Source organism: Paenibacillus phocaeensis (genome assembly GCF_900021165.1).
GTDB classification, from domain to species: Bacteria; Bacillota; Bacilli; order Paenibacillales; family Paenibacillaceae; genus Fontibacillus; species Fontibacillus phocaensis.
In genome coordinates this window covers 1-57,671 of sequence record NZ_FCOQ01000014.1, presented here as the reverse complement: position 1 = coordinate 57,671, position 57,671 = coordinate 1, and the positions used below count along the sequence as shown (strand labels likewise).

The following is a 57,671-nucleotide window of genomic DNA, read 5'->3' as shown; positions in this document are numbered from 1 at the left end:
CGTCTCCGGCGGCAGATCGCCGACCTGCTGATCGCCAAGGATTTGCCGAATCTCCTTATGAACCGCCTGCTGAATCGTCTGAACGACCGTCTTTCGCGTCAGCATCTGCATCGTTTGCGCGAGGTTCTCGGTTCCGGCGATCCGGCTCATGCCGCCGCCGGCCTTGGCGATTTCAGAGATTTCCAGGCTCCCCAGTTCTCCGATCGTCCCATAATCGACGATTCCCACTACATTCACGGTAATCCCTTCCTGTCTCGCTAACGCCGCAGCCATCACCGGGCTTTCCCCGACATTAGAACACCCGTCCGTAATCAACATAATTTGTTTCATCCTGTCTTCCCGCCCTTCAAAATAGATAGAGTTCAACATTCTCTTATCTATCATTTCCAGCGAGGTTCGAGTTCAAACCGACCCGCAATCACTTCTATAAAAAAGAAAGGAACCAAAGACGCCTACCTTCAGTTCGCTAGAATTCAGAATAAAATTTAGCCTGGCACGAATAAGTGCACAAATTTTAGGACGAAAAAAAAAGAACCTGAGGTTCTCACCTCAAGCTCTCGACTAACTCACCGTTCGCGGCCGCTCCAGCCGGCTGATGCCGGGGATGTGCAGCGTAGACCACTCAGGCCGCAGATGGTCGATGTTGGCGACGACCACCGTCATATCGTCGTGGATCACGTTCTTCTGGTACCGGATCACGGACTCCAGCAGGCAATCGGCGATCTCCTGCGGCTCCTCGGCCTGGATCTCCTGGATCAGCCGCTTGATCCACAGCTCCTTGTTGACCGCCGGCCCCGGCGCATCGTAAATGCCGTCGGTCATCATGATCAGCGTATCTCCCGGATACAGCTGAACGGACACCAGGTCGACTTCGATATCCTGGATAATGCCGATCGGCAGGTTGCTGGCCGTAACCGGAATCACCTCCTGGCCTCGCTTGATGAAGCTTGGCGACGAGCCGATCTTCATGAACGTCGTCCGGGCCGTGTACTGGTCGATCAGCGCCATGTCGACCGTCGCATACACCTCGTCCGGCGAGCGCAACATCAGAATCGAATTCACCGATTTGATCGCCAGCGTCTCCTCCATGCCGGACTGCAGCAATTGCTCGAGAATGTTCAGCGCCGTGCTGCTCTCCAGCCGCGCCCGCTCCCCGTTGCCCATGCCGTCGCTGATCGCTACCGCGAAGGTGCCGTTGCCAAGCTCCTTGGCACTGAAGCTGTCGCCCGAGAGCATATCCCCGCCTTTCGCCGTGCCGGCGACCCCCGTCGTGATCTCGAACGCCTTGGCCGAACCGAAGGTGACGGTCGACAGGCCTTCTTTGCCGCCATGCAGCGTTTCGTTCATCACGGCGATATGCTCGCCCAAGATATCCGACAGGAGCGGCGCGATAATCTTCCGGCATTCATCGAAACCGCGGGTGTAGGCATGGACAATTTCAATCTCCACGTTGCCATGGTCCAAATTCACGATATCGATGCTGTGAATGGACAGGCCCATTTTTTCCAGCGCCTCACGGATTTGCTCCTCCTGCTTATACATGGCTTGTCCTTCGCGCTGAATTTCCCGGGCCAGGTCTTCCATGACCTGCGAGACGCCCGAAAGCTGTTCGGCCACCAGTTGGCGGCTGTCGTAAATTTGCCGTTTCCAATGGAGATCATGCTGATAAAGATCGTATTCGTGTTTCATAATATCCAGCACTTGATCGGTTTTCGCACACAGCTTGCCCCATCTTGCCGGGAGTTCCGCTACGGTGACCTCCGGCTTCTCCTCAATCGCCGTCATCATCTCCGTCATCAGCTTGTACGTTTGATAGAATCGCCCGTCCCAGCATGTGTTTCTACGGAAGCATGTCGCGCAAGCACCCTCGGTCACCGCATTCATGAAATGGTCGATTTCCTCGCCGCGCTTGGCGATTTCCCCGGTACTGGACACCTGTCCGAAGCTGCGCGCCAGCTGCTTGAAGACTTGGGAGAACTGCGCCACCCGACCGGCCGTAATGTCGCGTACCCGCTTGGCGTATTCATGCTGGGTTTTAGCATGCTCCTGCGTGCCGGGCACGTATTTGGCAATGACTTGGACCGTTTTTTTGGGAGTCAACAGAAAGAGTAGAACTGCAGCGCAGCTCTCCCAAGTGGAGGACATCACGTCCGCCGGGCCGGCGATATAGATCGACAGGATCGACGAGCCGAGCAGCATGCCGAAACCAACGGCCCATTTGCGCCCTTCCCGCAGCATCCCGGCGAGCATTCCGGAGAATGCCAGCAAGCTCATCTGGTAGAGCGCCGACGTGTCCGCCAGGCTGAGGATCAGTCCGGTAATCACCCCAACCGAAGCCCCTAGAGGCGCACCGCCTGCCAAAGCGAACAGCAGAATCAGGTATCTCGACAACACGTGCTCGGCCGATAATCCTTGGATCTCCCATCCAACGGTTCCGGTCATCACGGAGGCAAGCAGAATCACGAGGCACAAAATTTCCTCGCCGCGCAGCTGGTAGTGCTTCTTCCGATACGTGAACACCGGAACCGCCTGGATGAAGACGAGCGTCAGGACAAAGCTCAGCAGCGCATCCATCACGGTCATCGCCAGCGCGTACCAGGTCAGCGAAGGGCCGATCACCGCCCCGAACATGCCGACGAAGAACGTGCTCGTAAACACCATAATCGGGGCATAGGAGAGATCCGCCCGTTCGAATGACTCCAGCCCCTTTTGCAGCAAATAGAAAATCAACAGCTCCACCGCGATTTCAATCGCATGGAGATGGGCATCCGGCGTCAGCAGCGCCCCTCCGATCATCGCTGCGCCCGCGATCCAGGCGATATCTCGCCGCATAAACAAGATGACCGCGAAGAAAGCAACGGCAAATGGAGCCAGCTCGTCCAATATCGTTGCACGGCCCAGCAGGAAACTCATCGCAAGGAGCAGGCCGTTCCACTTGTTGACCGCGAACAGCCGCCCTGCCCGCCGGATGATCGGCTGATCCAGCAGCATTTTCCCCCACGCCTCCTTGTCCCATGCCTTCGCCTTTCTCATCCCTGGAAACAGGGTGACATTCCACTTGTTCAACATCCTGGCACCGCCTTTTCCAAATTAGTAAGGTATGTCCCATTATAGGAGGCTAGAACCGGAAAGTTTGTCATATACCGGAGCAGGGGCCAAAGAAATTTCCGACAAATTGAGAGGGGGTGCCGACAAGGCGCGAATGTATGCCCCCCATAGCGATGGGGGAGGTTAGGGGTTCCTATGTTCGTATCGGAGATCACAGGCTTGGTTAGCGAAACACGGCCGTTCGGACGCGCTCCTCGTAAAAAACCGTAAGAACCTGTCGGCAAAAAGTCTGGAGGCGACAAAAGCTGCTTCCCAGGACATTCAAAGTCATCTTGTGGAGATTCCATTCCCCCTTACCGCCATAAAAACAACAAAAAACCGCAGGCGAGAAACCGTCTGCGGTGGGTTTGATCGTTTAAGTTTTCAGGGATTACATTCGTTTGGCTCCGCGTCCTCCGCGTTTGCCTTCCGTATTCTTCTTGAGCGAAGAAATGCGCTCCTCGCTGTCCTTCAGGAAACGAGATACTTTGTCTTCGAAAGATGCTTTGTTGGCTGGGGGCTTGAAAGAACGTCCTCCCCGGTCCCGGTTAAATCCTCCGCCCGGACGGTCTCCGTCTCTTCCGCTTGGCCGGTCCGGTCTCGGTGCGCGAGGCGGTCTGGCTTCGGCCGGTTTGTCAACAGCCTGCTTGATGGAAAGTCCGATCTTGCCGTCCTTATCGACATTGATCACCTTAACGGTAACCGTATCGCCGATCTTCAGATGATCGTTAACGTCTTTCACGTAATTATCGGCGATCTCCGAAATGTGAACGAGACCCGTGACACCTCCTGACAGATCCACAAATGCTCCGAAATGCGTGATGCCTGTCACTTTTCCTTCTAACTTGGTGCCCACTTCAATTGCCATAAAATAAAATGATCCTCCCTTAAAAATATACAGCCAGGCCTCGAAATCATGACTGCGGTGATTTGATTATACCGAATGACGGATACAAGGTCAACAGACGGATGTCCCGTCAACCCGCATGGGGTCAGTCATTTCCGGCTTCAGACTCGGATACCCGGACCGGGATTTCGCCCGGTTTGTATAGACCATATTTCTTCATGGCAATTTGTCCGATGTACTCGGGGTCGTTCAGTCGGTTAATTTCATATTTGAGCTGGTTCAAGCTCTGCTCGCTGGCTGCCTTTGCGGCTTGCCGCTCCGCCAGCTGCTCCGACTTGCCGCCGATGTCCCCAGCTTGGGAAATAAACGTGTACCCGGCCCAGCCCAAGAACAGGACCATGAATCCCATCCAGAGCCGCAGCCTGCGCTTCGCGAAAGCAGATCCGTTTCCGGAGGACGGATTCGGGTTTGATGTTTTCGGATTTGTTGACCCTTCGCGCATGAGGACACCTCCCAGCCTTATTCCTTGTTGAACCAGCGTAATAGACGCAAAACGCGCTCCCGCCAAATCGCTGCCCCATGCCGGATCTTGTCCCAACCCTGCGGAATGCGAAGCCTTGTCCATATAGGTCTAAGCACCCATACGAGCAGCTTCCAAATCGGCAGCAAGGTCACCCGGCCCAGGAACAGCAGCACAATCCAAACGAATCCGAGCAAGATCCGGATCATTTTGACCAGCCATAGTAACGGAGCGATGATGAGAATCTTGAGTATTCGTACGATAAAGCGATAAATTTTGTTAGTTGTCCTCATTAACATTAACACAAAACGCTCTGTGATAACACTGAGGAACAAAAAATAAATCCAAATGCCTAGAAACAGGCCCAGAAACACATAGAACCGAAGTTCCCCGTGGTTGCTGTGGTACAACGTGCGGAAGACGAATAAAGCAGCAGCCAACCAGTAGAGCAAGTCGAGGGCATGGACGCTCCAGCGGGGAAACCGCAGTTGTCCCGAGACGACGCGATAGCTGTCAAAGGCGATGCCCATAATCCCCCCGGAGGCCAGCATCCAGAGCAGGGTCGCCCATTGCGTCTCCAAATTCATCGGAACAACTTGCCGAGCAGGCCTTTACCGGACGAATTGGAACCCGGATCCAAATACGACAGCGAATTGACCGTACCTTCGATGCTGACCAGCCCCTGCTCCAGGTTCAGGTTTTTGATATGTAAATTCTGCCCTCGGATCGTCAGATGTCCAAGTTCGGTCTGAAGCAGGAATTCCTCGCTGTCGAAGCTTTCCACATTGAGGACCCCCGAAATATCCAGCAGCTTGCGATTTAGCAGATGCAGCTCCTGATGCTTAGCTTTATTGGGTTCGACCATGGCATGTACCCCTCCTTCTTATCCCTAGCTTATGGACGAAAAATCGGCTTTAGAACAAGTTCCTTCCGGCCGATAACGTGATCTTCTTTACTGTTGTTCGGAACCGCTTTCAACTACGATGAAGTGGAAGAGATTGACATTCGTTGTTGGAGGCGAATCCAGATGCGTCAACCATTCTCAAAGGGTTCCGATTTCGGTCAAAAATATCGCCGGGAGACCGATGCGCTAGGGCCGATGGCCCTCCCGGCAGAGGCCTATTACGGCATTCATACGGCGCGGGCAGCAGAGAATTTCCCGGTCAGCGGGCGTCCGGCTCATCCCCGGCTGATCGAAGCGATCGCCGTGGTCAAGAAGGCGGCGGCGCGGGTTAACGGCAAGCTGGGCTTGATCCCGGCAGAGGTGGCGGAAGCGATCGAAGCGGCGTGCGACGAGATCGCCGGCGGCGCCCTGGCGGATCAATTCGTCGTCGACGCCCTGCAGGGCGGGGCGGGGACGTCCACCCACATGAACGTGAACGAGGTGGTCGCCAATTTAGCAATCGAACGGCTGGGCGGGTCCAAAGGCGACTACAACCTCGTCCATCCGCTGGATCACGTCAATCGCTGCCAATCGACGAACGACGTGTACCCGACCGCGCTCAGGATCGCGGCGATCCGGCTGCTGCGCCCGCTCAGCGAGGCGTATGCTTCCCTGCAGGAAGCGCTGCAGGAGAAGGAGCGGGAATTCGCGGACGTGCTGAAGCTGGGGCGTACGCAGCTGATGGACGCCCTGCCGATGATGGCCGGCCAGGGATTCGGCGCTTACGCCAAGGCGGTCGCCCGCGACCGGTGGCGGCTGTATAAGGCCGAGGAGCGGCTGCGCGAGATTCATCTCGGCGGCACGGCGATCGGCACCGGAATGGACGCGCCCAAGGCCTACGTCTTCCAGGTGACCGACACGCTGCAGGAGTTGACCGGGCTGGGCCTGGCGCGCAGCGAATTTCCGATGGACGGGACGCAGAATATGGACGTCTTCGTCGAGGTGTCCGGGCTGCTGAAGGCGGCAGCCGTGACGTTGTTCAAGATCGCCGGCGATCTGCGGCTGCTGGCGTCCGGCCCCGCCGGGGGCATCGGCGAATACGCGCTGCCCGCCGTCCAGGCCGGCTCGTCGATCATGCCGGGGAAGGTGAACCCCGTCATGGCGGAGATGGCCGGCCAGACGGCCATGCGGGTGATCGCGAACGACGCCGCGATCACCTGGGCCGCCGCCGGCGGCCAGCTCGAACTGAACGCGTATGGCCCGCTGATCGCCGATTCCCTGCTGGAATCGCTGGAGATCCTGGGGCGGGCCGTCCCGCTGTTCGAGCAGCGCTGCCTTCGCGGCATTGCCGTCAACGAGGGCGTATGCCGCGAGCATCTGCGGCGCTCCACCGTGCTGGCCACCGCGCTGGTCCCGCATCTCGGCTACGAGGCGGCGGCCGAGATTGCCGGGATTGCCCGGCGCGAGGGGCTGTCGGTGGAGCACGTCGCCGTGGAAGGCGGCTGGCTGACCGCCGAACGCGCCGCCGCCATCCTGAATCCGCTGCAAGTCACGAAGCCGGGGATCCCCGGCGAATAAGAGGGGGAACGCGAGATGAGCCTGAACGCAACGCCGCGCGGAGAACGGACGCATATCGCCGTCTTCGGCCGGACGAATGTAGGGAAATCCAGCGTGGTCAACGCCTTGACCGGGCAGGAGACCGCCGTGGTCTCGCCGGTGCGGGGAACGACCACCGATCCGGTGTATAAAGCGATGGAGCTGCTGCCGCTGGGGCCGGTGGTGCTGATCGACACCGCCGGGCTGGATGACGAAGGGATGCTTGGCGAGTTGCGCAAACAAAAAACGCGGGAGTTGATCCACCGCGCCGACCTCGCCTTGCTGGTGATCGACGCCTTGGCGGGAGCCGACGACTTTTACCGGGAGCTGCTGGCCGAGTTGAGGCAGCGGAACATCCCGGTCGTGGGCGTGCTGAACAAAGTCGATACGCTACTGGATGCCGATACGGGGGTTGCGCTTGATGAGGTGAAGGCGCAGCTGGGCCTACCGGAATGTGTAGCGTTCAGCGCCCTGGACAGCCGCGGTGTCCCCGAGCTGAAGCGGGCGATCGTCGCCGCACTTCCGCACGAGGAGGAGCGCTTCCGGCTCGTCGGCGACCTCGTAGCGCCGGGCGATCTCGTCGTGCTGGTCGTGCCGATCGACAACGCCGCCCCCAAGGGCCGGCTGATCCTGCCGCAGCAGCAAACGATCCGCGACCTGCTCGAGAGCGACGCCATCGCCGTCGTGACGAAGGAGCACGAGCTGCGGGCCACGCTGGAACGGCTGGGGACGAAGCCGCGGCTCGTCATCACCGACTCGCAGGTCTTCCTCAAGGTGGCCGCTGATACGCCGCGGGATGTGCCGCTGACCTCGTTCTCCATCCTGTTCGCCCGGCATAAGGGCGATTTAGGCGAGCTGGTTCGAGGCGCGCGGGCCGTGGAAAACCTGCGGGACGGCGATCGCGTATTGATCGCCGAAGCCTGCACGCATCATCAGCAATCCGATGATATCGGCACCGTCAAAATCCCCCGCTGGTTGCGCCAGTCCACCGGCAAGCAGTTGCAGATCGAGCACGTCTCCGGTTTCAGCTACCCGCCGGACCTGTCTCGCTACGCGCTGATCGTCCATTGCGGGGCCTGTATGCTCAATCGCCGGGCCATGCTGCACCGCCTCGGCGAGGCCGAAGCCGCCGGCGTCCCGATCGTCAACTACGGCGTGTTGATCGCCTACCTTCACGGCGTGTTCCCTCGCGCCATCGAGCTCTTCCCCTCCGCCATGATGGCATGGGAGGAAGCGGCCCGGGAGCCGCAGTAAAAGAGCTCGGGAACAGGCTATCGAAGCGAACCGAAGTTAAGCCGAAGTGAGCCGAAGCTCTAACGCTTGCCAGCAACGCTATTTGGCCCAAAACGGGGGTTTTCAGAATGTAACGCTTAGGAGAAAGCTTATTTGCTGGTTTTGCCCTCGAAACGGGGCCATTTGGCACAAATAGGCTTCCTGACAAGCGTTAGAAATCAAATCCCCTTCGTTTCGCCCAAATAAGCATCCTGGCAAGCGTTAGCCGGGATACGTCCGAGCAAAGGATGCCCGCTCCATGGTAGCGTCTCAAGTTGGCCCATGTTAGGGTAACAAGAAGCTTAAGAGTCGCAAGAGTAGCGGGAAGTAATTGGAGTAATTGGAGTAATTGGTGTTACGGGTGTTACGGGCCTAGCGGGTCTACCAGGTGTATCGGGGAAGAGATGTAACTGTAACCAAGAGTAACGGGAATGGCAGGAGTGGCAGGAGGAACTGGGCTGGGCTGGGGCAGTAGAGTAACTAAGAGTAACATGTGCTGTGGCAACGAAGCTAGAACAAGGCAAGCAACGAAAGAGCTTCTGACGCTGCGGCAACAACGCTGCCACTGAAAGCTCTAACGCTTGCCAGCAACGCTATTTGGTCCAAAACGGGGGGTTTCAGAATGTAACGCTTAGGAGAAAGCTTATTTGCTGGTTTTGCCCCCGAAACGGGGCCATTTTGCGCAAATAAGCTTCCTGACAAGCGTTAGAAATCAAATCCCCTTCGTTTCGCCCAAATAAGCATCCTGGCAAGCGTTAGCCGGAGCCCGGATTCGGAATAGTTACTCCAACAGAAAAGTTAGCAGGAGCTGCAGACGCCAATGGTGTGTTAGAGGCAGTTTGGAGCAGTTAGCAGCAGTAGCCACAGTTAGCCACAGTTAGCCGCAGTTAGCCGCAGTAGCCACAGTTAGCCACAGTTAGCCACAGTTAGCCGCAGTTAGCAGCAGTTAGCCGCAGTTAGCCGCAGTTAGCAGCAGTTAGCCGCAGTTAGCCGCAGTTAGCCGCAGTTAGCCGCAGTTAGCCGCAGTTAGCCACAGTTAGCCGCAGTTAGCCGCAGTTAGCCACAGTTAGCCACAGTTAGCCACAGTTAGCCGCAGTTAGCCGCAGTTAGCCACAGTTAGCCACAGTTAGCCACAGTTAGCCGCAGTTAGCCGCAGTTAGCCGCAGTTAGCCGCAGTTAGCCGCAGTTAGCAGTCGCTTGGCTGTAGTTAGCAGTAGTTGCAGTAGTTGCAGTAGTTGCAGTAGTTAGGAGCAATTAGCGGTTAGCAGTCGTTAGCAGTTGGCATTGGTTGGCAGTGTTCGGCGGCAGTTAAAAGAGTAATTAACAGCAACAGGTGCGAAGGTTGCGAAAAGCAGCAACTGTAGTCGACAGCAAGGACTGTAGCAGGTGTAGCAGGTATAGCAGGGACAGTGGCGAAAGGAGCAACAGCATTATCGACAACAGCGACACCTGCAACTAGGGTGAGCCGAAGCTCTAACGCTTGCCAGCAACGCTATTTGGCCCAAAACGGGGGATTTCAGAATGTAACGCTTAGGAGAAAGCTTATTTGCTGGTTTTGCCCCCGAAACGGGGCCATTTGGCACAAATAAGCTTCCTGACAAGCGTTAGAAATCAAATCCCCTTCGTTTCGCCCAAATAAGCATCCTGGCAAGCGTTAGCCGGGGGTCGTGCGGTATGTGCGGTTCTTCCGGTTCGTACGCATGAATCGAGCCCTGTGCGTTGGCAAGTGGAATAGGGTGGGCCACAGGACGGGTTGTCGGTTGGTCAACCTGCCGGCGCCAGCAACCGATTCACGACCAAAAAGCCTTCAACGCCGCCATTAGGCGGGATTGAAGGCTTTTGCAGTTTGCATCCAGCGGCTCGACTTAGAACCGCAAGTCCCGCTCCCCATTCTGGATGCGCTGCAGGCGGTTGATCGTCGCATCGCGGGCGGACGCTTTGGGGATGCGGCGAAGATTGTTTTTGATCAGCGTGGCTCCCATCTCCCGGGCTTCGTCATCCCCGTAGTCAAGCAGATACTCCTGCAGGGTTAGCAGCGCGTTCGGGTGGCAGACGTTGTGGATCTGGCCCGATTTGGCCAAGCGCATAAAACGGTCGCCCGTTCGACCCTCCCGATAACAAGCCGTGCAGTAGCTCGGGATATAGCCGTCCCGGCACAGCGACTTGATCATCTCCAGCGGTGAGCGGTGATCGCCGACTTCGAACTGCGCGGTATCCCCGCCGCCGGGGCACACCATACCCTCGCTTCCATACGTGTCCGTATACCCGCCGACACCGGTGCAAGAGCCTGCGCTGATCTGGGAAATCCCCAACTTGATCACCTCGTCGCGGAACTCCGCATCTTCCCGTGTGGACAGGATCATGCCGGCATAAGGCACCGCGAGCCGTAACACAGCCACGATCTTCTTGAACTCATGATCGTTCACGAGATACGGAAAGCTGTTCAGATCAACGCCGTCCGCCGCCCGAAGGCGCGGGACCGAAACCGTGTGCGGCCCGCACCCGAACGTTGCTTCCAGATGCTCGGCATGCATCAGCATAGCGATCGTCTCGTATTTGTGATCATACAATCCGTACAATACCCCAACCCCAACGTCGTCGATGCCGGCCCGCATCGCCCGGTCCATCGCCGTCGTATGCCAGTCGTAATCGCGTTTGGGACCTTGCTGGTGCATCCGGCTGTACGTCGGACGGTGGTACGTCTCCTGGAACAGGATGTAGGTTCCAATCCCGACGTTCGCCAGTTTGCGGTAATCCTCCACCGTCGTCGCGGCGATATTGACGTTAATCCGGCGGATGCTACCGTTATCGACCTTCACCGAGTAGATCGTCTCGATGCATTCAAGAATGTAATCGATCGGGCAATGCTCCGGATCCTCCCCAGCCTCCAGCGCCAGCCGCTTGTGCCCCATTTGCTGCAGCACCTCGACCTCCTGGATCAACTCCTCCCGGTTCAAACGCCGGCGAACCATCCCCTCATTAGACTGCTTATATCCGCAGTATTCGCAGTTATTAACGCAGAAGTTGCTAACGTATAACGGAGCAAACAGAACGATCCGATTCCCATAAATCCGTTCCTTCACCTCGCGGGCCGCATGGTAAATCTCCTCCAGCAGCACATCGTCCTCCACATTTAACAGGACGGCGGCTTCCGCCGCAGTGATGCCTTTGGCGGCCCGGGCACGCTCCAGAATCGCCAGCACCTTCTTGCGGTCGCGGGCTAGCTGCGACCCGTAGGCAAGCGCCGATACGATCGTTTCATCCCGAATGAATTCCGCCGCCTCCCATTGATTTGATCTACTCATCCCCATCCCTCCCTGTTAGATACCAAAAGTCTGCATCGTTGCGAAGCGCGCGGCATCGGTTGTAAACACATATCGCGCACCTCGCAACGGTTATCCCCTAATAGCGGGAGCGCACCAAATAGTGCGTGTGCAAGTGCATATGGCTCTTATGGCTATTCGGCTTCTCCAAAAACTCGCGGTAAATCTGCTGGATATACGGGTTCTTATGCGATTTGCGAACCGTAGACGCTTCGTCCTCGTCGTAAATGGCCTTGGCCCGGGCTGCCTTCACGTCGAGCGTATCCCGCAGGCGGGCATCCACAAACGGCTGCCCGCCGCCGCAAATACACCCGCCCGAGCAGGCCATCACCTCGATGAATTCATACCGGCGCTGACCGGACTGAATCATCGACATCAGCTTCCGGGCGTTGCCGAGCCCGTGAACGACGGCGGTGTGAATCTTTCGGCCGTCCGGCAGCTCCACCGTCGTCTCCTTGATTCCGTCCATCCCTCGCACGGCGGTGTATTCCACCGTCTCAAGCTCTTCGCCGGCCACCAGCTCGAACACCGTCCGCAGCGCCGCCTCGGCTACCCCGCCGGTTGCGCCGAAGATTACGCCGGCCCCCGAAGCCTCGCCAAACGGATTGTCGAACGCTTCGCCGCGCAAGTTCACAAAATCAATCCCCGCCTCTTTGATCATCTGCGCGAGCTCCCTTGTCGTCAGCACGTAATCGATGTCCTGCCGCGATTCGCTGGCCAGCTCTTCTCGCTGCCCTTCGAACTTCTTCGCCGTACACGGCATGATGGACACAACAACGATATTCCCCGGGTTGATCCCCATCGTCTGGGCAAAGTAACTCTTGATCATCGCCCCTTCCATCTCATGCGGCGATTTGCAGCTCGACAAATTCTCCAGCAGATCCGGGAAGTTATGCTCGACAAACTTCACCCAGCCGGGGCAACAAGACGTCATCAACGGCAGGTTCTCCCCGGTCGCCAACCGATGCATCAGCTCGGTGCCCTCCTCCATAATCGTCAAATCGGCGCCAAAATCGGTGTCGAACACCTTGTTGAAGCCAAGCCGCCGGAGCGCCGCAACCATCTTGCCCGTCACTCGCGTGCCGATCGGCATCCCGAATTCCTCGCCTAAAGCGACGCGCACCGCCGGTGCCGTTTGCACCACGACGAATTGATGCGGGTCGGCAATCGCCTGCCACACGTCGGCCACATTCTCCCGCTCTTGCAGCGCGCCGACCGGACAAGCCATGATGCATTGCCCGCAGTTGACGCAGACCGACTCGCCAATCGGCCGACCCAAGGCCGGTCCAATCACTGTGTCGAACCCGCGGTTCATGAATCCGATAGCCCCGACGGTCTGCACCTCGCTGCAGACCGCGACGCACCGGCCGCACAGCAGACATTTGGACGTGTCGCGCACGATCGACGGCGACGAGATATCGACCGTCGACCGCGCCTTGCCTCCCGCATATCGCACGTCGCGCACCCCAATCTGATTCGCCACCTCCTGCAGCTCGCACGTTCCGCTGCGCAGGCAGGTGAGGCATTCCCGATTATGATCCGACAGGATCAGCTCGACCGTCGTCTTGCGGGCTTTGCGCACCCGCGGCGTATTCGTCCGAATCTGCATGCCGTCCTCGGCGACCAACGTGCACGAAGCGATCAGGCGAGGACCCGACTCCACCAAGCAAACGCGGCAGCTAGACGGGTGGTTCATGCCCTGCAGATGGCAAAGGGTCGGAATGTGAATGCCTAGTCCGCGGGCTGCCTGGAGCACCGTCGTTCCCTTCGGTACTTCTGTTTCCATTTCATCAATCCATAGTTTCACCGTATCCATCCTCGAACGCTCCCCCCTTTAGCTCTTGTAAATTGCAGCAAATTTGCAGCTGTCGAAGCAGATTCCGCATTTGATGCATAGCTGCGGATCAATCACATGCGCCTCTTTCATCTCGCCCGTGATCGCTTCCGCCGGACATTTCCGGGCGCACAGGGTACAGCCGCGGCATTTCTCCGCATCGATCGTATACGTAAGCAACGAGCGGCATACGCCGGACGGACATTTCTTGTCGACCACATGGGCGATATATTCCTCGCGAAAATAGTTCAGCGTCGACAGCACCGGATTCGGCGCTGTTTGGCCGAGCCCGCAAAGCGAAGCCGCCTTGATCTGCTCGGACAACTCCTCCAGCGCATCCAGATCCTCCATCGTTCCTTTGCCTTCCGTGATTTTCTCCAAAATCTCCAGCAGGCGTTTGGTGCCGATCCGGCACGGGGCGCACTTCCCGCACGATTCATCGCGCGTAAAGTCAAGGTAATACCGGGCCACGTCGACCATACAGGTCTCTTCATCCATCACCAGCATACCGCCGGAGCCCATCATGGAACCCAGGCTGAGCAGTGTATCGTAATCGATGGGACGATCGAGATGCTCGCTCGTTAAGCAGCCGCCGGATGGCCCCCCGGTCTGCACCGCCTTAAACGCCTTGCCGCCGGGAATCCCGCCACCGATTTCGTAAATGACCTCGCGCAGCGTAATCCCCATCGGCACCTCCACCAGCCCGGTGTTGACGACTTTGCCGCCTAAGGCGAAGACCTTGGTGCCTTTGCTTTTTTCCGTCCCGATCCCCGCATACCACGAAGCGCCCTTCAGCAAAATGATCGGCACGTTGGCCAGCGTCTCCACATTGTTGATAATCGTCGGCTGCCCCCACAACCCGCTGACGGCCGGGAACGGCGGCTTCGGGTTCGGCATGCCGCGCTTGCCTTCGACAGAATTCATCAGCGCCGTCTCTTCCCCGCAGACGAACGCCCCCGCTCCCAGACGGACGCTGATGTCGAAGGAAAAGCCGCTGCCGAACAAGTCTTCACCCAGCAGCCCATAGTCCCGGGCCTGCTTAATCGCCGCCTGCACCCGCCGCACGGCGATTGGATACTCCGCCCGGACGTAAATGAAGCCGTGGTTCGCTCCAATGGCATAACCGGCAATCGCCATGCCTTCCAGCACGGAGTGCGGGTCGCCTTCGAGGATCGAGCGGTCCATAAATGCGCCAGGGTCGCCTTCATCGGCGTTGCATATGATGTATTTTTGCCCCGTCCGCTGCCTTGCCGCCGTCTCCCACTTGATCCCGGTCGGGAACCCGCCGCCCCCGCGTCCGCGGAGGCCCGCTTCCTTCACCTGGTTCACGACCTCCGCCGGCTCCAAGGTCGTCAAGACATTATGCAGCGCTTTGTACCCGTTCATTGCGATATATTCGTCGATGTCCTCCGGATCGATCGTGCCGCAATTCCTCAAGGCGATCCGCTGCTGTTTGCGGAAGAACTCAACCTCATGCAGCGGCTTGATCTGCCCGTCCTCGCTCAGCGACTGTTGATAGACGAGGCGAGTAACGATTTTGCCTTGGAGCAGATGCTTGTCGACGATCTCCGCCACATCCTTCACCTGCACCCGGTTGTAGAACACCTCTTCCGGATAAACGATCACGACCGGCCCGAGCTCGCAGAGCCCAAAACAACCCGTCCGGACAACCTCGATTTTGTCCTGAATCCCTTGGCTGGCCACCGCCTGCTCGAACGCTTCCGCGATGAGCATGGAATCCGAGGAAGCGCAGCCTGTGCCGCCGCAGATCATGACGGAACGCTCAGCGACGCCCCCTTCGTCAGCCCCGGCCTTGCCCAGCTTGCGGCGGACCAGCCGGTTCAACTGCGCCGTTCGGATGCTTTCAAGATCCAACAACGTTTTCATCGTTCCAACCTCCCCCCTAATGCGTCTCTACAGGCGTGCGCATTTGCTTCAGAATTTTCGGTATTTCGCCCGGCGTCAGCCGGCCATGCACTTTCTCCCCGATCGTCATAACCGGCGCCAAACCGCAAGCCCCCAGACAGCGGGTGGCTTCCAGCGTAAATTTCCCGTCGGCCGTCGTCCCTTGCACCGGAACGTCCAACTCCTGGCTCAGGCGGTCCAGCACCCCTTGGGCTCCCTTAATGTAGCAGGCCGTGCCCATGCAGACGTGAATCACGTGCTCTCCCTTCGGCTCGAGCGAGAAAAACGAATAAAACGTCGCTACCCCGTAGATTTCGGCCATCGGCATTTCCAGTTCCCGAGAAACGACCTGCAGCGCCTCTTCCGGCAGGTAGCCGTATAAATCCTGAATTTCGTGGAGAACCGGGATCAACGCGCCCGGCAGCGTACGGAACTGATCGATTATTTCCCCAACCCGGGCCAACCGCTCCTGATCCTCCGCACAACGGCAAGTCTCTTCCATCTTCGAATCCTCTCCCTTCATCGTCCGGCCGCCAGCCTTAGAGCAGCGGGCTTTCGTGCTTCACCTTCAGCCGCTCCCAGCGCCGGTTGACTTCTTCCTCGAACGCGTCCAGCAGCTCCTGATCCTGCAGCATGTGCTTCGTCTTGCCCATCATCTTCAGCCATTCCTGCGGCGAGATCCGCTTGTTTTTCGCCTCGGGATTGTAGGTGATATTCGTCACGCCATGCTCGATTTCGTACAACGGGAAGAAGCAGGAGTCTACCGCCGTCTGCAAGACGGTTGTACCGAGTTGGTCCTCGGACCGCCAGTTCAGCGGACAGGTGCTGAGCAGCTTCCCGTACACCAGGCCTTCATGCTGTGCGTACCAATGCGCTTTGGCTGCCTTCGCGATCAGGTCCTGCGGAAATGCCTCCGCCCCGGTGAACACATACGGGATGTTCGTCGCCGCCATGATCTGCGGGGTATCCTTGTGGTGGAACGCCTTCCCTTTCTGCGCCTTGCCTACACCGGACGTGCTGGTCTGATGACCCAGCGGCGTGGAGTAGGAGAGCTGGGAGCCGGTGTTCATATACCCTTCATTGTCGTATTCCAAAATAATCATCTTATGGTTCCTGAGCGCCGAGCCGATCGCCGGCCCCATCCCGATGTCCATCCCGCCGTCACCGGTCACCATGATGAAAGTCACGTTGTCCGAGACATCGATCTCGCCGCGGCGCTTCCGTTCCCAGAAAGCCTCGACGACGCCGGCAACCGTCGCCGCCCCGTTCTGGAACAGGTTGTGCACGAACGTTTGCTTGTGCGAGGTGTAAGGGTACCCGGCCGTCACGACGTACGTGCAGCCGGTTTGAACCAACGTCACAACGTCGCCTTCAATGCCTTTGTAAAATAGCTCCAGCGAAGAAATCGCGCTGCAGCCCGGACAAGCGCCATGGCCCGGCGCCAGCCGCTTCGGCTTCGCCGTCAGGCTGCGCAGCGGCGGCAGCTTCACCTTCAGCTTGCCGGTCGCTTCGTCCGGCGCCACCTGGATCAGCCCGCTGTTAAAGGCATCGCCGTGCTGCGGCGTCAACAGCGGTCTGAGCTCGTGAACCGGATCGCCGGGTACCTGCCCGAAATAATCGAAGGGCACCGCGGCCTTGCCCTGATTCATCGCGTCGATGGCCAGCTCAAAGAACGCTTCCGCTTCATCCGGATAGAAGTCTTTGCCGCCCAGGCCAAACACGCGCGATAAAACGATCGTTTGGTTGGCCGGATCCAACTTTAACGCGGAGCGGATTTCATGTGTCATATTGGCGCCCTTGCCGCCGTAGGAATCCGCGCGTTCCCCTACCAGCAGCGCCTTGACGCCCCGCAACGCAGTGCGGATCTCCTCCGCCGGGAAAGGCCGGATGACGTTCGGTCGTATAAGCCCCGCCTTGACCCCCTGCGCCCGCAGCTTGTCAACGATCATCTTGGCCGTTTCCGCCGCGGAATTCAGCAGGAATAAAGCGACCTCCGCATCCTCCATTTGATACTGTTCAAGCACCGGGTAATCGCGTCCCGATATCGCCTTGTATTCGGCGGCGATGTGTTGATACACTTCGGCTGCCCGCTCCTGAGCCAGGTGCAGCTGGTAGTGGTTGTTCAACAGGTCATCGCCGTTCATATGCGCGCCAACCGAAATCGGCCGCGACGGGTCGGCAACGTTATCGAATCCGGCAGGCGGCGTCTCGCCCACGAACGCCCGGACCGTCTTGGCGTCTTTGAAATAACTTAACTTCCGTTTCTGGTGGGACGTGAAGAATCCGTCATAGGCAACGATCACAGGCAGCCGCACCTCCGGATCCTCCGACCACTTCAGCGCCAAGATGTTCATGTCGTAGGCGGCTTGCGGTGTGCTCGCCGTCAGGATTAACCAGCCGGTATTCAGGGCGTAATACAAATCGGAGTGATCTCCGCGAATATCCAGAGGACCGCTGATCGCGCGCGTGACCAGGTTCAGCACCATCGGGAACCGCGTCCCGGACTGCACCGGCAGCTGTTCGATCATATACATAAATCCGTTGGCGCTGGTGGCATTGACTACCCGGGCTCCAGCGAGCGCCGCCCCGTAGCAGATTCCCGCCGAGCCATGCTCCCCGTCCGCCGCAATCAACTGGATCTGATGCAATCCTTGCGCTTTCTTCTGATCCAGAATCTGCGCGATCTCCGTGGACGGCGTGATCGGAAAATACCCCATCACATGGTAATTGATCTGAGCCGCCGCCATCGCCGCCGCTTCATTGCCGGATTCAAAGGCCGCCGTTTGCTCGGCCAGCTTCATTTGTGTGATTTTCTCTTCGGTTATAGACATCGATAAAGTCCTCCTTTAGGCTCTTCTGCGTGTTCAAACACCTTGGAATGACACCTCTATTGAAAGACGTGCGCCACGCGGTGGCTGTCGGCATACCCGGGTTCCTCCCGGCGCACGCTAAGCGCACCTGTAGGACAGATTTCCACGCATTTCAGACAACCTTTGCAATATTGATAGTCGATGCCGCTCAAGAACATTTGAGAGCGCCCCTTCTTGTCCTCCCCGGATTCCCACACAAAGCACAGATCGGGGCAAACCGAGTCACAGCTGGCACAGTGGATGCAGCTATCCATCTCCAGCTCCGGTACAAAACCCTGCCGGGAGCCGCTCAAATCCTTCAGCAGACTGTTGCCTTGCGCGCGGATGACGCCGCCCGGCGCCTGTGTCTGATAGCCAAGCAGCGGCTGCGGCCGCTCGAAGCGCATCCCTTGGGCTCCTTCAGGATACGGGATCGTCTGGAAACGCACTTCATGATAACCCCGGTCGAACGTACGCAGATTGGGCTCCACCAAATGCGGGTATTTTTTCTGGAACGTATGCTGAATTACTTTGCGCATCGAATCGGGATCGAGAAAATCGCAAATCCGGAACAACGCCCCCAGCATCGAGGTGTTGACCTTCGTATGCTCGTCGATGGCGATGCCCATCGCGTCAACAACGGCGAGGGTCCCGTAAGGGTACTTCAAATCGCGCCGGATCTCCTCGAAATCGCGGGTGGAGTTCACCAGTACGGTTCCGCCTTGCTTCAAGCCGCTGAGGACATTTACCGTCTTGTGCAGCGCTTCATGGAAGACGCCGATTACGTCGGGTTCCTCGATCGGGCTGTGATCATGAATCTCCACGTTCGGCTCGCAGAAGCGGACGAAGCTCTTTACCGGCGAGCCCTTCTTCTCCGATCCANCTCGCAGAAGCGGACGAAGCTCTTTACCGGCGAGCCCTTCTTCTCCGATCCATAGGACGAGAAGTTGGCTCCATTCAGGCCGAGTCCAAGCACCCCGGATTCCGCTAGCATCTTCCCGGCCAGATTGGCACCGAGCCCGCCGATGGATTCCAGCCGAATTTCAAAAAAGCCAAGTTCGTTCGTTTGAGTCAATATGCTCATTCGCCATGTCTCCTCTACATTTTGTTGTGAATTATTTCACTTATCATTTCATTGCGAAAAATTCCTCTGCTTTGTTAGTCATGGAACGGATTTTTCCTATTGCGCATGGTGGCGTTTCGCCGTCGCTTTCAGGCTGTCCCCCCTTCCCATATCTACGGAGAATCCCGCAGCTCTAATCCGGAGCTCAAGACAATGTCTGCATTGCGCAGATTCATCCCCCGTACAGATCTTGTTGTTGTACAGGGCATATTTCTTGCGGACGGCAACGGGTGACAGATTGGGCATGACCACATTGGCTCCGACCTTCAGCGCCATTTCCCGGCCTTCGGGGTTTAACGTGCCGAGCGCGGTTGTTGCGGGAATTAACGCTTCCGGCAGGAACAGGCGAGCCAGCGCCACCATAACCAGCGTATCCTCCAGCGATCCGGCCTTCGCCTCGTTCAGCGGAGTCCGATCATGGGGAATAAACGGGCCGATGCCGATCATGTCCGGATTTAGCGTTTTGAGATAAATGAAGTCCTCCGCCAGATCCTCCCGTGTTTGGCCGGGCAATCCAACTATGAATCCTGCGCCCACCTGATATCCGATCGATTGCAGCGTCTCCAAACATCGACGTCGGTGATCGAAGGACATCGAAGGATGCAGAGTCTGATACAACCCTCGTGAAGCGGTTTCATGACGCATCAAAAAGCGATCCGCCCCCGCATCATACAGCAATCGGTAGGTTTCCGCCTCCCGTTCGCCGATGGATAAGGTGATGGCCGCATCCGGGAACTCCGCTTTGATATCCCCAATCAAGGCTGCCAGCAGATCGGCCGTATACCAGGGATCCTCCCCGCTCTGGAGCACAAACGTACGGAACCCCAGCCCGTACCCTTCCCGGCAGCATTCGAGAATTTCCTCGGGGCTGAGCCGATAACGCTCGGCATGGCGATTGCCGGCCCGCAGTCCGCAATACAAGCAGTTCTGGCGGCAGTAGCTCGAGAATTCAATCAAGCCGCGCATGTATACCTTGTCTCCGTATGCTTGTTCTCTTCTCAGGCGGGCTAATCGGTAAAGCTCCCTGCGCGTTTCGGCATCCATATGCTCCAGCAAATAGACGAGCTCCTCCTTGGCGAGCTCTTCTCGCACATAGAGCTTGTGCACGAGCTGTTTCATCCGTCAATCATCCCTTTGGATAAACTGGAATATGGACCTTGGTATACCCTATGGCGGTCGTGGAAAATGATGAATGAAGTAATTGTGAATATTTTCACTTTGTAAGCGTTTTAATTAAAGATCGTTCATAAAATCACCCCGGTTTCTGAATAGAGCTGCGGCTTGAGCGACGAATGGGTATCTTGCCTAAGTTTGTCCATTGCTTTGTTCGGGTTCGTACGTTGAATCGCGGGTTGGATTAATTGTCGAAAGTGGGTAGATCGATGGGCATGACTTCGTATCGTAGATGTGTGCCGCGTGCGCAGCGTTAAATATTGGGCATGAGGTTGAATCAGAGGTGTTTTCTAGGAAGCGGATGCGCTTAGGTCGAAAACGTTAGTCCATGTGTATTTACTATATTACCACGATTTCACAGTTTGGCTAGGGGATTTTTTACTCGATCCTTTTTATCGGGTGAAAAAAAGAGCATGTCCCGAGTTGACGGAACATGCTCTGAGCTCCTCTCCTTCAGGACCAGTCCAAACCGGATTCCTTCGCGATCGGCTCTTCCTTGATTAAGGTATACAGGGTCGCAGCTTCGTCCTTGCGAGTCGTTTCGACCAGGCGTTCGACACGCACGGTCACCAGCTTCTGGCCGAATTGAACCGTGATTTCGTCGCCGACCTTGACGGTACTGCTCGGTTTGGACTCGCGCCCGTTGATCAGAACTCTGCCTTGTTCGGAGACGTCCTTGGCCACCGTGCGCCGCTTGATCAACCGCGATACCTTCAGGAATTTATCAAGACGCATTATTTTACAGCTTCTTTAAGTTTGTTACCCGCTTTGAATGCCGGAACATTGGAAGCCGGGATTTCGATGGTTTTACCGGTTTGCGGGTTGCGGCCCGTACGACCGGAGCGTTTACGAGTTTCGAACGTACCGAAGCCGATCAATTGGACTTTGTCGCCGCCAGCAAGCGCATCGGTAATTTCACCGAGAAAACCGTTCAATACGGATTCAACGTCTTTTTTCGTCAAACCGCTTTTGCTGGAAATGTTGTTGATCAGATCTGTTTTGTTCATTAATAATGCCTCCCAATAATAAAAGAAATAGGTGATACCTTGGCACTACAGGCTCTAGACCTGATTTGTGCAAGATGGTTATCTTTGTATGAGTATTCTTGCTTGAATTGAAAAATCCTGCACTGTTAGGAACTTTTTTTTGTTTTTTTCGCAAAAAAACCGAAATTTAGGCCTTTTCTACCATCATTCCCGTTCTTTCGACTTAGCTTCCTCCCATAAAACGTCCATTTCCGCGAGTGTGCTGTCGCCCGGGGTTTTCCCCTGCTCGCGAAGCCGTTCCTCGACGTAATGGAATCGCTGCGTAAACTTGCGGATCGTCCGCGATAAGGCCTGCTCCGGATCGGCCCCGATGTACCGGGCGGCATTCACGACGGAAAACAACACATCGCCCAGCTCCAGCTCCTGCTTCTCGGGATCGTGCTTCTGCTCCACGGCTTCCTTCAGCTCGCGAATCTCCTCTTCCAGCTTGGACCAGACCCCGCCGATGTCCTCCCAGTCGAAACCGGCTTTGGCCGCCTTCTTCTGGAGCTTGTACGCCTTCATCAGGGCCGGCAAATCGCGCGGCACCCCGCTGATCGCCGATGGACGCTCGGGTTCGGTGCCTTTGCGCTTCTTCTCTTCGGCTTTCATCGCCTCCCAGTTGTTCAGGGCGGCTTCCGCGTCCTCCGCGCTCAAATCGCCGAAAACGTGCGGGTGGCGATAAATCAGCTTCTCATTCAGCTCCTGGATAACGTCATATACGTTGAAGGTGCCGGTCTCCTCCTCCATCTGGGAGTGGAGCATAATCTGCAGCAGCAGATCGCCCAGTTCCTCGCGCATGTGGTCGGGATCATCATCGTCAATCGTCTCGAGGACCTCGTAGGTTTCTTCGATCAGATTTTTGCGAAGCGATTCATGCGTCTGCTCTCGATCCCACGGACATCCGCCCGGGCTGCGCAGAATCGACACGATCTCATGAAGGCGCTGGAAGCTGCGGATTCGCAAGGACTCGTCCTCACTAGCCGGCACGTAGACGAGGGACAGATTGCCGTAGCCGTCGATTCGGTCCAGCTCAAACAGCTCCACCCGCTCGATCCGCTCCTGACCTTCGACGCCAAGGGCATGTCCTACAACAACCGGATAATCGTCGGGCAGCAGTTCCATCAGCCCTAGCTTCACTTCCGACGCGGTCAGTTGGTCATACACTTGCCCGATCAACGTATGCCGCCTTGGATCGATCGCCGCTCCATTGACCTCCGATGCGTCCAGCAGCAGAAAACCTTCGATCGGATCAAAGCCAAGGCGAACAAACGCTTCGTCCAGGAAGCTCTCCCCGCCGATAATGTCGAGCGGAATGCCCCTCTCCGGGCACCGCCCCCGCAGCAGCTTCACCGTCGCTTCAGCGACCAGCGGATGCCCGGGAACCGCGTAGACGATATTCACTCCCGTGTCGCCTGCTTCGGCCCGTGCCAACAGCCTGGCGACAATCTCCTCGTATACGGAGGGGAAATCGTCCTTCGCTTCATACACCTCGTCGAACGAAGTAAAGCGGACGCCCGTTTGCTCCAGCCAATCCACGACCGGATGGTCCTTCGTCCGGACGTAACGTTCGCCCGCTTCCTGCAGCCGTTTCAAGCTGCCTAAGGTCAGCCGGTCCGGATCCCCCGAGCCAAGGCCGACTACCGTAATGGTTGCGCTCATGGTCATTGCTCACTCCCTGTCCGTTCTGCTTGTCGATCGATCCGGTCGCATGTAAACTAGCGGACCTGAAAGACCTTATTTGTCTGAGAAACCGCCGATATCGCTTATAACGGACAGGAGAGCCGCTATTTGCCCCATTATGGCTAAATACGAGCACATCCGTGCCAAATAAGGTCTCTGTGGTCCGTTACAAATGGAAAACGGTGGATTTCACCGAAATAACGGCGCTGAGGTCCGTTTGTCAATCGGCTTTCAGCACCGCAGCTTGTGCCACCTCTTACTATATCACTGCCGGGATCGAAATAGAAATTGGCAAGGCAATGGGCGGTCCGCGCCAAGCGCGGCGGGCTGCCGAGCCAAGCTACGGCAGCAGCCGCAGCTTCCGAAGCAGCGCCAGCAGCTTCGGGCCCACCCGCGGCAGGGCGCGAAGCTCTGCCGCACTGAGCAGCCGCAGGCGCAGCGNCGCTCGTGACCGCGACCAGCGCGCCGGGCGCGGCCGTCCAGGCCACCCAGGCCAAGGTGGCCGACCCCGCCGCATCCTCGTACAGCATCACGTTGATGGGCGCAGCCAGCAGGGCCAGGCCCAGCGAAGCGGCCAGGCCGATGAGCCAGAACCAGCGCAAGGCCACCTGCACTTGCCGCCGGATCGCCCCGGCGTCCCCCTTCATCTGCAGCTCGGCCATCGCCGGGATGAACAACACCGACAGCGACGTTGCCAGCATCGTGACCAGTTGAACGAGCGGGATGCCCCGGTTGTAGATGCCCACCTGGGCCATGATTCGCAGCTCCTCCCCGTGAGCGGAGAGCAGCCGCGGCAGCGTAAACGTATCCACCAGGCTGATCAGGGGAACGGCAAGCGCGGCGAGGCTGATCGGGAGCGCATCCTTGAGCAGGGCGGACCGCAGCCGCTTTCGGCGTTCCCGCCGCAACGCCCGATCCTCATCAGCCGGCAGCATCTGGCTTCCATTTCCCGACAGGGTGTGTCTTCGCGAAACCCGCCGCCAATACAGCAGCATCACCCCGAGGCCCGCCGCCGCTCCCGCCGAGGAGCCAACCAGCGCCCCGCCGGCCAGATCCTGCTCTCCCGCCCCCAGCCGGCTGAGCATGAGAAGCAGAACGATCATCACGGTTACCCGGACGGCCTGCTCCATCACCTGGGAGACCGCCGTCGGCGTCATATTCTGATGCCCTTGGAAATACCCCCTCAACGCAGCGGCGACAGGAACAAGCACCAGCGCCGGTGCCGCCCCGCGAAAGGCCGGAATCAGCAAACGGCTGCCGATCAGCTGCGACAGCATCGGCGCCCCGAAATAGAGCAGCAGCGCAAACGCAATCCCCAATCCCGTCATCATTACCGCCGCCAGCTGCAGCACTTCGCGCTGTTCCCGCTCCAGCCCGGAGGTCTGGCGTTCGGCGACGAATTTGGCTACGGCCGCCTGAAACCCGGATGTCGTGAGCGTGATCAACAGCGTATAGAAAGGGTATACCGTATTATAAATGCCGAATACGCCGTCTCCCCCGATATTTTGCAGCGGGATCTTCTGCAGCATCCCGAGCAGCTTGGTCATCAGAGCTGCCGCGCTCAGAATAGCTGCTCCCTTCAGCAGTTTCGAGGACAGGCTTTCCTTTGTTTCCATCGTGACAACCTACTTTGCTTCATCAAATAATGAACCTGCTTGTTCTGCTAACAGGTTCCATTATATGACGAAACGGGGGCTTGCCGCCATTTCTCGCTTCGCCCCCGGCCAAACGCAAAAAACTTACACATCCCTCGTAAGCTTCAGACGGACCTGCGTCCGCCCCAAACTGCAGGTGTGTGTAAGTTCCTCCATGCGTTATCCCTGATACCTAAGGTCGTTCTACTGCTCCATTTGCTTCGCCAGAAAACCGGCTGCCGTCTCGACCATTTTGGATTCCAAATCCGACATTTTCACCGCATCGTCCTTGTTGACGAGTACCACCGTTCCGATTGGGTCCCCGCCCGCAATAATCGGTGCAATGACGAACGAGGAGATATCCTCGGGGTGATCCTTCGTAATTTCATAAGATCCCGATTCGGTTTCCATGATGATTTTACGCCCGTCCATACTGCTCTCCAGCAGCGAGCTGATTTGTTTCTCCAAGTACTCCTTTTTGGAAGCCCCGGCAACGGCAATGATCGTGTCCCGATCGGATATTAAGGTAATATGACTGGTGCTCTCATACAGCGACTCCGCATACTCCTTGGCGAAATCGCCCAACTCGCCGATCGGCGAATATTTCTTCAGAATCACTTCTCCATCCCGGTCCACAAAAATTTCGAGCGGATCTCCTTCCCGAATCCGCAAGGTGCGGCGAATTTCCTTAGGAATTACAACACGGCCCAGATCATCAATACGGCGTACAATACCAGTAGCTTTCATTTCACTTGATGCCCCGCTTTCTTAGAAGTTTTGAACTACAGCTGAATTTTCTTAAGCTTCACCTAATCGGACTTTATACGTAATCTGCGGCTTACACAGATGTATGCGCCATAAGCTTCGCCAAAACGAGCGGCCGAAGGTGGGGACAGGGATGGCTTGTTCTGTGATTATGACCATAGTATTCATCCCGCGCGAACACCTTATTCATCATAATGAACCATGATTTTTAACGGATGGGGGCGTATAGGCAAAAATGTCCGTAAAAAAGCAGCGCGAACTTCTCCGCGCTGCGTGTGTATCCTGCTTATTTGCTCGTATTTGCGCCATTCGTGCCGGCGTCGTTGGCCGCTCCATCGCCGCCCGTTCCGGCGTTGCCAGCGTTTCCGGACCCTTCTTTATCGGTATTCGTCCCGGCATCCGTGCCCGCATTGGTGCCCGTGCCGTTTTCGCCCGTGCTGGTTTCCACTTTAGGCAGCTCGATTTTCTTGATGATTTTCTTCTCCAGATCCCCCGACATGAACTCGTCCAATTTGTTCGAGGCCAGCGTCGTTTGGATCATGTCTTTCTGTTCCTGGGTTAAATCCTCATATTTCTTCTCAGTCCGAGCTTCCACGCGAATAATATGGTAACCGTATTCGGTTTCCACCGGTTCCCCGATCTGGTTCAGCGGTTGGGTTAATGCCGCTTGCTTAAAGGCTTCTACCCAATTGCTAACCTCCACGTTCTCGTACAACCCGCCGTTATCCTTGGAGCCCGGGTCTTCGGAGTACTGTTTAGCCAAAGCAGCGAAATCCTCACCCTTGTCCAATTTGGCTTTGACTTCCTTCGCCAGCTTGAGTGCGGCTTCCGAAGTCCGTTCCTTGCCTTCCGGATCGGTGAAGTTAATCAGGATGTGACGCACCGAAGCCGTCGTATAATCCTGTTTCGTTGCTTCGAATTCCTTCTTCACATCATCTTCGGAGATCTTCTGCCGTTCGCTTTCCATCACGGTATAGATCCGGACCATGTAGTTCTTGAAATCCGCTTCGGTGATTTTCTGCGCATCAAGCATTTTCTTGAAGTTCTCTTCACCGGACGACGATTTCATCAGATCAAACTGCTCTTCGGCTTTCTTCTTGCCGGCTTCCTTGGTTTTATCATCGGCTTTGGATTCCAGATATTCATAGGCGATTTCCTGCTTGATCAAATACTGGCGGAAATCCTCCATCTGCATGAATTGTTCCATTTGGGGTTGGAGCGCCAGCACGATCCGCTGCTCGCGGTCGAATTCGTTCTCCGTAATTTCGCCGCCTTCGTACGTTGCAATGACCTTACTCGTATCTTTCCCTCCCGAGCTAGCTTCCTTCTTGCCGCATCCTGCCATGACGGAGAAAGCCAATACCGCGACGAGCGCAATCAGCATCATTCTCCATGAGCGCCTTTTACTTTGAAACATCCTGTAGTTCCCCTTTCGCTTTGAACGCATCCTTCAGGGCTCCGAGAAACTGCTCCAACAAGCCCATCAATTCTTTGTCGTCCATTCCCTTGGTTTTAATCCGGATGAGCATCACGGATCCTTGACTAAATTGTACACGTCTTCCGAACAGATTGCCAACTTCCGCAAGCTTGCTTGGAACGACAACCTTCTCCCGGCCTTCGTAGAATTTGATCGTCACTTCCTCGCCCCGCAGCGTCATGGACTCGATCCCGTATTGCTTGCCGTACAGTTTCACGCGGGCCACGGAGAGCAGATTTTGCACCGCCTCCGGCAGTTCGCCGAACCGGTCCAGCAGCTCGTCCTCCAGCTCGGCCACGTCCTCAAATGAGGCAGCGGAGGCGGTTTTCTTGTAAATTTCGATCTTCTGAATGCTGTCGTAGATGTAGTCCGACGGCAAATAGGCGTCGATGCCCAGATCGATCGTCGTATTCCAGGTTGTCTCGGCTGAGACGGTCTCGCCCAGCATCGATATTTTGCGCTTCTGGATCTCTTCGGCCAGCATCTGCGAATACAGATCAAAGCCGACGGAAGCGATAAAGCCGTGCTGCTCCGCGCCAAGCAAATTGCCCGCGCCGCGGATCGCCAGGTCGCGCATGGCGATCTTGAAGCCTGAACCGAGCTCGGTGAACTCTTTGATCGATTGCAGCCGCTTCTCGGCAACCTCGGTCAACGACTTGTCGCGTTGATACGTGAAATAGGCATAGGCGATTCGGTTCGACCGTCCAACGCGGCCGCGAAGCTGGTACAGCTGGGACAACCCCATCTTGTCGGCATCGTGTACGATCAAGGTATTGACGTTCGGGATGTCCACCCCGGTCTCGATGATGCTCGTGCTGACCAGAACGTCGTACTCCCCGTCGAGGAAGTCCAGGATGGTTTTCTCCAGCTCCTGCTCCGACATTTGACCATGGCCGATCCCCACCCTTGCATCGGGCACGAGCATGGAAATTTGCGCGGCCATTTCCTGAATGCCCTGCACCCGGTTATACAGGTAATAAATCTGACCTCCGCGCGCCATCTCCCGCTCAATTGCTTCGCGGACGAGCGATTGGCTGTGCTCGACGACATACGTCTGCACCGGGAAGCGGTTTTCCGGCGGCGTTTCAATAACCGACAGATCCCGTACGCCCAGCATCGACATATGCAAGGTCCGTGGAATCGGTGTTGCCGTCAGGGTCAGCACGTCCACATTCGTTTTCAGCTTCTTCAGCTTCTCTTTATGCGTCACGCCAAACCGCTGCTCTTCGTCGACGATCAGCAGGCCCAGATCTTTAAAGACCAAATCCTGCGACAGAATCCGGTGAGTCCCGATGACCACGTCTACCGTTCCTTGGCGGACGCCCTTGATTGTTTCGTTCTGCTCTTTGCGGCTCCGGAACCGGCTTAAGGTTTGAATGTTAATCGGGTATCCGGCAAAGCGCTCGCGGAACGTCTCATAATGCTGCTGCGCCAAAATCGTCGTCGGCACCAGCACCGCCACTTGCTTGCCTTCAATCGCCGCCTTGAAAGCGGCGCGAATGGCAACTTCCGTCTTGCCGTAACCTACGTCGCCGCAGAGCAGTCTGTCCATCGGACGGCTTTGCTCCATATCCTTCTTGATTTCCTCAATCGCCCGCAGTTGATCCGGCGTCTCCTCATACGGGAACATCGCTTCGAATTCCTGCTGCTCGGGGGTGTCCTTCTCAAAGGCATACCCCGGCGCGGCTTGCCGCTCGGCATACAGCTTGATCAAATCATCGGCGATGTCCTGGACGGAGGAACGGACCTTGTTCTTCACGCGAGTCCATTCGTTGCCGCCCAGCTTGTAGATCTTCGGCTCCTTATCCTCGGAACCGACGTATTTCTGGATCATGTCGATCTGTTCGATCGGTACCGACAGCTTGTCGCCGCCGGCATAGAGGATATGCATGTAATCCTTATGAATCCCGCCGACCTCCAGCGTGCCGATCCCCATGTATTTGCCGATCCCGTGATTCTGGTGAACGACGTAATCGCCGACCTTCAGCTCGGTATAGCTCTTGATCCGTTCGGCATTGTCCATGCTCTTGCCGACGCGGCGCGCTTTGCGCTGTTTCTGGGAGAACATCTCGCCTTCGGTGATGACGACAAGATGGACGGACGGCAACTCGAACCCGGACTGCAGATTGCCCTGCAGCAGCGACGGCTCCTCAATCCCGTAATCCTGCAGCACCCGCCGCATCCGATCCATGCGCTCTTCGGTGCTGGCCAGCATCACGACGTGGGCGCCGCTTTTTTTCCAACGCTCCATCTCTGCCTTCAACACATTCATCTGCCCATGAAAATCCTGCATCGCCCGCGTCACGAAGTTGACGATATTCTGAGGCTGGGAATGCGGTACTTGACGGAGGAATAACGACATAAACAGCGTTTGGAATGGCCGGTGGTAGATCAGATGATCCGCGTCCACCGCCAGCGGCAGGTCAGGCAGACTCTTGCCGTTCTGGAACAGGTGCAGATTCCATTCCGCTTCATCGCGTTCCAGCTGTTTGGCCGTCTCGAGCAGACGCGCCGGTTCGTCGAGCAGAAGCAGTGTATCCTTCGGCATGTAATCGTATAGCGTTTTTCGCTCCGGGTAAATCAAAGAGATATATTTATAGATTTCCGAGAAATAAACGTGCTCGCGCAGCATCTCCATTTCCTTGAACAACTCTTCGCGGAGCCGATTCTTGGCCTGGCGATCGGTCATCTTGTCGAGCTGAATCTCCAGCTTCTCGGACACGGCCTGCGCCGCCTGCTCAAGCCGATCCTTCGAGGCGATCAGCTCCTTGCAAGGCGGGATGAACACTTCCTTGATCTGGTCCACCGAACGCTGATCGGCCGGATCGAAGGTTCGGATCGAGTCGACCTCATCGTCAAATAGCTCTACGCGGTAAGCCGTGGACGCGGTAAGCGGATAGAAGTCGATGATTCCGCCGCGCAAGCTCATTTCGCCGCGGGATTCCACTCGCTCGACCCGTTCGTAGCCTAACTCGACCATTTGGGTCAGGAAGTGATCCAGTTCCAACGTGCCCCCGAGCTTAATCGTAAGTCCGGCCTCGGCCATAGCCTCCGGCGTTGGGATAAAGCGGCGTATGCCGGAATAAGGCACCACCACGACCCCCCGGAACCCCCGAGAGCATTGCAGCAGCACCTCGATCCGCTGCGCCAGTGTTTCCGGACTGGATACGGCCGATTCGGCGGCAACCAGCTCATTCGCCGGATACAACAGCACCTGATCCGTTGATAGCGCTTCCTGTAAATCTTCATATATTTTCTGTGCGGCAAACATATTGTGGGTCACGACGAGCAGCGGCCGGTTCGTTTCTTGATGCAGCGCAGCCAGCATGACCTGCCTGGATGAACCGGACAATCCGGAGATTAACTGTTCCTTCATGCCCGCGTTCACGCCCGCTACCGTCGAAGCAAAATCGGTATCGCGTGAAAAAGCTTGAATAAGTGCTTGTAGCAAATGAGGCACCTCTCTTACTGCTGATGGATAGGGACTAAATCTAGACGAACAAGGGTAAGTCCCCCTTACCCGAACCAAAAAGGAGCCTCAGCAAACGTGCCAAGGCTCTATAACCGTACATTCCGGTGAATTTGTCCATTGCTTCTGATGAGTGGCAAACTATTGCAGAGGGTTCGCGAGCAACATCAGCTCCGGGTTATGGTCCAGTGCTTCCCTGCAATAATCGCAGGTCACTCGAACCGTCATTTCGCCGTTTGAATCATACGCTATTATATCTCTCCGCTCATCGGGGGTCAAGGAATGGAAGCCCAGTTGGGCTTCAGTCACCTGAGGCGATTCAATTCTACCAATCACCGTCCGGCAGTGCCGGCAAACGTAATTTACAGCCATCTATATGCCTCCTGAAGATTCTTTATGTCTCCAGTATGCCCCGGGCGTTCGGCTTTTAGCCTATCGGTCTTGCGATATACCTCAGCCGTTAAACTTGGCCATCGTTTGTTCGAACGTATGATCCAGGCTGTATTCCAACGCATCGCATGCCGCTTGAATGGACTGATCAAGCAGCGGCTTATCCTTCTTCGCAAAACCCGACAACACGTAATCGACCACCGCAAATCCCGGTTCCGGCCGGGATATGCCCATTCGAATTCGATTGAACGTTTGAGTGCCGGTATGTTGGATGATCGACTTTATGCCGTTATGCCCGCCGGCGCTGCCTTGATATCTCAGGCGGTTGCGCCCCAGTTCGGTATCCAGGTCATCGTAGACCACGATCAGATCTTCGATCGACGCTTTATAGTAGTCCATATAAGCGCGCACGGCTTCCCCGGACAGATTCATGTAAGTCATCGGCTTGATCAGCACGACTTTGCCGCCCGGCAGCATCCCTTCCCCAATCAGCGCCTTGCATTTGCTCTGCTTGATCTCAATGCCGTGCCGGCGCGCCAGCTCATCCACGGCCATAAAGCCGATATTATGCCGGGTTTTCTCATATTGGGCTCCCGGATTGCCGAGCCCTACGATCCACTTCATGGGTCATGTACCTCAAAATCAGGTTACTATGGCGTTCCTCACACTCTATAGTAGCTTAAAACCGCCACTGGTGCGTGGTTCTTCGTTAAACCAACTAACTTCTCACACGAATTAACTGGATAATGTACCGTTAATTTTGAAGGAATCCGGCTGTATGCGAAAAATCGCCCAAATTCCAGTTAAACTTTTAACCGACGGGGGAGTGCCAACGATCCCGTCGTCCCCTATTACTCCTCACCCCACTGCCACGGCAGGGCTTTGCTGTTGGAAATCCTCCGTTGGGCGGATTAAGGCAAGAGGGTGAAATGATTCTGAAGAAGCGGAGCGTTCGCCTTTGTGAGCGGATTTCTACAACTTCTAAATGCAGTCCAATCCAAGAAATCCGCGAGCAACAGCGATCGTAAGAACATTTCACACGGCTGCCTGCTTCCGCCCAACGCGCCACGGCAACGGAACCTGCGCAGCACCCATTTCACCAATAAACACTGTCAATACACCGATAGGGGTTACGTCCCCGTTCGGGAGGACGCAACCCCTGGTGTGGCAGTGACCATTTTATTCGATCTCGAACAGCTTGCTGATCGACAGCTCCTCGTGCACACGAATGATCGCTTCACCCATCAGTGGAGCGACGGACAGTACCTTGAGCTTGCTTGTCGGATTCGGATGCGTGATCGGAATCGTATCGGTCACGATCACTTCCTTCAGCGGAGAGTTCTCCAAACGTTCCATTGCCGGCCCGGACAACACCGGGTGCGTACAACAGGCGTACACCTCTTCAACCCCGCCTTCCTTCAGCGCATTGGCGCCAAGGACGATCGTACCGGCGGTATCGATGATGTCATCCACGAGGATCGCGGTTTTCCCTTCGATGTTCCCGATGATGTTCATCACTTCGCTGACGTTGGGCTCCGGACGGCGCTTGTCGATAATCGCCAGCGGCGCGTTCAGGAAATCGGCCAGCTTGCGGGCACGAACCACCCCGCCATGGTCCGGCGAAACTACGACCGGATTCGGGATATGTTTCGAGCGGAAGTACTGCGCCAGAATGGGCACACCCAGCATATGATCGACCGGGATATCGAAGAAGCCCTGAATCTGCATGGCATGTAAGTCCATCGTAATGACGCGGTGCGCGCCGGCTTTCTCGATCAGATTGGCCACCAGCTTGGCCGTGATCGGGTCGCGCGAACGAGCCTTCCGGTCCTGGCGGGCATAACCGTAATACGGGATAACCACATTGATGCTCTTGGCCGAAGCTCTTTTCAAAGCATCCACCATGACGAGAAGCTCCATCAAGTTATCGTTGACGGGCGCGCAGGTTGATTGCACCACATAGACGTGGCAGCCCCGGACGCTTTCGGACAGCTTAACTTGAATCTCGCCGTCGCTAAAGCTTGTCGTCTCCGAATCCCCCATCGGAATACCGATATAATCCGCAATTTGATGGGCCAACTTCGGGTTGGAGTTACAGGTGAATATCTTTAATTTAGAATCGCAATAAGTCATAAAATTAAAACCCTCCGTGCTGTGTAGATAGCGATAGGGCGTTTCTTGAATAACCCGCTTCCCAGCTACCCCGTCTATTCAAATGGTCACTGCATCCTTGGTTAAGATTCCTGCTGTCTTTGCTTCTTGGCTTTGGCCCGGGCCCGAATCTTCTCGGCATAACCGGGTTTATTCTCCTGCCGGGTTCTGGCGATCGCCAGGTCGTTCTCCGGAACCGATTGCGTAATCGTTGAGCCGGCAACCACGTAAGCCCCTTTGCCCACCTTGACCGGGGCAATCAGGTTCACGTTGCTGCCGACGAAGGCCTCGTCTTCGATCTCCGTAATGGACTTATTATAACCATCATAATTCACCGTAATCGCGCCGCAGCCGATATTGACGTTCTTGCCGACTTTGGCGTCGCCGATGTAGCTGAGGTGCGACACTTTGGAGCCATCGTCCAGCGTCGCATTTTTGATTTCCACGAAATCGCCGACTTTGACGTGCGCTCCGAGCTTCGTCCCCGGACGCAAATAAGCGAAAGGCCCTACGGTCGTTTCCCGGCCGACCTCCGCCTGGCTGAGCACCGACTGTTTCACCTTCGCGCCGTCCTGAATCTCGCTATCTTCAATTTCCGCCGCCGGACCAATCACGCAATCCTCGCCAATCGTCGTCTTCCCCGACAGGACGGTACCCGGATAGATCACGGTATCCGCACCGATCGTCACCTCTGCGCCGATATAGGTAGAGGCCGGATCAATCACCGTTACGCCGTTCAGCATATGATTCCGCACGATACGTTCGCGCATCACCGCTTCCGCCTCGGCTAAAGCCACCCGATCATTGACGCCAATCGATTCCCGAACATCCGCGACCACATATCCCTCTACGATTTCATTCGCCTGCACCAAAATGCCGATCACATCGGTGAGATAATACTCCTGTTGAGCATTATGGTTGGTGACTTTCTCCAACGCGGCAAATAATTTAGCATTATCAAAACAATAAGTGCCCGTATTAATTTCCTGCACGGCTGCTTCTTCCGGCGAACAATCCTTCTGTTCGACAATCCGTTCCACCGTTCCGTTTGCGCCGCGAATCACCCGTCCGTAACCGTACGGCTGCTCCATCTTTGCCGTAAGGACGGTCGCCGCCGCTCCCTTGCGATGATGCAGATCGAATAGCGCTTCCAGCGTCTCTGCCGTAACCAAAGGGGTATCGCCACAGATCACCAGTGTGACTCCTTCTTCTCCCGCCAATAATGGCCCGGCTTGCTTGACGGCATGTCCGGTTCCCAGCTGCTGCTCCTGCAACACATATTCCGCCGATGCGCCCAAATAGGACTTCACGGCGTCGGCTCCATGGCCGACAACCACGATGCTGCGTTCGCAACCCGCTTCTTGAACCACGTTCAGCACATGCCCAACCATCGGTTTGCCGCAAACGGGGTGAAGCACTTTGTAAAGCTTGGACTTCATCCGTTTCCCTTGACCTGCGGCAAGTACGATCGCTAATCTTTTCAAGTCCCCGGCCTCCTTCTCTTTTTTAAAAAGGTAGCTCACTCTCATTAAAACTCATTACTGAATATATCTCATTTAGGGCAAAAAGAAAAGGGAGCCATGTACGCATGGCTCCCTTTTCCTCGAACCCCAATTGGTCAAGAAATTAAATAAATGCGACTTACGCCCCTTCTTCAATCGCTTCCTCTTGGTCGGCGGCACGCTCATATTCAGCCAGGACTGCAGCTTGAATCTTCTCGCGGGTGCCAGAGGAAATCGGATGCGCGATGTCCCGGAACTCCCCGTCCGGCGTGCGCTTGCTAGGCATAGCTACGAACATCCCATTATTTCCGTCGATGACGCGAATGTCATGAACAACAAATTCGTTATCGATGGTAATGGATGCGATTGCCTTCATTCTGCCCTCAGAGCTGACTCGGCGGAGTCTTACATCCGTAATTTGCATATGTGTTCACCACCTTTTTCCATCAGAGACTTGGTGTAATATTCCACATAGCAAACGGAAATCCTTTTTTTTTCATCAACAAAATGGGCTAAAATCACGATTTTTTTTGATAAAACGGGCTTTTCGACACGTTTCGTCGATAATTCTTACAATTTGATGAGATCTCGACAAGGTTCTTATTGTCCAAATTTCGAAAAATAATTCCCAGGTTCTACTGCGATCTCCTTCTCCTTCGCATCAACCGCACGAAGGGTGGCCAATGAGATGTAATCATGCAGGAGCCGCTGTTCGCTGGCAACCTCCCCCGATTCCACCAGGACCCCGACACCGGCAACCTCCGCATTGAACTCGCCGAGCAGATCCACCATGCCTTGGATCGTCCCCCCTGCCTTCATGAAGTCGTCGACGATGAGTACACGGGAGCGCTCCTTAAGTGCTCTGCGGGACAAGGTCATGGTGTGCAGGCTCTTGTGGGAGCCCGATACATAATTGATGCTTACCGCCGATCCTTCCGTCACCTGATGATCGCGGCGAACCAGGACAACCGGCAGGTTCAACTCCGCCCCGGTTGCATAAGCGAGGGGGATCCCCTTCGTTTCCACGGTCATGATACAGTCGATCTCCAGATCGCCGAAAGCCGTAGCAAACAGCTTCCCCGCCTCATTCATCAGCGCCGGCTGTCCTAGGAGGTCCGACATATACAAGTAACCGCCGGGCAAAATCCGGTCCGGCTGCGCCAGCTTCTCGCACAGCTGCCGGATAAAAGCGTTCGCTTGCTCCAAGCCGACCCGGGGGATATACTTCACGCCGCCGGCCGCCCCTGCGAGAGTCAGCAATTCCCCCATCCCTTCGCCTTCAAACACTTCTTTAATGATGCCCAGATCCTCACTGATCGACGACTTGGCCGCCCCATACCGCTGCGCAAAAGTAGTCAATGGGATCAAATGATGCGGTCTAGACAACAAGTAATGGGTCATCTCGACCAAACGAGCGCTTCTCTTTAATTTCTTCACGAAGTACCCCTCGCTAAATCCGAATATTTTAATGAAACTATAACATTTTTGTACGGATTTGTCCAAGCCTTGGAAATAAGCGAAGGCGTACGGCCGTTCCAAGCCCCTATGCCGGCATTACGTCAGCAGTCGAACGGCGTAAACTTCTTTGCAAAACCCGCGCAACCCGTTGTAAATGCGGGAGACCTTCGATTCCTTCGACACGAGCCCAAACACCGTAGGTCCGCTCCCGGACATCAGCACGCCATCCGCGCCGAGACGCAGCATCGCTTCCTTCAAGTGCGCCACTTCCGGATGAAGCTGCAGCGTGACTTGCTCCAGCACGTTGCCGAGCTCCTGGCATACGTCCGTGAACGAACGCTTCTCCAGGGCTTCCTGCATCCGGGACGCCGATGGATGATGCGTGATCTGTTCAGCTTGCAGGCGGCTGTAGACCTCTGCGGTTGATACGTTGATCGGGGGCTTCGCCAAGACCACCCAGCACTGCGGAGGACTCGGCAGCGGCGTCAACACTTCTCCCCGACCCGTGGCCAGCGCCGTTCCTCCCGTCACGCAGAAAGGCACATCGGAACCGAGTTCCGATCCAAGCGCCTTCAGCTCTTCGTCGGGGATGTCCAGTTCCCACAGCCGGTTTAACCCCCGCAGCGTGGCCGCTGCGTCACTGCTGCCTCCGGCCAGGCCCGCGGCAACCGGAATTTTCTTGTCGAGGTGAATATAAACCCCGCTTTGCACATTATATCGTTCCTTGATCAGCTTCGCCGCCTGAAACGCCAGATTCTTCTCGTCCAGCGGAATATATCCGGCCTGGCTCGAAATTATAATCGTATCCCGCGGGAGGGCGCTCATTTCCAGACGATCGGCAAGATCGACCATGGTCATGATCATCTCAACCTCATGGTAACCGTCCGGACGTTTATGCAACACATCAAGCATTAAGTTGATTTTGGCCGGTGCTTTTTCGTAAATTTTCATGGCGCTCCCCCACCCTCAGCAATTCCGTCGAATTCCTCATCCATCCGGTTTCTGTACACATTCCTTTATTTTAAAAAATCGTGGCCTTCTCGTCTATGTATGAAAGACAAATGATTCTCCCTCTATCTTACTGCATCCAGTGAAAAAAACGAAGCTCCCCGAATAGGAAGCTTCGCTGCGACAGAGATTATTGCTGTTTCGCTGCGGCCTTCTCAGCGAGCTCGATCGCCCGCTTCACCATGTTGCCCGCATCTTTGGCTTTGATGCCCCCCCAGCCTTCCTGCTGGACGGTATCATAAAATCCCAGATCCTTCGCAAGCTCGACCTTCAAGTTCTCCGACATCACGCTGCGTCTTCTTCGCGACATGGTCAGTGCCCTCCTTTGGGTCATGGATATAGGAACGATGATTAGTATGCGCCGGCCTCGTTCTACGCATACCGTGGGAACCTTGTCCACCTTAGACGAACATTGGGCAGCACAACAAGCCGGCTATCCAGCACACAACTGTCGCAGAAAAAGAAAAAACGGCCTCACCCACCGGGCGATAACCGTTTGCTGTTTGGTTCATGATGTTCACGGTTTAATATACGAAATCCGCATTCCGTCGTTGTCGTCGCAAATCATCACTTCGACGGATTCGGTCAGTATATCGGCATAACTGTAAGACACACGCTTAAAGGTTTGCTGTTCTTGATCCAGCTTCACAATGAAGACCGAAGGGTAAGTCTCCTCCAATACTCCAGTGCGTTCGACGGTCTTCCGGCGACCTCCGTTTGCCCGGAGCATAATTTTCTGTCCTACGTGGGCGTCGAGACTATGCTTAATTTCCGACAGCGCATTTTTAGCCATTGCCTGTGACCACCTTCTTTCTTTGTCCATTATACAGGAAAGCCACAACCTTGTCAAATCAAAACAAATAATTATATCAGCAGTAAAAAAGGCGTGTCAATGATTATTTTTCGACATTATGGTTTGTAACCCGATGGGAGTTCAAATAAAAATAACCGGAAGGTCCTGGGGCGTTCGCCTCAGCTCCTTCCGGCATGGATCAAACGGAATGACGGATTTTACATTTTATTAGGCATTTCACATGGACGGCACCACTTTCAGCGTCGTTAAATCCTTGAGTTTGGGCAGTCCAATCCGATAGCTCCCGCGTGTCTCAATTCCGCCGACGCCTTGCGTGCCGCTGATCGTGTGGTTCAGCACGTCGGTGATTTGAATGGTCTCGCGAATGGAGGTGAGCGACGCCTTGGCAGCGATATATACCGGATCCAGCGCATGAATCAGCACCCGGCCGGGCGAGCTGGCAAAATTGGCTCCCGCCTGCAGCAACGCCTCAAAATGCGACTGGCAGGCACCGGCCACGATCGTAAGCGTGTCGAAATTCCGCTCGTATTGCCGAGCCGTTTGGATGGCTTCCACAAAATGCTTGGAATTCTTATAGCTGGTTAAATTATAAAGGTCGCCGTTGGGGCGCGATTTCAACACACCATCATGACCGGTCAGCACAACGATATCCGGCTTGACTGTAGGCAACAGGCGGTACAGCGCATGGGCCATTTGCGATTCTGTAACGTAATATCCTTGCGCCGGGACGCGCAGCTTCTCATAGAGGCTTAAGCTCTTCTGCAAATATCGTTCGTCGCCGTCCAGATGCAGCACCTTGCCCGGGACCTCGAAATAAGCGGGTTCCCCTTGCATATAAAGGTCACGGCCAACCGCCATCCGGTTGCGTTCCGCCAATTCCTTGCGGTCCTGGGTTAATCGCTTCAACGACTCGTTCACTTTGATGCGGGCCCGCTGCGTCGTTTCTCCTGGGGAAGCCGGGTCTACCTTAACCAGATCGGTCAAGGGCGCATCCGCCAGCAGCCGAAATTCCGTTCCTTTAATGATCGCTTCGCTCCGCACAATCCGTTCGATCCGGAACGTGACGTCTCCACCGTATGATTTGCGGACGACCAAGTCTCCCAAATTCGTCAAGTCAATCACCTCTATCCCCATCGTATGGGCGACAAGAGGGAATGGTTACTCGCGGAGGTCCTTCACACCGGCGTTAAGCAGCGTATCGCTCAGCTTCGCGAATTCCTCCAGACTTAGCGTTTCGGCTCGCCGGGAAGGCTGGATTCCGGCTTCCTCCAGCAGCATCTCCAGCCGTTCCCGCCCCTCTTTCGGGAAGAAGCGGCTTTTCAAATTGTTTGAAATCGTCTTGCGTCTCTGGGCAAAAGAAGCCTGTACCACCTCGAAGAAAAAAACCTCGTCCTTCACGGCCACCGCCGGCGTCTTCCGTACCGTCAAGCGGATCACCGCAGACTCCACATTCGGCTGCGGAATGAACACGCTGTGCGGTACCGTGCAGATCAGCTCCGGTACGCTGTAATATTGCACGGCAATGCTGAGGCTGCCGTAATCCTTGCCGCCCGGTGCAGCCGCCATGCGCTCGGCCACTTCCTTCTGGATCATGACGACAATATGCTCCAGGGGCAGCTTCTCCTCCAGGAGCTTCATCAGAATCGGCGTCGTCACGTAATAGGGCAGATTCGCCACCACGCTGACACCGCTCACTCCGCCGAATTCAGCGGCAAATAAGGCCGGCAGGTCCAGCTTCAGCACGTCCCCGTGGATCACCCGTACGTGCGGATACGGCTCCAGCACCTCCTCCAGGATCGGGAGCAGCCGCTGATCGATCTCCACCGCCGCCACCTTGCCGGCCTCCTGAGCCAACTTCTCTGTCAATGCGCCGATCCCCGGTCCGATTTCCAGCGCACCCTTGGTGTTGTCCAGTCCCGCCGCCGCGACGATTTTGCCGAGGATGTTCTGATCGATCAGAAAATTTTGTCCCAGGCTTTTCTTGAACGAAAAACCGTGCCGTTGAATGATCTCTTTCGTTCGGCGCGGCGTTGATACGTCTTCCCTCATCATACTCTAAACCCCTTTACTCTCTAACTCAGCTAAAGCCGCCGCAAACTCCTCACGGCTGATGCGAAATACGGATAACCGCTTGTATAATTGCTTCCCGTTGCAATACCCGATACCCAGCAGCTCGCCTAAGGCCTTCCTCCGTGCTGCCGCTTGCGGATGCACAATCAGCCCCGCATGCATCAAGTCATCCCAATCGATGCCCGCCTCGACTCCCGGCGCTTCGCTGCGCACCCGGGACAACGCCGTACGGATCGCCTCCGGCGAAGCGTTCTCCACCCCGATATCCCCGCGTTTCGTCGCCTCGGCTTCGGGCAGGAACGCATGCTTACAGCCCGGCACCCGCGCCGCTACAATTTTGCGGATTCGTTCCCCGGCATGATCCGGATCGGTGAAAATGATAACGCCTCGGCGCTCCTGGGCCAAAGCGATCTTCTTCAGCGTGTGCTCGCCGATGGCCGAACCGCCGGTCTCAATCGTATCCGCCTCCACGGCGCGCTTGATGGCCACGGTATCATCCCGGCCTTCCACCACGATAACTTCTTTGATCATGGTATCTATTCTTCCCTTCGTGCTCTAACTTCTCTTTTGGTAATTTATATCGATGCCCAACTACCTCTCAAGAATAACAAAAAGAAGAGGATGGTATCCTCTTCTAATCCACTGTCTTATTCATCATCCTAATACTATCCCATTCCCTCCGCATTGTAAAACGGAGATAAGCAGGGTTAGTTCAACTCCGGCTTCGTCGGACCGATCACGTATACCGTGCGGCCCTTCTTCCGGCCGAAGTTCTTCGCATCCTTCAGCGAATCGAAATACACGTCCATCTTATGCCCGTTGATGGCCCCACCGGTATCCTCCGCTTTACGGAAGCCGATCCCCTCGATGTATACCCACCAGCCGAGTGGAACGACGTCTTTGTCAACGGCAATCGTCCTGCCTTCCGTCACACGGGTGCCGGAGGCCGTGCGAGTGCCAATCCCGTCTTCTTCCGCGGAATAAGCGGTCAACGTGACGCTTTTGAGTATCTTTTTATATTTGAATGAGACGCCGCCTTTGGTCGTCAACCCGCTAATATTCACCGCGTTATTGGTACGGTTGATGCTGGCCGACAGAACGGCGGTTGGCTTCTTCGTGCCAACGGCGACAACCTTCGGTTGAGGTTTCTTGGAGACCTCTTTACCCAGCCATCGTTTCGTCACGAACTTTCCGTCCTCGTAGGTTTTCTCAATGTTGTGAATGACCAGACCGGCGCTGCCTGGCTGAACGACCTTCGTCGTGCCCTTCAGCAGATTGGCGTCCGACGTTTTGACCACGCTGAATGGCACGGTCTCTTTCGTCTGCACCGTTTGCTTGCTCACCCGAACCACCTTCACGTTCAGGTTTGCACTAACTTTACTGTCCAATGTCGGAATAACCTTGTCATGTGGATCCAAGGTAACGCCAAGCTCGGACAACACGCCTTCAACTTTGCTTTGCGTCGTGAAGTGGACCTTCTTCGTTCCGTCTACGGTCACGTTTACTGGGACCGCGCGTACAATGACAATGCGGTCGCCGTTCTTCAGTGCGCTGTCCAGCGGAAGGGATACCGAATCCTTCGCGCTAAGCTGAATCGATTGCTCCTCCAGCAAATGGGCTACGCTGGATTTGCTCGTCTCCACCGATTGGACGCTGCCGTCCACGATCAGGGACACTTCTTTATGTTCCTGGCCAAACAGCCAGATTAGGATGATGATGATTACCGCGATGGTCAGAACGCCGACGAGCGCAATCTGACGTAAATTCTCATGCTTCCATCGCATTGCGTAAGACATGCTGGATGAGCGTGATTCATGGGTCTCCCCTTTGCGGAAAATGCCCATTTCTTCCGTCCTCCTTCATAGTCCCGCCGTCTAGGTCGATGCATGATAACGATTGACGCGACTACAGTTACTTTTTACAAAACGCCTATGGTTGCCAAAAAAGTCATCTTTTGATCACGAAGCAAATCAAGAAGCTGATTCGACATCGAATCTTGAATTCACCCGGGCCTTCCGTTGCTCACGTACCCCTATGTACGCTCCGCTACTCAGTCCCTAGCTTCATCCAACCTTCTCGGTGCTGAAAACCTGACTTTTTGACTCTTATTTTAAAAAATTAAGCCCAAGCCGTTTTGCATCCTGATCCAGTCTCTCTTGCGATCGTCACCTCCTGTTTACCAACAGTATGATGACCCTATTACTTTTATTCAAAACAAAAGAAGCCTAAAGAAAGAGTTAGAGGAACTCCTTCGTGGCTTCTTGTTTGTCTGGGTGTAATAGCTGCACGAGTGACCTCTCTTATACGCTTACGAGGTTAGCTGTCGGGTTCGGGCGAAAGAGAGCCGCCCTTTCTCAGTTCATTCGCTCATGGCGCAATGACCTCGAATTCACCCCATAGACCCTGGTAAAGAAATCAAATGCCGGCGCAACTGGCTTCTGCCAACCGCTGCCCGCATTGGTTCCCCCGTTCTCCGGCGAAGGAGATTCAGCGAGACTGGTTCATGGAACCAAGCATCGAGTGGTTCAATTTGTCCATCCGGAACGAACCAAATCGATACTGAAAAGATTCTATCCTGTTTCGATGCAGGTTGTAAAGCACGAATCAACCACGTTTTTTTTAATAAATGGTTAAAAAAATGTAATGATCTCGTTTTTAAGGGTTAAAAAGCATTAATCTTTCCGAAATCCTCTTTTTTTCGTCCCATTTGCTCTCAAATTCTCGAGATTCCAAATCGTTCCATTGCATTCCGGGTCGTAATTTCCGCGATTTCCTCAAAAGTCACCCCTTTAAGCTCGGCTGCCATTTCCGCTACCAATCGAACGTGCGCAGACTCGTTTCGCTTCCCACGATATGGATGCGGTGTTAAATAAGGGGAATCCGTTTCAATCAGCAATCGGTCCATCGGCGTCTTGGCCAACACTTCCTTCGGCTGCTTTGCATTTTTAAACGTAATGGGTCCACCAAACGACAAATGAAATCCCAAATCCAGACACATTTTGGCAATTTCCCAACTGCCGGAGAAGGAGTGCATTACGCCGCCAACTTCGTTGGCCTTCTCCTCGCGGAGGATGCGCACCACGTCCTCATGGGCGTCGCGATTATGGATCGAAATCGGCATTCCCAAGCTGCGGGCCAGTCCAATTTGTTTGCGGAAAACTTCATGCTGAACGTCCTTTGGAGAGGTGTCCCAATAATAGTCCAGCCCAATTTCCCCGATCGCTACCACCTTCTCATGCTTGCACAATTCAGCGATCCAGTCCAAATCGCCTTCCTGCATCGTAATCGCATCCTGCGGATGCCAGCCAACGGCGGCGTAGATGAAGTCATACGTCTCCGCCAGCTTCATCGTGGAAGGGATCGTCTCCCGGTTAAATCCGATATTAATCATTCGCGTAACCCCTTGCTCCACGGCGCGCGCAATCACTTCCTCGCGGTCCGCGTCAAATTGGGGAGCGTCCAAATGCGTATGCGTATCAAATAACATAACGAATCGTCATCCTCCTAATTCCGTTGTTCGAAAATACGGGCTACCGCCGCAGGCAGACGGTCCATAACGGCAACCAGTTTATTATCCGGATAGTACAAATGCGTTTTGCCCCGGTGCAAACCGCTGATGGATCGCACGATATCCGAGACTTCGGAAATTTCCCGCACTCGCTCCTGGCGGTCCAACAGCAAGATTTGCTTCTGGCGGACCCCTTCGTCCGGACGGAACACATCATACGGCAGATCGGTCGGAAAATCAATTTCCATGTCATATTCCGGGTGCAGCCCAACTTGCGTAAAGGCTCCTCGAATCTCCTCCAGCATTTCCAGCTCCGGTGTATCCAATTCTACATATTTATACAATTTGCGATTCAAAAATCGGGAGCACAAATCGCTTAACAGCCCATCCTGCTCCCTCGTCCATTGCATGAACGCCGTCTGCATCAGCGCCTCGTCAAGCTGCAAGTAATCGGCGACGCCGATGTTGCCCCGGAATAAATCCGGCAGCGGATGCGGAAGGAAACCAAAGGAATGTCCGCTCCGATACAATTCCTTGGCGCGGCGCAGGATCTGCCGAAGAATGATCTCCGAGCTCCGCGTCACCGGGTGGAAATACACTTGCCAATACATCTGGTAACGCGACATCAGATAATCCTCCACCGCGTGCATCCCCGATTCCTTCACAACCACCCGCCCCTGGTAGGGCCGGAGCATCCGGAGAATCCGGTCCATATCAATCGTGCCGTAATTCACACCGGTAAAATAAGCATCCCGGAGTAAATAATCCATACGATCCGCATCCAACGGGCTTGAAACCAGGTTGACCACAATCGGATTCTCGTAATCCTTGCGAATCACTGCAGCCACCTTGTCCGGAAAATCCGGAGACACCTCGCGCATGACGGCGCCTACCTCGGTGTCGCCCAATATAATTTTGCAGGTCCAATCCTCGTGGTGCATCTGAAACGCTTCTTCTATAGAATGGGAAAACGGACCGTGCCCCAAATCGTGCAGCAACGCCGCGCACAACGCCACTAATTTATCCCCGCGGGGCCAATCCGCGTACCCGCTTCGTTCAAACTGCGAAATAATTCGGCGCGTAATCTCATAAACGCCAAGCGAATGCGAGAAGCGGCTGTGTTCGGCACCATGGAAGGTCAAATAAGACGTCCCGAGCTGACGAATGCGGCGCAGACGCTGGAACTCCGGCGTATTAATGAGCGACCAGATCAATTCGTCCTGTACATGAATATAATTATGTACGGGATCCTTGAACACTTTCTCTTCCCGAAGCTGTCGATGCATAAATCAACACTCCTTTATCCGTAATTTAGGTGATAAAAGCTGAATCCTGACTGAACAAGGCAGGTTATGTCGAATAATGTCGTAATGTGTCAAATTTTAGATTTCCAAAATGTCGAATTATAGAATATTGTTAACTTGCTAGGTTTAGTAACGTTTTCGGGTGTTATGTATCGCAATAATTTAGAAATAATATTGAACTATACCATAAATAGGTTGACTAATCTGGCAATGGTTGGTATTATAAAAATCATAAAAGATAGAATCATGTCGAATAATGACAATTCCAATTTATAGCGAGAGGGGCAATCATCAATATGATGAAATCCACAGGTATCGTAAGAAAAGTAGACGAATTGGGCCGTGTCGTAATTCCGATCGAATTGCGCCGCACACTGGGGATCGGAGAGAAAGACGCGCTCGAAATTTATGTAGACGGTGAACGGATCATGCTGAAGAAATATGAGCCGGCTTGCATCTTCTGCGGCAATGCCGAGAACGTAACTTACTTCAAAGGCAAAATTGTTTGCCACGAATGCATTACTGAGCTTCCTACCCCTGTGACAAATTAAGAATTATAGTATATAATAGATTTACTGAAACTGTTAATTCTAACCTTTTTCATATCTCCTTGGCGCCTTCCTAGGCTAGAACCCGGCCTAGTGAAGGCCCCTTTTTTTCGTCTATTTGGTTAATTCTGTCTAATCTCGGAGAGAGATGGAGACCTATAGCAGCTGGTTATAGATATCCCGTTTGGCTACGCCCCGATCGGCCGCTGTTTTTTTCATCGCCTCCTTCCGAGACACCCCTTCTTCGGCTTCATAATGCCGGACATGCTCCTCCACCGTAAGCGCCTGCCACCAGGCATCCCGCTTTTCTTTCACCACATCCGGATGCGCTCCTTCTACGACCAGGCAATATTCACCTAACGGCGGGTGCTCCTGCAGCCAGGCAAGGCAATCCTGAATCGTCCCGCGCGCCATTTCCTCATACCGCTTCGTCAATTCTCTTGCCAGCACGATCCGCCGATCTCCCCACACCTCGAGCAGAGCCTCCAGCGTTCGAATAAGCCGATGCGGCGATTCGTACATCAGCATCGTGCCTTCCTGATCCTCCAAGGACTTCAGTAACCTTTCCCGCTCTTTGGAATCCCTTGGCAAAAAGCCAAGAAACGTAAAGCGTTCCGTCGGAAGTCCGGAAACGATAAGGGCCGATAATGCCGCATTGGCTCCCGGTACCGGTATCACCGAAATCCCCGCCTCAAGCGCCAGCTTCACAAGGTCGCTCCCGGGATCCGAAATCGCCGGCAGACCGGCGTCGCTGACGAGGGCTAAATTTTTTCCTTCTATTATAAAGCGAATCAGTTCCGGACCGCTGGCGGTCTTATTATGCTCATGATAACTGAGCAATTTACCCGGAGAGATGTCGAAATGGGTTAACAGCTTTCGCGTCTGCCGCGTATCCTCCGCCGCGATGATGTCCGCCTCCTGCAGCGTACGGACAGCCCGGTAGGTCATGTCCTCCAGGTTCCCGATCGGCGTACCTACCAGAAACAATTTGCCGCTGCTCGCTTGGGTTGCTGCACCCGAAGACGAATCAAAACTCTTCTGTACTTGTACGTTCATGCTCTACCCTCTTTTGGCCCGTAATAAATATTCATGATTTCTTCGCAGTATTCCCCGTTCTCATTATATACGATCAACGGCGGCAGTACCCGCACGTCCGGCTTGCCGTCCCGCAGCGCCTCAACCAGCACCATATTCGCTTCCGCTCCAGCCCTGGGATGCACGAAACGGATCACCTTCGGCTCCAATCGATATTGACGCAGCAGCGTCATAATTTCGCCCAGTCGCTGCGGCTTATGGACCATCGACACCTTGCCCCCTGGCCGAACCAGCCGCATTGCGGCCGACGCCACATCCTCCAGGCTGCAGTGAATTTCATGCCTCGCGATCGCCTGATGTGTATTCAGCTTCGTCTCCCCCGCCGTCATCGGCATATAGGGCGGATTGACCGTGATGGCATCATATGCGCCGTGACCCGTCACCTTCACCAGGTCGCGCAGGTCCCCCTCGTGGATCCGGATCCGGTCCGTCAGCCCGTTCATTTCCACACTGCGTCTTGCCATGTCCGCCAGCCTCGGCTGAATCTCGATCCCTTCGATCTCCGCTTTCGTCCGAGTGGAGAGGAGCAGCGGAATCACCCCGTTGCCCGTACATAAATCAAGGACTCTGCCGTACTTCGGCACCGGGGCAAACCGGGCCAACAATACGGCATCCATCGAGAAGCTGAACACTTCATCGCTCTGAATGATATGCAAATCATGCGTCAGCAAGTCGTCTATGCGTTCCTGCTCATAAATCGGTATCGGGTTCATGAATCCTAACTCCATCCTTTTTTCAGCCTAAATTTAAAAAAAACCGCAGGGACGCCCCCCACGGTTCCTTATTTATTCAAAAACGACAAGCAGAACAGGCAGTCGCCTTCGGTGCGCAGATGCCCGTAATAAACGTTGCAAATATGAAAGCCTTCATGGTAAAGACGCGCCAGATTATCGTAGCCTTCGCCGACGACATCGATCGCTTCTTTGCCGGCCAGAACCGGACTGTCGGTTCTCTCCGTTACCGGTAAGGGCAATGGCCCCTCCGCGCTTTCTCGCTTTAATATTTTGCGCAGCTGTTCATTTTCGAGGCGAAGCCGCTGGTTCTCTTCGACCAGCTTCTTGACCTCCAGCTTGAGGCTGCCCAAATCGCCGTGTACTTTGCCCATTTGCGTTTCCAGCGCCTGCATACTTGTGAAAATGTCCTTGTTCTCCAAGTTCCCACCCCAGAGTCATCTCTAAAATCTATCTTGAAAAGATCTTCTTATTTCAGGACGACATCGTCCAGCGGAAGCTCCTTCACTTTCCCGATTTCAAACAGCTGTACATGCACGGTGCGGCTGCCGGCGTTAAGGCCGACGACCTTGCCGTCTCCCAGCGAAGTGACGACGATTTTGCCTACGGATGGAAGCTCTTCTTTGGTGCTTTCGTAGTTATCATGCTCAAACTTCAGGCAGCACATCAAACGACCGCATAATCCGGAAATTTTCGTAGGGTTCAGCGACAAGCTCTGATCCTTGGCCATCTTGATCGATACCGGCTCAAAATCACCCAGCCAGGAGGAACAGCAGAGCACGCGGCCGCAAGGGCCAATGCCGCCAAGCATCTTGGCTTCGTCCCGCACGCCGATCTGTCTCAGCTCGATCCGGGTCCGGAAGATGCTGGCCAAATCCTTCACCAACTCGCGAAAATCCACGCGGCCTTCCGCCGTGAAGTAGAAAATGATCTTATTGCGGTCAAAGGTAAACTCGACGTCAACCAGCTTCATTTTCAAATCATGATCTTTGATTTTATTTAAACATGTGGCAAACGCATTCTTTGCCGCAAACTTGTTCTCTTCGACTACACGGGCGTCGGCTTCGTCAGCGATCCGAATGACCTTCTTCAGCGGAAGGACGACATCGGATTCTCCAACGTTCTTCTTGCCGACCACCACTTTCCCATATTCGATCCCCCGCGCGGTTTCCACAATCACGCTTTGATCCTTCTCCACGGGGAGTTCCAGCGGATCGAAATAATAGATTTTGCCCGCTTTCTTAAAGCGAACGCCCACTACAGTATACAAAAACTAACCCCCTCGTATAGCTCTAAAAAACTGATGAACCGCTTACCCTCGAAGCGCGCGTTCTATAAGACGCTACTGTAAATCCCTGCTCTTTCAGGGGAGAAAGTTTCATGCGAAAGTAGAACGGATCTGTCATATCCTGTTGCAGGTCTTATCGCTGTCCATCCACGGCGATCAAAAACTGCTCTACACAGAGGCTGGCATTCATATGCTGCCGCAGTTTCTTCTTGCTCTCTGCAGCCAGGGCCATCGCGTCAATCCACTGTTCGGCGGTGCGGCTGGCGGCATGCTGATTGATAAACGAAAGCTCATCTATGAAAACGATCTGATCATGTTTATGATAGAGCGCATGGATCATATCTTTGAACCACAAATGGAAAAGGCTGAACAACATGTCCAAATGATCGGTCAAGCCGGATTTGAACAACGTTTGCTGCGCCGTAATTAAAGGAGAACCGCCACGGCCTGCGATTTCCTTCCCTAATTGTAACACTACGTTTCTAATTTCTGCAAACCAATTCTGCTGGATTAAATCCCGGCACGGCCCCAGTCCCGCCGCGAGATGAACGGCACTTCGGGCCAAGATTGACGAAAATCCCTCATTCGCCAATATTTGGAGCATCGTCTCCGGATTCACCGGCGAGAAAGGAACCCACTGTGCCCGCGACTGAATCGTCGGAAGCAAGGCTCGTCCATTGTCCGACAGCAGAATCGCTACAGCCGGGGAGGGCGGCTCTTCCAGAAACTTCAGCAGGCTGTTGGCTGCTTGCACCGTCATTTTTTCAGATTCGTCAATGATATAAGCCTTAGGATTTCCGCTCTCCGAACGATAGGAGAAGATCCGTTGAAGGTCGCGGATTTGTTCAATTTTGATCGTTGCCCCGTCGGGCTTGATCGTGATTAAATCGGGATGATTGCCGTGCAGCACCTTGCGGCACTCTAGACATTCCCCGCAAGCGTCGTCTCCGCCTTGAGTGCAGAACAACGCCTGGACGAAGGCCATGGCCATTTCCATCTGCCCGCTTCCAGGCGGTCCGCTAAATAGATAGGCATGGGAGATTTCTCGGCGTCTCAGACTGCTCTGCAGCAGCTGTTTGGCCGTATCCTGCCCGATGATCTCTTGAAATGACATTGCGTTTGACCTCGTCCTTTCAATGCTAGAAACACAAATTGATCAACATGCCGCGGATTTCGCCGATTTTTTGCAGCAGTTCGATCTTGCCTTGCTCGGTCTCCAGCAGTTCGTCCGCCATCGCCAGAAGCGCAGCATCGACTTCATCCAGCAGCTTGTAGCGCTTCCCGCGGCCGCGGCGGTCCCATCCTTTGGATTCCTTAATGGTTACCCCCCGCCGAACCGTATCCTCCAGAAAACGCTTGACCATCATCCGGTACGCCTTCAGCTCCCGAACGGTCATGGACCGGGCAAGCCGGTCCCCTTGCATTTGAATTTCCTTAAATCTCCGGTTCAGCTCTTCTTGGGTTGCCTGCTGGCCATGCTGCTGCATCACATCGGAGAAGCTCTTGGATTGCACCGGCTTGGCTGGGCTGTCAGTCACCCCCAAGCCGCTTTTGAGCGGCCGGTATCCCGGATCAATTTTCAAAGCGTTCACCGCCTATGGTTGATATAGAAAAAGAGGTTCAAGATTCGATGTCGATTTCCCTTCCTTGATACGCTTCGTGGTGGGAAGATGACTTTTTTGATTTCCTCTCATGCTGAAGATTAAAAAGTCGGCTTTTCAGCACCGAGAAGGTTGGACGAAACTAGGGACTGAGTAGCACAGCGTAGATAGATCTACGTGAGCAACGGAAGGCCCGGTTGAGTTCAAGATTCGATGTCGCATCCGCTTCCCGAATAACTTCGTGATCAAAAGTTGACTTTTTAATAACCGCTATATTTAGAAGTGTTCGAAACGGTCTACTGGGAGTACAAACACCGTCGCCCCACCCACCTGCACCTCAACGGGCAACGGCAAATACGAATCGGTAGTACCGCTCATCGGCGTCACCGGGGTAACCAACTGCTCCCGCACTTTACAACTGTTACGGATCACGTTCAATACGGCATCCACTTGATGGTCGTCTACACCGATCATAAATGTCGTGTTCCCCGCCCGAAGAAACCCTCCGGTACTCGCCAGCTTGGTTGCCCGATAGTTTTCCTTCACGAGCGCGCTGGATAGCCGGTTGCTGTCTTTATCCTGGATAATCGCAACAATCAGTTTCATATGCAGTACCTCCTTGTTTTATAAAAAAATGTACCCTACTAACCTATTTGACGGCTAGGCCATGAAATCCTTTATTGTCGCGGAAAGATGCCCGCGAATCTCCGCAGCAACCTCTTCCTTGCTGCGCGAAGCATCGATCGTTTTGATGCGTTCCGGATACTTCGCTGCGAGAATCCGATACCCTTCCCGAACCTTTTGATGAAATTGCAGGCTTTCCATGTCCAAACGGTTCACCTCGCGTCCGGCTCCGGCGGCAATCCGGGCCAATCCGGCTTCCGGTTCGATATCGAGATAGAAGGTAAGGTCCGGATACCGCCCCTTGGTGGCGAAAAGGTTGATCTCCAGCACTTCATCGATCCCCAGCCCGCGAGCATATCCCTGATAAGCCAGACTGCTGTCCAGGAATCGATCGCAGAGAACCGTTATCCCTCGCTCCAGGGAGGGCTCCACCTTCTCCGCCAAATGCTGCCGCCGGGATGCCGCGTACAACAGCGCCTCCGTCCGCGCATCCATCGTCGTATGCTGCGGATTCAGGATCACTTCGCGGATCTTCTCGGCAATTTCAATACCTCCGGGTTCCCGCGTAGATATAAACGACACGCCATGTTCTTCTAACGCCTGTTCCAATTCCCGCATAACCGTGGTTTTGCCGGAGCCATCCCCCCCTTCGAGCGTAATGAATAATCCTTCGGCTTGATGGTTCATCTAGTTCGTTCCCTGCTTTCTTATCGAAAAATCATGTACAAGTATATGCTTGGCTTTATCTCTTCTTGACTCGAATCGTTTGCAGCCGCGGATCTGCCGCCCCCTGGCACTTGGCTCCGGAATCCCGAAGCTGCAGCAGTCGCTGCCGAATTCCCTCGGTGATCCATTCCCCGGGGTAAAGCAGTGGAATGCCGGGGGGATACGGAACGATCATCTCGGCTGCTTGCCGGCCCAGGCAGTCCCGGGTAGATACGACCTCGATCTCTGCCGGGAGCAGCGGCGTAAGGCCAAAGGGGACAGGCTCGGACACCTCGGACAAAACGACCTCATCTGTCGTAATGTTCCACGTGGAAAGTTGATTGTCCCTTCCCGTAGAGGTGCTGGAGCTCGCCGCAACCCCAGCTCTACCAGTCTCAGCGATCTGCTCCAACGCCTGCAGCAGCCGCTCGGCATCCTCCATCGTTGTCCCGGGGCCAAGCGCCAGAACGACGTAGCGGTCATCGCTCATTTCCGGCACGCATCCCTGAGCCTCGAGCCGCTCCTGCAGTTCATACCCGGTGAGGGCTGCGGATACATCATAAATCACAAGTTTCAAAGGATCTTGGATAGTATATGCAGCAGCCCCTCCGCTGGCGCCCGGCGGTGCAACGACGCCGAAGCGCGGCAGCTTGGCCAGGCTGCGCCGCAGATGCGCGGCCGCGGCCAGCCCGCCCTCGAAGAAGGCGGGGCCGTGCGTCCCCAGCAGGCTTCGGCTCAGATCGAGCGAAGCCATGATGGGGTAGGACGGGCTGGAGCTCTGCAGCATCGCCAGCCGCTGGCGCAGCAGCGCGCGGTCGAGCAGCCCGCCCTGCACGTGCAGCATCGCGCCCATCGTGAGCGCGGTCAGCATCTTGTGCGTCGACTGCACGACGCCATCGGCTCCCGCGGCCAGCGCGCTCTCCGGCAGCGCCGGGTGCTGGCCGAAGTGGGCGCCATGCGCCTCGTCGACGAGCAGCGGCACGCCGTACGCGTGGCACAGCTCGGCCAGCGGCTGCAACGGCGCGCCCATCCCGTAATAGCTCGGGTGCGTGAGCAGCAATCCCTTCGCGCCGGGATATCGGCGCAAGGCTTCCCGCACCGCGGCTTCGCTTGGGATGGTGGCCAGCCCGCTGCCGGTATCCTGCCGCGGCGCCAAAAACACCGCGTGCGCACCCGCCAACATCAATCCGTGAATGACGGATTTATGCACGTTCCGCTGCACGAGCAGCACATCTCCTGGCGCGGTACACACGCTCAGGATCAAGGCCAGGTTGCCAGCCGTGCTGCCGCCAACCAGAAAAAATGTCTCCTCCGCCCCAAACTGGGCGGCCGCCAATTCCTGCGCCTCGCGGATGACGCCCTCCGGATGATGGAGATCATCCGTCCCGGTGATTTCCGTGACGTCGATTTCCATCACGCTCAACAGTCCATCTTCCGCACGGATATCGCCACGCAAGGCTTGTCCGTTTTTATGCCCCGGCACATGAAAAGTAGCATCTTTTTTCTCACGATATCGCCTTAGGGCCTCGTACAATGGGGCAGCTTGATTTCGTTCCTCTTCCATTCCTATGCTTAATCCTTCCGAGTCAAGGTCTTCCTATCTTTGTGCAATTGTATCCTTTGCTTCATTTTACCGCTAGTTCGCCCGGTAGGGCAACATAAAAGGACCTGCTCCCAAAATGAACAGGTCCTTTTAACCGGCAGTGTTATGCATTTTTTTGCACCCAGATCTGCTTCATTTGATGAATGAAGAAATGGTATTTCTCCTCCTGCACATCAGTGTGCACCATCTCTGCCTCGCAAGCGTCGCAGATAAATTCCGATACGATATGAATTCCCTCGTTTTTTGGTTCTCCACAAATAATGCAAGTTCTGACGCCCAGCTCATCCATGCCCGATCCCACCTTGTCTTTTTTACTATCAGTATGACACAGATTCTACTATTTTAAACCTTTTCATAGTCCGCTTTCTACTTTATCTTATGCCGCTGATCCGTATGCGGTGTTTGTACGCGGCGTCTTAATTATTCTTGGTTTCATCCGATATATTAAGAAGAGCTAGTCCGCCTTTGCGGAAGCTCATGTCAATTTGAAGGAGGATCGAACGCTTGATGTCCGCCGAAACCGAAACTCATGCAACGTTTTATCATTATACGCTGCTCAAAAAGAAGGTTTTGCCGAAGTCGCTCATCCACAGCTTAGGAATACTCCCCGTCATCTGGCTGGCTGCTGAGACGGTTTTTATATCCTGGACCAGCGTCTTTTTTTTCCTGCTGGCCATCCCGGTCCTATTGTGGATCCAATATGTCATCTCCCGCTCCGTGTTGATGATCGTCAGCCATTCCTATCGAAAGCGTTGGCGATTCTCCCGTCAGATGCCGTGGATCGGTTACATGCCTGATCAATATATCGCCTACCCTGTGTATCGTCGGGTCCACCTTCATACCGCCTGGATTGGATGCTGTATTATCGGTATTCTGATCCCTTGGTCACCGATCTCCTTTGTGCTTTCTTTATTTTTCTGGCATCTTTGGCTGATGATCCCCCGATTGATCGTACTTGCGATCCTGCGGGGACAACGGAAAGACGGAATGATCAAAATCACCGGTCTCGAAATTGCCTATTACATGCAATGAACGGTTAACAAAGAAAGAAGCCTGTACCCTGCGCCGCTGCAGAGTTCAGGCTTCTTGTGTGTGCTGTTACGCAATTGTTTGTACCGACTTGTCCGGTAACGGGCGCCGCCATCATATCCGAAGTCCCTAAGGTCAAGGACTACTGCTCTCCAAACCTTGAATGACTGTTTTCTCTTCTCTTTTCGGGACCAGAACGGTAATAGAGTTATCGTGAAGCGTCAGCTGCACAATTTGCTTCCCTTTCTCGTACACTCGGGTTGATCCCGTGCTTTCTTCCTTTTTCTCCTTCCATCCCCATTCCGCAATCACCTTCTCATAGGCCTCGGGGATTTCGCTGCTCTCCTTGAGTCCGGTAAGCTTATAATGCACGTAGTCCATCTTGGAGTTATTAAGAGCCGTTTCCGTTTGATTCGCCTCTTTAGGGACGGGAAAATTCTTCTCGACCGTTGCTCCCACAAAATCCGTCCACGAAGGCTCGGAAGATGCACAGCCTGCGATGACAATCATCATCAAGACTCCCCACATGAAGCATAAGGATATTCGTATCCCTCTTCGCCGCATGATCCATTCCTCCTTACCCCTGCCTATATACTGAAAAAAACTTCCTGCTGTCACTCTGATATAGATTCCGGATAGGCTAAATGCCCTAGATGCTAACATACCATTCTAATTATAACGGCAGACGTATCCATGTCGGTAACAAAATGGTTACATTCCATTTGGTAGAAACTGAAAATATCTCAGTGGTTTTTCAGAAAATCGTAAATTTGCGTTAGATTCGAGTCACTTTATATAACATCTTGCAAGTACATTATTAAAATTCGTTAATAAAAGGAACTCGAAGTAAAATCGCGCTTTAAGGTAATATTCCATCATGTATGCGTTTTATTGAAGTACCATCCTCTTTGTCATCATATCTAACATCAAATTATGATAATTCACATAACTTTAATCATTTGTAGGGGAGAGGAATGGCTTATGAACCGATATCGACCGCGCTGGAAAAGAAGAAGTATATTGCTGCTAGCTTCTGTGCTCATCGCCGGTTTAGGAGCGGGGCCGACCCCGCAAGCTCAAGCGGCTTCATCGGTTACAGCCTCATCGCTGGTTACCGGCGAGCATTTCCGTCAGACGATGAAACAAGCTGCGGTTGAGGCGGGGGGCTCGTTTACCATGCCGGAGCTCTCAGGGAATCAAGTGCTCCGCAGCCAGGTCGCTGTCTTGCTTCAACAATGGTTGGGGCTGGAGAGTACGGCTGAAGCCTTCCGCGACGTTCCCGACCAGTCGAATTACGCGGGGGCGGTCGGAGCGGTCGTTCAAGCCGGTCTGATGAAAGGTTACTCCGATACCTTGTTTCAACCTGATGAACCTCTGTCGACAAACGATCTCGAACGGCTTCGTGAACGTGTTCTAGGCTATTTAAAGCCCTTTGTGCTCCCTGAGGCCTCGATCTCCGAAATTCAGCTGGCGATGGAGCTAAGCAAGATAACTTCGAAACAACTGGTTCAGATGTATCTGGATCGCATCGCCAAATATGACGACCAGGGGATCTCTCTTCAGGCAGTCTTAACCCTTAACCCTGAGGCTTTAGAGTTAGCTGAAGCGTTGGATCAGGAGCGAGCTGTAAAAGGTCCGCGCGGGCCTTTGCACGGAATTCCACTCTTAGTAAAAGATAATTTCGATACCTCCGACATGCCTACCACGGCGGGTTGCCTGTGTTTGCGAGATTCCGTGCCTGATCAGGATGCCGATCAGATTGCCAAGCTCAAAGAAGCCGGGGCGATTATATTAGGCAAAACCAATCTGCACGAGTTTGCCTTTGGCATTACAACCTCCAGTTCCTTAGGCGGTCAGACGAAAAATCCTTATGCTCCGGATCATTATCCTGGCGGATCCAGCGGCGGTACCGGGGCAGCCATTGCCGCTAACTTTGCCGTTGCCGGACTGGGCACGGACACCGGCGGTTCGATTCGTATCCCTTCCAGCTTTAACAGTCTGGTCGGCATCCGCCCAACAATCGGCTTATCCAGCCGGGATGGTATTATCCCGCTAGCCCTGACTCAGGACGTCGGCGGTCCGATGGCCCGTACGGTCGAAGATGCGGCAATCCTTCTCGACGTTACAGCCGGCTATGATCCGGACGATGTCGCTACCGCCTATAGCGTTGGCCGTATCCCGGAGAGCTACACCGACTATCTTAACGCTGATGGTTTGCAAGGCGCACGCATCGGCGTAGCAACTGAACTCTTCCCGGAAGGCAACGATCAGGAGAGATCGGTGTCCGATGTGGTCTCTAACGCCGTCCGTGAGCTGGAAAGCCTCGGCGCAACGGTCGTAAACATCAAGATTCCTCATTTAGCGGAGATCAATAAGTACCCCAGTTTAAGCGGTTATGAGTTCAAATTTCAGTTGAACGAATACCTGAAGGATTTGGGCGAAGATGCCCCTTATCACAGTCTGGCTGAAATTATTGCCTCTGGTGAGTACGACAAAACCCAAGAGCAATCGATGAAAGCCCGCGATTCCCGGGAATCGCTGGATACCCAGGAGTATAAGGATATCGTGCTGAAGCGCACCAGCTTGACCCGTGAATCTCTCCTGAAGGTGATGGCGGACAACAACCTCGATGCGATCGTGTACCCGACAAGCACCCAACCGCCGGCGTTAATCGGCGACAGTCAGTCGTCCGGGAACAACAATCGTCTGAGTCCGTTCTCAGGATTTCCAGCTATTACGGTACCGGCTGGTTTTACGGCAAACGGCCTGCCGGTTGGCATCGAATTCTTGGGTCGTGCATTTGACGAAGGCACACTGATTAAATTGGCTTACAGCTACGAACAAGGCACCCATCACCGGCACGCTCCCAGATTAACGCCATAATTTCCTCTATTGAGCACTACCAAAACCACGGTAGTGCTCTTTGATTATCCGTTGACGAAGTAGAAGTTACTTGTAATAGTTGTGCCTGTGCAGTTAATTCTCACCTTTTCGGCAAATCAGGCCCTATAGTTGCCCACATGCAGTTAAATTTGTTCAAACAACCCCATTCCCCGAATATCGCCGAAAATAACTGCATACAGACAATTAATTGCCCAAAAACGGCGGTTTCTCCGAAATTAACTGCAGCTCCGCACTTAATTCTCAAGTTTGCGCCGGACACCTGTGTAACGCCTCGCCTCGCCGCCGGTGGCCATCAAATGTTCAATCGGTGCTCTCGGTGCTCTTTGGTCATCCCTTGACGAAGTAGAAGTTACTGAATAGTTGTGCTTGTGCAGTTAATTCTCACCTTTTCGGCAAATCAGGCCCAATAGTTGCCCACATGCAGTTAAATTTGCTCAAACAGCCCCATTCCCCGATTATCGCCGAAAATAACTGCATACAGGCAACTAATTACCCCAAAACGGCGGTTTCTCCGAAATTAACTGCAGCTCCGCACTTATGGATAAAACTAAAAGAGCACTGCCGGATTAACGGCAGTGCTCTTTGTCTTTGCTTGGCGGCGTCCTACTCTCCCAGGACCCTTCGGTCCAAGTACCATCGGCGCTGGAGGGCTTAACGGTCGTGTTCGGGATGGGTACGCGTGGAACCCCTCCGCCATCGCCACCAAACAGTTCAAGGTTTAATCCTTGAAAACTGGATACGAAACGAAAGTTTGCGTGTTAGTCTCCTCAAGTGCTCGGATCGGCTTGTTCAGCCTGACGCCACTTTTTGGAGTTTTTTGGATAAGCCCTCGACCGATTAGTACCTGTCAGCTCCATACATTGCTGCACTTCC

The 57,671-nt window shown here is 54.8% G+C and carries 50 protein-coding genes, 1 rRNA gene, 1 pseudogene and 1 riboswitch (1 of these 53 running past the window's edge); of the genes and pseudogenes, 5 read left to right on the top strand and 47 right to left on the bottom strand.

Features of this window, described 5'->3' with window-relative positions:
* The 6 genes from BN3795_RS08975 to yabP form a co-directional block, all read right to left on the bottom strand.
* Positions 1–330 carry the 5' end (the start) of a VWA domain-containing protein gene (locus BN3795_RS08975; RefSeq protein ID WP_068784432.1) on the bottom strand. It extends 414 nt beyond the left edge of the window, so 330 of the gene's 744 nt are visible here — the first part of the coding sequence; it begins with the start codon at positions 328–330; the stop codon falls past the left edge of the window.
* Between the two features lie 231 nt (positions 331–561).
* Positions 562–2,991 carry a stage II sporulation protein E gene (gene spoIIE / locus BN3795_RS08970; RefSeq protein ID WP_408635019.1) on the bottom strand — a complete coding sequence of 810 codons (2,430 nt, stop codon included), beginning with the start codon at positions 2,989–2,991 and terminating at the stop codon, positions 562–564.
* Between the two features lie 487 nt (positions 2,992–3,478).
* Positions 3,479–3,955, bottom strand: coding sequence for a S1 domain-containing RNA-binding protein (locus BN3795_RS08965; RefSeq protein WP_059040379.1), 477 nt, complete (start codon positions 3,953–3,955; stop codon positions 3,479–3,481).
* Between the two features lie 124 nt (positions 3,956–4,079).
* Positions 4,080–4,436 (bottom strand): FtsB family cell division protein, encoded by a 357-nt coding sequence (locus BN3795_RS08960; RefSeq protein ID WP_068784364.1) that lies wholly within the window; start codon positions 4,434–4,436, stop codon positions 4,080–4,082.
* 17 nt (positions 4,437–4,453) lie between these two features.
* Positions 4,454–5,041, bottom strand: coding sequence for a spore cortex biosynthesis protein YabQ (gene yabQ, locus BN3795_RS08955; RefSeq protein WP_068784363.1), 588 nt, complete (start codon positions 5,039–5,041; stop codon positions 4,454–4,456).
* Positions 5,038–5,319, bottom strand: coding sequence for a sporulation protein YabP (gene yabP / locus BN3795_RS08950; protein ID WP_059040382.1), 282 nt, complete (start codon positions 5,317–5,319; stop codon positions 5,038–5,040). The genes yabQ and yabP overlap by 4 nt, the downstream gene beginning before the upstream one ends.
* Positions 5,320–5,481: 162 nt before the next feature.
* Here yabP and BN3795_RS08945 point away from each other — a divergent pair, with 162 nt between their 5' ends.
* The gene (locus BN3795_RS08945) at positions 5,482–6,915 is read left to right on the top strand and encodes an aspartate ammonia-lyase (protein WP_110945095.1); all 1,434 of its coding nucleotides are present in this window, start codon (positions 5,482–5,484) and stop codon (positions 6,913–6,915) included.
* 15 nt (positions 6,916–6,930) lie between these two features.
* Positions 6,931–8,187 (top strand): [FeFe] hydrogenase H-cluster maturation GTPase HydF, encoded by a 1,257-nt coding sequence (hydF, locus tag BN3795_RS08940; RefSeq protein ID WP_068784362.1) that lies wholly within the window; start codon positions 6,931–6,933, stop codon positions 8,185–8,187.
* A gap of 1,883 nt (positions 8,188–10,070) precedes the next feature.
* Here the strand turns inward: hydF and hydG are convergent.
* From hydG to BN3795_RS08795, 29 genes and pseudogenes are all read right to left on the bottom strand, one after another.
* Positions 10,071–11,510 carry a [FeFe] hydrogenase H-cluster radical SAM maturase HydG gene (gene hydG, locus BN3795_RS08935; RefSeq protein WP_068784361.1) on the bottom strand — a complete coding sequence of 480 codons (1,440 nt, stop codon included), beginning with the start codon at positions 11,508–11,510 and terminating at the stop codon, positions 10,071–10,073.
* Positions 11,511–11,607: 97 nt separating this feature from the next.
* Positions 11,608–13,344 (bottom strand): NADH-dependent [FeFe] hydrogenase, group A6, encoded by a 1,737-nt coding sequence (locus BN3795_RS08930; protein ID WP_068784360.1) that lies wholly within the window; start codon positions 13,342–13,344, stop codon positions 11,608–11,610.
* Positions 13,345–13,362: 18 nt separating this feature from the next.
* Positions 13,363–15,249, bottom strand: a complete 1,887-nt coding sequence (gene nuoF / locus BN3795_RS08925; protein ID WP_198524685.1) for an NADH-quinone oxidoreductase subunit NuoF — start codon at positions 15,247–15,249, stop codon at positions 13,363–13,365.
* A 16-nt stretch (positions 15,250–15,265) separates the two neighbouring features.
* Positions 15,266–15,769, bottom strand: coding sequence for an NADH-quinone oxidoreductase subunit NuoE (gene nuoE, locus BN3795_RS08920; RefSeq protein ID WP_068784429.1), 504 nt, complete (start codon positions 15,767–15,769; stop codon positions 15,266–15,268).
* Positions 15,770–15,806: 37 nt separating this feature from the next.
* The gene (locus BN3795_RS08915; protein WP_068784359.1) at positions 15,807–18,098 is read right to left on the bottom strand and encodes a thiamine pyrophosphate-dependent enzyme; all 2,292 of its coding nucleotides are present in this window, start codon (positions 18,096–18,098) and stop codon (positions 15,807–15,809) included.
* Between the two features lie 56 nt (positions 18,099–18,154).
* Positions 18,155–19,200, bottom strand: a pseudogene (locus BN3795_RS08910) (2-oxoacid:acceptor oxidoreductase family protein).
* Positions 19,201–19,296: 96 nt separating this feature from the next.
* On the bottom strand, positions 19,297–20,358 hold the full coding sequence (hydE, locus tag BN3795_RS08905; protein WP_110945094.1) for a [FeFe] hydrogenase H-cluster radical SAM maturase HydE: 1,062 nt from the start codon (positions 20,356–20,358) through the stop codon (positions 19,297–19,299).
* A gap of 507 nt (positions 20,359–20,865) precedes the next feature.
* Complete coding sequence (locus BN3795_RS08900; protein ID WP_068784358.1) at positions 20,866–21,147, bottom strand: RNA-binding S4 domain-containing protein; 282 nt, start codon at positions 21,145–21,147, stop codon at positions 20,866–20,868.
* On the bottom strand, positions 21,147–21,419 hold the full coding sequence (locus tag BN3795_RS08895; RefSeq protein WP_068784357.1) for an HU family DNA-binding protein: 273 nt from the start codon (positions 21,417–21,419) through the stop codon (positions 21,147–21,149). Before BN3795_RS08895 ends, BN3795_RS08900 begins: the two co-directional genes overlap by 1 nt.
* 183 nt (positions 21,420–21,602) lie before the next feature.
* Entirely contained in the window at positions 21,603–23,099 is a 1,497-nt protein-coding gene (yabN, locus tag BN3795_RS08890; RefSeq protein ID WP_068784427.1) for a bifunctional methyltransferase/pyrophosphohydrolase YabN, read from the bottom strand.
* A gap of 143 nt (positions 23,100–23,242) precedes the next feature.
* A complete protein-coding gene (locus BN3795_RS08885) occupies positions 23,243–24,736 on the bottom strand; it encodes a putative polysaccharide biosynthesis protein (protein WP_068784356.1) in 1,494 nt (497 codons plus the stop codon).
* Between the two features lie 222 nt (positions 24,737–24,958).
* Positions 24,959–25,501 (bottom strand): stage V sporulation protein T, encoded by a 543-nt coding sequence (gene spoVT / locus BN3795_RS08880; RefSeq protein WP_068784355.1) that lies wholly within the window; start codon positions 25,499–25,501, stop codon positions 24,959–24,961.
* 304 nt (positions 25,502–25,805) lie between these two features.
* Complete coding sequence (locus tag BN3795_RS08875; RefSeq protein ID WP_068784354.1) at positions 25,806–26,936, bottom strand: peptidylprolyl isomerase; 1,131 nt, start codon at positions 26,934–26,936, stop codon at positions 25,806–25,808.
* The gene (gene mfd, locus BN3795_RS08870) at positions 26,923–30,447 is read right to left on the bottom strand and encodes a transcription-repair coupling factor (RefSeq protein ID WP_068784353.1); all 3,525 of its coding nucleotides are present in this window, start codon (positions 30,445–30,447) and stop codon (positions 26,923–26,925) included. Before mfd ends, BN3795_RS08875 begins: the two co-directional genes overlap by 14 nt.
* 159 nt (positions 30,448–30,606) lie before the next feature.
* Positions 30,607–30,837 (bottom strand): anti-sigma-F factor Fin family protein, encoded by a 231-nt coding sequence (locus BN3795_RS08865; RefSeq protein ID WP_068784352.1) that lies wholly within the window; start codon positions 30,835–30,837, stop codon positions 30,607–30,609.
* A gap of 81 nt (positions 30,838–30,918) precedes the next feature.
* Positions 30,919–31,479 carry an aminoacyl-tRNA hydrolase gene (pth, locus tag BN3795_RS08860; protein WP_068784351.1) on the bottom strand — a complete coding sequence of 187 codons (561 nt, stop codon included), beginning with the start codon at positions 31,477–31,479 and terminating at the stop codon, positions 30,919–30,921.
* A 555-nt stretch (positions 31,480–32,034) separates the two neighbouring features.
* Positions 32,035–32,988, bottom strand: coding sequence for a ribose-phosphate diphosphokinase (locus BN3795_RS08855; protein WP_036618130.1), 954 nt, complete (start codon positions 32,986–32,988; stop codon positions 32,035–32,037).
* A 101-nt stretch (positions 32,989–33,089) separates the two neighbouring features.
* Positions 33,090–34,490 (bottom strand): bifunctional UDP-N-acetylglucosamine diphosphorylase/glucosamine-1-phosphate N-acetyltransferase GlmU, encoded by a 1,401-nt coding sequence (glmU, locus tag BN3795_RS08850; protein WP_068784350.1) that lies wholly within the window; start codon positions 34,488–34,490, stop codon positions 33,090–33,092.
* Between the two features lie 157 nt (positions 34,491–34,647).
* On the bottom strand, positions 34,648–34,932 hold the full coding sequence (spoVG, locus tag BN3795_RS08845) for a septation regulator SpoVG (protein WP_036618134.1): 285 nt from the start codon (positions 34,930–34,932) through the stop codon (positions 34,648–34,650).
* 176 nt (positions 34,933–35,108) lie between these two features.
* Entirely contained in the window at positions 35,109–35,945 is an 837-nt protein-coding gene (gene purR / locus BN3795_RS08840; protein WP_068784426.1) for a pur operon repressor, read from the bottom strand.
* Positions 35,946–36,062: 117 nt separating this feature from the next.
* Positions 36,063–36,917 carry a 4-(cytidine 5'-diphospho)-2-C-methyl-D-erythritol kinase gene (ispE, locus tag BN3795_RS08835; protein WP_068784349.1) on the bottom strand — a complete coding sequence of 285 codons (855 nt, stop codon included), beginning with the start codon at positions 36,915–36,917 and terminating at the stop codon, positions 36,063–36,065.
* Between the two features lie 187 nt (positions 36,918–37,104).
* Positions 37,105–37,284, bottom strand: coding sequence for a small, acid-soluble spore protein, alpha/beta type (locus BN3795_RS08830; protein ID WP_016314706.1), 180 nt, complete (start codon positions 37,282–37,284; stop codon positions 37,105–37,107).
* Positions 37,285–37,491: 207 nt separating this feature from the next.
* Entirely contained in the window at positions 37,492–37,767 is a 276-nt protein-coding gene (gene veg / locus BN3795_RS08825; RefSeq protein ID WP_059040406.1) for a biofilm formation stimulator Veg, read from the bottom strand.
* Between the two features lie 237 nt (positions 37,768–38,004).
* Positions 38,005–38,922, bottom strand: coding sequence for a sporulation peptidase YabG (yabG, locus tag BN3795_RS08820; RefSeq protein ID WP_068784348.1), 918 nt, complete (start codon positions 38,920–38,922; stop codon positions 38,005–38,007).
* Positions 38,923–38,946: 24 nt separating this feature from the next.
* The gene (gene rsmA, locus BN3795_RS08815) at positions 38,947–39,840 is read right to left on the bottom strand and encodes a 16S rRNA (adenine(1518)-N(6)/adenine(1519)-N(6))-dimethyltransferase RsmA (RefSeq protein WP_068784347.1); all 894 of its coding nucleotides are present in this window, start codon (positions 39,838–39,840) and stop codon (positions 38,947–38,949) included.
* A gap of 3 nt (positions 39,841–39,843) precedes the next feature.
* Complete coding sequence (gene rnmV / locus BN3795_RS08810) at positions 39,844–40,389, bottom strand: ribonuclease M5 (RefSeq protein WP_068784346.1); 546 nt, start codon at positions 40,387–40,389, stop codon at positions 39,844–39,846.
* Positions 40,390–40,565: 176 nt separating this feature from the next.
* Positions 40,566–41,702, bottom strand: a complete 1,137-nt coding sequence (locus BN3795_RS08805) for a 3D domain-containing protein (RefSeq protein ID WP_068784345.1) — start codon at positions 41,700–41,702, stop codon at positions 40,566–40,568.
* Positions 41,703–42,148: 446 nt separating this feature from the next.
* A riboswitch (cyclic di-AMP (ydaO/yuaA leader) is annotated at positions 42,149–42,361 on the bottom strand.
* 210 nt (positions 42,362–42,571) lie between these two features.
* Positions 42,572–43,345 (bottom strand): TatD family hydrolase, encoded by a 774-nt coding sequence (locus BN3795_RS08800; protein WP_068784344.1) that lies wholly within the window; start codon positions 43,343–43,345, stop codon positions 42,572–42,574.
* Positions 43,346–43,362: 17 nt separating this feature from the next.
* Positions 43,363–44,652, bottom strand: a complete 1,290-nt coding sequence (locus tag BN3795_RS08795; RefSeq protein WP_068784343.1) for an HD domain-containing protein — start codon at positions 44,650–44,652, stop codon at positions 43,363–43,365.
* Positions 44,653–44,966: 314 nt separating this feature from the next.
* Between BN3795_RS08795 and BN3795_RS08790 the strand changes: the two genes are divergently transcribed.
* Positions 44,967–45,221: an AbrB/MazE/SpoVT family DNA-binding domain-containing protein gene (locus BN3795_RS08790; RefSeq protein WP_009226360.1), complete on the top strand. Its 255-nt coding sequence runs from the start codon at positions 44,967–44,969 to the stop codon at positions 45,219–45,221.
* A 153-nt stretch (positions 45,222–45,374) separates the two neighbouring features.
* On the opposite strand, the gene rsmI is transcribed toward BN3795_RS08790, so the two are convergent.
* The 10 genes from rsmI to BN3795_RS08740 all read right to left on the bottom strand — a co-directional run bounded on the left by rsmI (position 45,375) and on the right by BN3795_RS08740 (position 53,154).
* Positions 45,375–46,274 (bottom strand): 16S rRNA (cytidine(1402)-2'-O)-methyltransferase, encoded by a 900-nt coding sequence (gene rsmI / locus BN3795_RS08785; protein ID WP_068784342.1) that lies wholly within the window; start codon positions 46,272–46,274, stop codon positions 45,375–45,377.
* Entirely contained in the window at positions 46,271–47,026 is a 756-nt protein-coding gene (locus tag BN3795_RS08780) for a tRNA1(Val) (adenine(37)-N6)-methyltransferase (RefSeq protein WP_068784341.1), read from the bottom strand. Before BN3795_RS08780 ends, rsmI begins: the two co-directional genes overlap by 4 nt.
* 68 nt (positions 47,027–47,094) lie before the next feature.
* Positions 47,095–47,466, bottom strand: a complete 372-nt coding sequence (gene yabA / locus BN3795_RS08775) for a DNA replication initiation control protein YabA (protein ID WP_068784340.1) — start codon at positions 47,464–47,466, stop codon at positions 47,095–47,097.
* A gap of 47 nt (positions 47,467–47,513) precedes the next feature.
* Entirely contained in the window at positions 47,514–48,314 is an 801-nt protein-coding gene (locus BN3795_RS08770) for a PSP1 domain-containing protein (protein ID WP_068784339.1), read from the bottom strand.
* Positions 48,315–48,465: 151 nt separating this feature from the next.
* Positions 48,466–49,446, bottom strand: a complete 981-nt coding sequence (holB, locus tag BN3795_RS08765; protein WP_068784338.1) for a DNA polymerase III subunit delta' — start codon at positions 49,444–49,446, stop codon at positions 48,466–48,468.
* Between the two features lie 25 nt (positions 49,447–49,471).
* Positions 49,472–49,915: a YaaR family protein gene (locus BN3795_RS08760; protein WP_068784337.1), complete on the bottom strand. Its 444-nt coding sequence runs from the start codon at positions 49,913–49,915 to the stop codon at positions 49,472–49,474.
* 294 nt (positions 49,916–50,209) lie between these two features.
* Positions 50,210–50,539, bottom strand: coding sequence for a cyclic-di-AMP receptor (locus BN3795_RS08755; protein WP_036618158.1), 330 nt, complete (start codon positions 50,537–50,539; stop codon positions 50,210–50,212).
* 54 nt (positions 50,540–50,593) lie between these two features.
* Positions 50,594–51,244: a dTMP kinase gene (gene tmk / locus BN3795_RS08750; protein WP_068784336.1), complete on the bottom strand. Its 651-nt coding sequence runs from the start codon at positions 51,242–51,244 to the stop codon at positions 50,594–50,596.
* Between the two features lie 55 nt (positions 51,245–51,299).
* Positions 51,300–52,826, bottom strand: coding sequence for an aminotransferase class I/II-fold pyridoxal phosphate-dependent enzyme (locus BN3795_RS08745; RefSeq protein ID WP_068784335.1), 1,527 nt, complete (start codon positions 52,824–52,826; stop codon positions 51,300–51,302).
* 142 nt (positions 52,827–52,968) lie between these two features.
* On the bottom strand, positions 52,969–53,154 hold the full coding sequence (locus tag BN3795_RS08740; protein WP_068784334.1) for a sigma factor G inhibitor Gin: 186 nt from the start codon (positions 53,152–53,154) through the stop codon (positions 52,969–52,971).
* A 218-nt stretch (positions 53,155–53,372) separates the two neighbouring features.
* On the opposite strand from BN3795_RS08740, the gene BN3795_RS08735 reads away from it, so the two are divergent.
* Positions 53,373–53,897 (top strand): hypothetical protein, encoded by a 525-nt coding sequence (locus BN3795_RS08735; RefSeq protein WP_068784333.1) that lies wholly within the window; start codon positions 53,373–53,375, stop codon positions 53,895–53,897.
* A gap of 132 nt (positions 53,898–54,029) precedes the next feature.
* Here BN3795_RS08735 and BN3795_RS08730 read toward each other — a convergent pair whose 3' ends face one another.
* Positions 54,030–54,458, bottom strand: coding sequence for a hypothetical protein (locus BN3795_RS08730; RefSeq protein WP_110945093.1), 429 nt, complete (start codon positions 54,456–54,458; stop codon positions 54,030–54,032).
* A gap of 417 nt (positions 54,459–54,875) precedes the next feature.
* Here BN3795_RS08730 and BN3795_RS08725 point away from each other — a divergent pair, with 417 nt between their 5' ends.
* Positions 54,876–56,777 carry an amidase family protein gene (locus BN3795_RS08725; protein WP_110945092.1) on the top strand — a complete coding sequence of 634 codons (1,902 nt, stop codon included), beginning with the start codon at positions 54,876–54,878 and terminating at the stop codon, positions 56,775–56,777.
* A gap of 611 nt (positions 56,778–57,388) precedes the next feature.
* Here the strand turns inward: BN3795_RS08725 and rrf are convergent.
* Positions 57,389–57,505, bottom strand: a 5S ribosomal RNA gene (gene rrf, locus BN3795_RS08720).
* Positions 57,506–57,671: the final 166 nt, after the last annotated feature.

Excerpts from the sequence above, each read along its gene's own strand:
- hydF (WP_068784362.1), top strand. The coding sequence starts at position 6,931 with ATGAGCCTGAACGCAACGCCGCGCGGAGAACGGACGCATATCGCCGTC.
- BN3795_RS08900 (WP_068784358.1), bottom strand. The coding sequence starts at position 21,147 with ATGCGTCTTGATAAATTCCTGAAGGTATCGCGGTTGATCAAGCGGCGC.
- pth (WP_068784351.1), bottom strand. The coding sequence starts at position 31,479 with ATGAAGTGGATCGTAGGGCTCGGCAATCCGGGAGCCCAATATGAGAAA.
- BN3795_RS08830 (WP_016314706.1), bottom strand. The coding sequence starts at position 37,284 with ATGTCGCGAAGAAGACGCAGCGTGATGTCGGAGAACTTGAAGGTCGAG.
- nuoF (WP_198524685.1), bottom strand. The coding sequence starts at position 15,249 with ATGAAAACGTTGTTGGATCTTGAAAGCATCCGAACGGCGCAGTTGAAC.
- BN3795_RS08780 (WP_068784341.1), bottom strand. The coding sequence starts at position 47,026 with ATGAACCCGATACCGATTTATGAGCAGGAACGCATAGACGACTTGCTG.
- tmk (WP_068784336.1), bottom strand. The coding sequence starts at position 51,244 with ATGAACCATCAAGCCGAAGGATTATTCATTACGCTCGAAGGGGGGGAT.
- BN3795_RS08915 (WP_068784359.1), bottom strand. The coding sequence starts at position 18,098 with ATGTCTATAACCGAAGAGAAAATCACACAAATGAAGCTGGCCGAGCAA.
- yabG (WP_068784348.1), bottom strand. The coding sequence starts at position 38,922 with ATGGGGATAGAGGTGATTGACTTGACGAATTTGGGAGACTTGGTCGTC.
- BN3795_RS08865 (WP_068784352.1), bottom strand. The coding sequence starts at position 30,837 with ATGGCTGTAAATTACGTTTGCCGGCACTGCCGGACGGTGATTGGTAGA.
- BN3795_RS08895 (WP_068784357.1), bottom strand. The coding sequence starts at position 21,419 with ATGAACAAAACAGATCTGATCAACAACATTTCCAGCAAAAGCGGTTTG.
- nuoE (WP_068784429.1), bottom strand. The coding sequence starts at position 15,769 with ATGGAAGAGACTTGCCGTTGTGCGGAGGATCAGGAGCGGTTGGCCCGG.
- rsmA (WP_068784347.1), bottom strand. The coding sequence starts at position 39,840 with ATGATGAGGGAAGACGTATCAACGCCGCGCCGAACGAAAGAGATCATT.
- BN3795_RS08965 (WP_059040379.1), bottom strand. The coding sequence starts at position 3,955 with ATGGCAATTGAAGTGGGCACCAAGTTAGAAGGAAAAGTGACAGGCATC.
- BN3795_RS08755 (WP_036618158.1), bottom strand. The coding sequence starts at position 50,539 with ATGAAACTGATTGTTGCGATTATCCAGGATAAAGACAGCAACCGGCTA.
- BN3795_RS08730 (WP_110945093.1), bottom strand. The coding sequence starts at position 54,458 with ATGCGGCGAAGAGGGATACGAATATCCTTATGCTTCATGTGGGGAGTC.
- BN3795_RS08740 (WP_068784334.1), bottom strand. The coding sequence starts at position 53,154 with ATGGATGAGCTGGGCGTCAGAACTTGCATTATTTGTGGAGAACCAAAA.
- BN3795_RS08805 (WP_068784345.1), bottom strand. The coding sequence starts at position 41,702 with ATGGGCATTTTCCGCAAAGGGGAGACCCATGAATCACGCTCATCCAGC.
- spoVT (WP_068784355.1), bottom strand. The coding sequence starts at position 25,501 with ATGAAAGCTACTGGTATTGTACGCCGTATTGATGATCTGGGCCGTGTT.
- BN3795_RS08735 (WP_068784333.1), top strand. The coding sequence starts at position 53,373 with ATGTCCGCCGAAACCGAAACTCATGCAACGTTTTATCATTATACGCTG.
- BN3795_RS08795 (WP_068784343.1), bottom strand. The coding sequence starts at position 44,652 with ATGCATCGACAGCTTCGGGAAGAGAAAGTGTTCAAGGATCCCGTACAT.
- spoIIE (WP_408635019.1), bottom strand. The coding sequence starts at position 2,991 with ATGCTGCTGGATCAGCCGATCATCCGGCGGGCAGGGCGGCTGTTCGCG.
- BN3795_RS08745 (WP_068784335.1), bottom strand. The coding sequence starts at position 52,826 with ATGGAAGAGGAACGAAATCAAGCTGCCCCATTGTACGAGGCCCTAAGG.
- spoVG (WP_036618134.1), bottom strand. The coding sequence starts at position 34,932 with ATGCAAATTACGGATGTAAGACTCCGCCGAGTCAGCTCTGAGGGCAGA.
- veg (WP_059040406.1), bottom strand. The coding sequence starts at position 37,767 with ATGGCTAAAAATGCGCTGTCGGAAATTAAGCATAGTCTCGACGCCCAC.
- BN3795_RS08800 (WP_068784344.1), bottom strand. The coding sequence starts at position 43,345 with ATGTTATTTGATACGCATACGCATTTGGACGCTCCCCAATTTGACGCG.
- BN3795_RS08930 (WP_068784360.1), bottom strand. The coding sequence starts at position 13,344 with ATGGATACGGTGAAACTATGGATTGATGAAATGGAAACAGAAGTACCG.
- BN3795_RS08725 (WP_110945092.1), top strand. The coding sequence starts at position 54,876 with ATGAACCGATATCGACCGCGCTGGAAAAGAAGAAGTATATTGCTGCTA.
- rsmI (WP_068784342.1), bottom strand. The coding sequence starts at position 46,274 with ATGAACGTACAAGTACAGAAGAGTTTTGATTCGTCTTCGGGTGCAGCA.
- yabQ (WP_068784363.1), bottom strand. The coding sequence starts at position 5,041 with ATGAATTTGGAGACGCAATGGGCGACCCTGCTCTGGATGCTGGCCTCC.
- hydG (WP_068784361.1), bottom strand. The coding sequence starts at position 11,510 with ATGAGTAGATCAAATCAATGGGAGGCGGCGGAATTCATTCGGGATGAA.
- ispE (WP_068784349.1), bottom strand. The coding sequence starts at position 36,917 with ATGAAAATTTACGAAAAAGCACCGGCCAAAATCAACTTAATGCTTGAT.
- hydE (WP_110945094.1), bottom strand. The coding sequence starts at position 20,358 with ATGAAACAGCTCGTGCACAAGCTCTATGTGCGAGAAGAGCTCGCCAAG.
- BN3795_RS08790 (WP_009226360.1), top strand. The coding sequence starts at position 44,967 with ATGATGAAATCCACAGGTATCGTAAGAAAAGTAGACGAATTGGGCCGT.
- BN3795_RS08855 (WP_036618130.1), bottom strand. The coding sequence starts at position 32,988 with ATGACTTATTGCGATTCTAAATTAAAGATATTCACCTGTAACTCCAAC.
- BN3795_RS08875 (WP_068784354.1), bottom strand. The coding sequence starts at position 26,936 with ATGTTTCAAAGTAAAAGGCGCTCATGGAGAATGATGCTGATTGCGCTC.
- holB (WP_068784338.1), bottom strand. The coding sequence starts at position 49,446 with ATGTCATTTCAAGAGATCATCGGGCAGGATACGGCCAAACAGCTGCTG.
- BN3795_RS08945 (WP_110945095.1), top strand. The coding sequence starts at position 5,482 with ATGCGTCAACCATTCTCAAAGGGTTCCGATTTCGGTCAAAAATATCGC.
- rnmV (WP_068784346.1), bottom strand. The coding sequence starts at position 40,389 with ATGATCAAAGAAGTTATCGTGGTGGAAGGCCGGGATGATACCGTGGCC.
- yabN (WP_068784427.1), bottom strand. The coding sequence starts at position 23,099 with ATGAGCGCAACCATTACGGTAGTCGGCCTTGGCTCGGGGGATCCGGAC.
- BN3795_RS08960 (WP_068784364.1), bottom strand. The coding sequence starts at position 4,436 with ATGCGCGAAGGGTCAACAAATCCGAAAACATCAAACCCGAATCCGTCC.
- yabP (WP_059040382.1), bottom strand. The coding sequence starts at position 5,319 with ATGGTCGAACCCAATAAAGCTAAGCATCAGGAGCTGCATCTGCTAAAT.